Below are 55482 nucleotides of genomic sequence, written 5' to 3'. Positions count from 1 at the left end.
GCGGAGACATCGGACCTGTGGTGGAAGACCGCCGTCGTCTACTGCCTGGACGTGGAGACGTTCTTCGACCACGACGGCGACGGCACCGGAGACTTCAGCGGCCTGACCCAGCGCGTGGACTACCTGGCGGCGCTGGGCGTGAACTGTATCTGGCTCATGCCCTTCTATCCGTCGCCGGACCGGGACGACGGCTACGACGTGACCGACTTCTTCGACGTCGACCGCCGGCTGGGCACGCTGGGTGACTTTGTTGAGTTCATCCGCACCGCGAAGGACCGAGGCATACGGGTGATCGCGGATTTCGTGGTCAACCACACCTCGAACCAGCACCCCTGGTTTGTCGAGGCCCGCAAGTCCGTGGACAACCCGTACCGGGACTACTACGTCTGGCGGAGCGACCCGCCGCCGGACACGTCCTCCGAAGTGGTGTTCCCGGGCGAGCAGACCTCCATCTGGACCCAGGATGACGCCACCGGCGAGTGGTACCTGCACATGTTCATGGAGCACCAGCCGGACCTCAACGTCACCAACCCCAACGTCCGCAACGAGATCGCCAAGGCCATGGGTCTCTGGCTGGAGCTCGGGCTGGACGGCTTCCGGCTCGATGCGGTGCCGTTTTTCCTGGAGACCCGCGGCGCGCCCAAGGACGAGGCGGCCAACATCGATCCGCACGACTACCTCAGCGCCCTGCGCAGCTTCGTCAACCGGCGCAACGGCGGCGCGGTGCTGCTGGGCGAGGTGAACCTGCCGTACAAGGACCAGCTGGAGTATTTCGGCGGCGCCGAGGGCAACGAGCTGAACATGCAGTTCGACTTCATGTCCATGCAGCACATCTACCTGTCGCTTGCCAGGCAGGATGCCCGGCCGCTGGCCGAGACGCTGAAGACGCGTCCGCGGCTGCATCCGGACAACCACTGGGCGATGTTCGTGCGCAACCATGACGAGCTCACGCTGGACAAGCTCAGCGAGGGCGAGCGGGAGGAGGTGTTCGCCGCGTTCGGACCGGACAAGAACATGCAGCTCTACGGCAGGGGGCTGCGGCGCCGGCTGCCGCCGATGCTGGACGGCGATGCCGGCCGAATCCGGATGGTCTATTCGCTGATGTTCTCGCTGCCGGGCACGCCGGTTCTTTTCTACGGCGAGGAGATCGGCATGGGCGAGGACCTGCGGCAGAAGGGCCGCGCCGCCGTCCGCACGCCCATGCAGTGGAACGATGAAAAGAACGGCGGCTTCTCCAGTGCCAAGGCGTCCGAACTGGTGGTCCCGCTGCCCCGCGGGGAGTACGGTCCGGAGAAGGTCAACGCGGCCAGCGCCAAACGGGATCCGGAGTCACTCTGGAACTTCATGGCCACTTTGATCCAGCGGTACCGCGAATCGCCGGAGCTGGGCTGGGGCGAGTTCGCCGTCCTCGAACAGCCCGAGCCGGCCGTGTTTGCGCACCGCTGCAGCTCGGCGGAGGCCACCGTGGTGCTGCTGCACAACTTCGGCGACGCGCCGGTCAAGGTTGCCGCGAACGTGGGGTCCGGGGACAGCCCGCCACGGGCATTCCGGGACGCCATCCTGCTGGACCTGTTCGACGGCGGGAACGTTCCGTTGGAGGCCGACGGCGGGTTCACCGTTGAGCTGGGACGCTACGGCTACCGCTGGTTCCGTGTCCACCGGCCCGGCGACCGCCTGGCGCCGTAGTCCCATGGAGATTCCAGCTCCGGCCGCCGCGCCCTACCGGACTTTCCGGCGGAACACCTTCACCTCCCACGGGCGCAGGGCGAACGGCTGCCGTTCGCCGGCAGCGGCGCCCGCTTCCGGCGGATAGTTGCCCAGCACCAGCTCCGCCGATCCCTCTTCAAGCCAGCCGCCGTCGTCGACCCCGGCCGTCCGGCCGGTCTCCGAAAAGTTGGCCAGCACCAGCAGTTCCGCCTCCGGAAGCGAGCGTGTGAACGCGTAGACGTGTTCGTCGTCGGGCAGCAGCATGCTGAAATCCCCGTAGGCGACCACGGGATCCGAGTGCCGGAGGGCTATGACCTTGCGGTAGAAGCTGAACACGGACCCGGGGTCGTCAACCTGGGCGGCGGCGTTGATGGTGTTGGCGTTCGGGTTCACGGCAATCCAGGGCGCCCCGGTGGTGAAGCCGCCATGCCGGCTGGCGTCCCACTGCACGGGAGTCCGGGCGTTGTCCCGGTTCAGCGGCGCCAGGGCGGCTAGGACCTCGGCGTCGGTGTGGCCCAGGTGCGTGGTGGCTTCGCGGTGGTGGTTGAGGACCTCAATATCGCGGTACTCGCTGATGGCGCCGAACGCCATGTTGGTCATGCCCAGCTCTTCGCCCTGGTAAACGTACGGCGTGCCGCGGTGCAGGTGCAGGACGGCGGCCAGCATCTTCGCCGACAGCTCCCGGTACTGGCCATCGTCGCCGAACCGGGAAACGGCCCGGGCCTGGTCATGGTTTCCCCAGTAGAGGCTGTTCCAGCCGCGCTCCGCGAGCCCCTCCTGCCACCGGCCCAGGGACTTCTTGAGGTCGGTCAGGAGCAGTTTCTTGGGACGCCACTTGTTGCCGCCCTCCTGGTCCAGCGCCACATGCTCAAACTGGAACACCATGTCCACCTCCCGGCGGGCGGGATCCGTGAACAGCGCGGCGTCCCCGACGGTGACTCCGGGCATCTCGCCCACGGTCAGCAGGTCCTTGTCCCGGCCCGCGAAGACTTCCTCGTGCATCTCCTGCAGGAACTCGTGGATGCGCGGGCCGCAGATGAAGTGCGGGCCGCCGTCGCCGTAGAGCATGCCCTCGGCCTGGGGACCGTCCGGCAGCGACTGCTGTTTGGAAATGAAGTTGATGACGTCCATCCGGAAGCCGTCCACGCCGCGGTCCAGCCACCAGTTCATCATGTCGTACACGGCGGCCCGCACCTCCGGATTTTCCCAGTTGAGGTCCGGCTGCTTGCGGGAGAACAGGTGCAGGTAGTACTCCCCTGTCTCCGCGTCGTATTCCCAGGCCGGGCCCGAGAAAGCCGAGCCCCAGTTGTTGGGCTCTGCACCAGGTGTTCCGGGCTCTGGTGTTCCCGGCCCGGCGCCTTCGCGCGGCGGCCGCCACCAGTACCAGTCCCGCTTCGGGTTGTCCTTGCTGGAACGGGACTCCACGAACCACGGGTGCTCGTCCGAGGTGTGGTTCACCACGAGGTCCATCACCAGCTTCATGTCCCGGGAGTGCAGGCCGTCCAGCAGTTCGTCGAGGGTCTCCAGATCGCCGAACACGGGGTCGATGTCGCGGTAGTCGCTGATGTCATAGCCGTTGTCATCCTGCGGTGAGCGGTACACCGGGGACAGCCAGACGACGTCGACCCCCAGCTTCTGCAGGTAGTCCAGCTTGCCGATGATCCCGCGCAGGTCACCGATGCCGTCACCGTCCGAGTCAGCGAAGCTGCGCGGATAGATCTGGTACACCACTGCGCTCTTGAACCACTCCCTGCCGGCCCGGTAGGCCGCCTCTGCCTCGGTTTCCTGCGTGGTCATCGCTGGCTCCTCCTGGTCGACGGTGGCGGGCTGCTGGCCCACTGAAAGTCTTGTTCCAGAAGAATCCGCGGTCAATGGCCTGGCTTGATGGACCGGCTCGCTTGGAAGTGCCCCGGCCTGGCCGATCCTCAGTCCGTTTCAGGGCCGGCGCAGCGGCCTGTGCCGCTACGCTCGGGCCAGGCGCTTCTGTAACCGGCAGGTCTGTAACGGGCAGCGACTCGGCGGCCCGGCGGGCGGGGCCGCAATAGGCACGGCCGCCGGCCCCTTGCGAAATGCCGTGACAGGAGCCACGATGGACCTACGTTCAATGAATGAACGTCACGTTCAAAGTTCAACATCATCATGACCTACCGGATGGCCAAAGGCGGCTTTCCGGTATCAGAAATCCCGGGAACCCACGGTTCCCGCAGCCCGCGAGGAGCCAACCATGAGCACCGTTCACCGCATCCTTCTCATTGCATAAGGAGCAAGACCCCCAAGATGGTCGCGGAAATCCTCCGTGAACGCGATGACAGGCGCACCGGAGCCCTGATCGCCTGCATCACCGAGGTGAGCAGCAGCGAGGGCAAGGACGCCATCACTCACGGCGTGGTGGCTGAAGGCGCGGGAGTCCCGGTCCGGTACGTGGAATGGAAGTACCCGTCGCGCGAGCACCTGATCGCCATGGCGAACGCCTGACGGCCGCCGCCGGGACAGGGTTTGCTAGGACAGGGCCTTCGCGACCTCGTCTGCGGCCTTGCGGAGCTGGTCGACAACTCCGGGCAGCTTGTCCGATTTGAACCGCTGTACGGGTCCCTGGGCAGCGAGCACGCCGATCAGTCCATTCGAAGTGTCACGGACCGGGTAGGCGACGGCGAAAAGGCCCTCTTCAAGCTCCTCGTCGATGACCGCATAGCCCTGTTCGCGGACCTGGCGGATCTCCTGCAGGAGTGCCTTCCGGCTCGTGATGGTGCGGGCGGTGTAGGACTCCAGCTTGTCCGGCAATGAAGCGGAAATTCCTTCGTCGCTGAGTTCAGACAGCAGCAGCTTTCCCGTGGCGCTGGCATGAGCGGGGTAGTTTCCGCCGACGTACAGGTGGGTAGCGTTCAGGTAGCGCGAGCCCGAGGCTTCGGCGATCACGTCGTAGGACGTTTCACCCCGGACCATGGCAAAGCTCATCGTCTCCTTGAGCTTCGCGGCGTATTCGTCCAGGATCGGCTGGATCCTGGCTACGGCACCGGTGTAGGGGTCGGCTAGCCTGCCCAGCTTGGCCATCTGCCAGCCCAGCAGATAGCGGTTGTCCACGCGGTCCACGAAGCCCGTCTGCTCAAGGCTCAGGAGCAGGCGGAAGGCCGTCGGGCGGGTCATCCCTACGGCTTGGGCCAGCTCCGTGACAGTGATTCCCTGCCGGTGGCGGCCCAGTTCACTCAGAAGGACGGTCGCCTTGATGACGGACTTGTTGGTCAGGTCTGCCGATTCATCGGCAGCTGCCGTCTCGGTTCCTTGCGCCTGGTCGGCTTCTGCTGCGCTTCGTCCCGCCGCCATATCTGCTCCCGGTTCGCGTTCGCCCACGGCCCGAAGCCCGTGCTGTCCCCATCCATCCTATGCGCTTTTCAAGTAGCGAACGGGGCGTTCACCCCTCGGCTCAACGGCTCTGCCCGAGGTTCAGGGGACCAGGACGACCTCCCCGGTGGTTGCTTTGCTAATGACCTTTGGGGGGTCAGTCCTCGGGTGGCGGAGGCCGCGTTGCGGGCCGCGGCGGCCCCTTTCCTCCTTGTTAGGCGTTCGGGTTGGGCGCGAAGTGTCCTGTTTGGTTGGGACTACCGCACCAGTGCCTTGCCCTGCGGCGCTGAGGTGTCGCTCAGGCTCAGGCCCTTGGTTTCCGGGGCGAGGTACTGGGAGATCACTGCACCCGCCACGCAGATGCCGGCGGCGATCAGCATCGTGGTTCCCACGCCCAGGCCATCGACTGACATCGGCAGGATGAACGTTCCGGCCGCGGCACCGATCCGTGAGAAGGCCGTGGCAAAGCCGACGCCTGCGCCGCGGATTTCCGTGGGGAAGACCTCGCCGGGGTACACGCCGGTCAGGGCCGTGGAGACGGCATTGAAGAAGGAGAAGGCGATGAAGCAGACCAGGATGACCAGCGGCGAGACGTGGGAGAACAGGCCGATGATCACCAGGGCGACGGCGGCGATCCACATCGGCGGGATGGACAGTTTGCGGCGGCCGACCCGTTCAATGAGGAACATCGCAGCCAGGGATCCGGCCACCATCACGCCGTTGAGCAGCAGCGCTCCGGCAAGGCCGTCCTCAACACCCAGGCTTTCGAGCACGATGGGTGCGAAGGTGGCGATCGCGAAGTAGGGGGTCACATTGCAGACCCAGTACATGCAGACGAAGATGACATCGACGACCTGATCCGGGCCACCGGGCTGCTCGAGGGCCAGCTCACCGCATCCCTGCACATCACCGAGGAGGACTACGCGATTGCCTCCGGCCTGATCCCGGCCTTGGAACGCAAGGTCGGCAGGATCATCATCAACGGCTGGCCCACCGGCGTCGAAGTCGGCCACGCAGTGGTTCACGGCGGTCCCTACCCCGCCACCTCTGACTCGAAGACCACCTCGGTGGGCACGCTGGCGATCAACCGGTTCCTGCGCCCGGTTGCCTACCAGAACTTCCCGGAGCAGCTGCGCCCGGCACCGCTGCAGGACGCCAACCCCTGGCAGGTCAATCGCCTGATCGACGGCAAGCCCGTCCAGGCCCAGTAACAGCGACACACTTCCGGCCCCGGGCAGGCTCCCGCAACAGACACCGTCCGGGGCCGGAGAACCACCCTCGTGCCCGGAACCGTGGACTCGGAGGTCGAGCTCCTCCCAGGCTTCCCGGTGGCGTTCGGAAACCGCCTCGGTGCCGGAAACTAACCGGGCGCTAACGGGCAGGAAACGCCTGCGCAACATTGCCGCGCCACACTGGTTGTGCCGGCAATTGCAGGCACCAACTCCAGCTCAGGAGGCCACGCCATGTTGAAGGAAGCCAAACCCCACATCACCCGGGTCCGTGCCCTGGACCAGCTGCACCGCGGCGACGAGATCGAGGCCCGCCTGTCGGTTGGCCCCAGCTATGACGACGTCATCATCCGCCGCGGCAGCGTCCAGGAGACAGCCCCGGGCATTGGCGTCGTGTGGATCATGGATCATCACACGGGCATGCGCAAGGCCATCAATACGGACGAATGCAGCGTTTGGCGCGTCGCCTGAGCCGCCTAACCGCCGGCCACGGACTGGATAATCAGCACTTCCTGGCCGGCAGAAACTTCCGTTTCCAGGCCGCGGAGACGCCGGACCTCCTCACCGTTCACGTAAATATTCACGTAGCGGCGGAGCGCACCCGTCTCGTCCCGCAGCCGCCTGGCAAGCACCGGGTAAGTCCCGGTCACGGAATCCAGCAACCAGCCCACAGTCACCGCCCCGTCGGCGGGTGTAGTCAGTATGGACTGCCCGCCGGCGAGCGGCTGGAGGACGCTGGGAAGGACCACACTGATCTCAGCCATTGCACTTGCTCATGCGCCGGTCCCGGCAGCAACCGGGGCCCTGGCCACAACGGCGGCGCGGACGCACAGCACATCCGGCAGGTGGGACGCCACCTCCGCAAAGGTATCGCCTTCGTCTGCGCTGGCATACACCGCGCCCCCGCGCGTCCCGAAGTAGACCCCGGCGGGCTCGGCGGAATCCACGCTGGCCGCGTCGCGGAGGACCGCATTGAATTCTGATTGCGGCAGGCCGGCGTCCAGGCGCTTCCACGTGGAACCGGCATCGTCCGTACGGTGCACCGCAAGCTTTCCCTCCGGCGGGATGCGTTCGCCGTCGGCCTTCAAGGGAACAACCCAGGCCGTGCCTGCACGCCTGGGGTGGGTCAGCATGACGAACCCAAAATCGGCCGGCAGGCCGTCCGCTATCGATTCCCAGTTCTCGGCATTGTCGTCGGTGCGGTACACGCCGTGGTGGTTCTGCGCGTAAAGGCGGCCTTCGACGGCGGCATCCGCCGCTATCTTGTGGACGCACTGGCCGAATTCCGGGTTGGGATCGGGCATGAAGTAGGCGGAGATGCCCTTGTTGCGCGGCTCCCAGGACAGCCCGCCGTCGAGCGAGCGGTACACGCCTCCGGTGCTCATGGCCACATGGACGTTCTCCCCGGAGGGGTTGACCACGATCGAATGGGCTGCCGCGCCGCCATACCCGGCTCCCCACTCACTGCGGTGCGGGTGGTCCCAGAGTCCGCGGTTCAGCTCAAAATGCTCGCCGCCGTCGGTCGATTTCCACACTGAAATCGGCTCCGCGCCGGCCCAGACGACGCCCGGGCGGGATTCGGCGTCGGGATGGATCTGCCAGATCCGTTCCACGGCGGCGTCGGTGCCTTCGGGGAACTTGATGGCGCCCTGCTCGGGCTCGGTCCAGCTGGCGCCAAGATCATCCGAGTGGGCTACGTACGGGCCCCAGTGCTCGGACCGCACCCCCACCATGATGCGCGTGCGGCCGTCCCGCGTGTCGATTCCGATGCTTGGTATCTCGCTCATCAGGAAATGCGGGCCGGAAAAGGACCACTGCTTCCGGTCCCGGCTGGTGGCGAGCCAGAGGCCTTTTTTGGTCCCGATTGCTAGAACGAAACTCTCTGAGGCATTCATGCACCCCATGCAACCACTCGGGCGGAGGGGCTGCAATGGTTTTGACCCCCACGTGTCTGGCTGGATTCGTTGCTCGGGCCGGGCCTAGGACCCGATCCTCGCGCCGTCTTTGGCGGTGCCGGCCTGTGCGGCACGGCGGTTCCGCCACCACCGGCGAAGCAGGTCCGCCGCGGCCAGGATTCCGGCCAGGGGCGTGAGGACGGCAGCGGCGTAGACGAAAAGCAGCCAGGTGAGCGTGGCGATCGGGGGCTGGCTCCGGCTGAGCAGCGACAGGCCGCCGAACAGGCCCGCAACCCAGAAGAGCACCACCAGCGTCAGCACGGCCGCTGCCGGAAAGTACTCGTTCCGCACCACCCTCTTCAAGGTTTCCACCACTGATCCTCCTGTGCCTTGCATCCCCATGAGACCAGTATGCGACGGAGACCCGCTGCCACGGAGGCGGCACGACGAACGTGTGATGAACACAACCGCTGGCTCGCACTGCTGCATTCTGTCAGCCTCGGGGACTACACTGAACTATCGAACATATATTCGAAAAAGGTGTGTTGTGGGCGTGATCATTGACCCCCGCGTGATAGAGGCGGGACTTTCCCTGCGGCTGGTGCTGGTCTCCCCCGTGGCTGTCCCAGCGGGCTTCCCGTCGCCCGCCCAGGATTACTTCGACGGCCGGATCGACCTGAACGAACACCTGATCAAGGACATCACCAGCACCTACATAGTGCGGGTGTCCGGCGACTCGATGGAACAGGCCGGTATCAGCGACGGCGACGAACTGATCGTCAACCGGGCACTGGAACCGCGCGATGGATCCGTGGTGGTGGCAGTGCTGGACGGCGAGCTCACCATCAAGCGCCTGAAGATCACCGCGGCTGGCGTGGTGCTCCAGGCGGCCAACCCCCTATATCCGGACATCATGGTCCCAGCCCTGGCCGACCTCACCATCTGGGGCGTGGCCACCAGGTGCCTGCACCATGTCTGAGACCCGGCAGCAGATAGCCCTGGTGGACGTGAACTGTTTCTACGCCAGCGCCGAGCGGGCCTTCGACCCCTCCCTTGAGGGCAGACCGCTGGTGGTGCTCTCCAACAACGACGGCTGCGCCGTAACCCGCAGCCCGGAGGCGAGGGCCCGGGGGATCAGCACCGGCGAACCGTGGTTCAAGATCGCGCCGCGGGCCAAGGAGTGGGGCCTCGTTGCCCGGTCAAGCAACTATGAACTGTACGGCGACATCAGCGCCCGAGTGATGGAGCTGCTGGGACGCTACTCGGCCTGGCTCGAGGTGTACAGCATCGACGAGGCGTTCCTTGGCATCAAGGGCAGCCCCGAACAGGTGGTGGGTCTTGGCCGGACCATCAGGGCCGCGGTCCAGCGCAACGTCGGGGTGCCTGTGTGCGTCGGCATCGCCGGCACCAAGACGCTGGCCAAACTGGCGAACCGGTGGGCGAAGAACAATCCATCCCTTGAAGGGGTGTGCCGCTGGGAATCAATGGCCCCGGAGGCGCGTGAACTGCTCATGGCCCGGCTGCCGGTCTCGGAGGTCTGGGGCGTGGCGGGACGGCTGGAAAAGCGGCTGAACGCCATGGGGATCTGCTCCATCCTGGAGCTGAGCCGGGCGGATCCGGTGATGGTGCGTGACCGCTTTTCGGTGGTGCTGATGCGCACGGTGCTGGAGCTGCGCGGAACACCGTGCATACCGCTGGAGGAGGAACGCGTGGGACGGGACCAGCTGATCTTCTCGCGCTCGTTTTCCACTCCCCTGACATCGGTCCCCGAGTTTCGCCAGGTCCTGAGCGTCTATGCGCAGCAGGCGAGTGCGCGGCTGGCCCGGCACCGCCTTCAGGCCAAGGTCCTCACAGCGTTCGCCGGCACATCCCATTACAACCCGAAGGACAAGTCGTTTCCCTCGGTGTGCGTTCCGCTGCCCATGCCCACCTCGGACCCGGTACTGCTCACCAGGGCGGCCCACGCCCTGCTTCCAGTGATCCAGGAGGGCGTGAAATACGCGCGGGCCGGCATCATGGTCACCGACCTTCGGCCGTCCGGCAATCAGCAGCCGCTGGAGCCCTTCACCAACCCGCACGAGGAAAGCGGGATCGGGCCGCTGGTTGAGCAGATCAGCCGCAAGTACGGCAGGGGCTCCATCGGGCTCGGGCTCGCGGGCCTGAGGAGCGGTCTGGACTGGAGCATGAAGCGCGGCATGCGTTCGCCGCGCTACACGACCCACTGGGATGAGCTGCCGGTGGTACGCGCGGCATGACCGGCGCGCGGGCCCGCGACGGTCAGCCAGCGGAACCGGTCAGACCAGCGGAACCAGTCAGTCCACAAACTCCGACTGGGTCTCGATGAAATCCCACTCGGCTTCGGTCAGGACCGCCTGCGGGGTGTCCGGGTGCGGGCCGCCAGCCTCGGCAATCCCCTCCATCACGAACGCCGGAACCTCGCCGGCGCGCAGGTTCTCGCGAAGCCACTCCTTGCTTTTCAGGTCCAGCTCCAGCCACCACATGTGAATCTGCATGGGACGCCGCCTTTCTACGTCTCCAAACTAGGCTCACCCGGCGCGGGATTCAAGGGAAAATATCGCCGCCCGTCCATCTGCGCCGACAGCGCCCCGGGGGGCTGGAAACCGGCGCTGAGCTGGGCGAAGGCCCTGTGGAGCTATGGTCTTTCCCGACGCCGCGGGCACACAATTGATTATGGATGCAGAGCACTTCAGCGGTCCGCCTCCGCTCCTTGTGGGCACGGTTCCCGGCCAGCATCCGGAGGTCCTCAAGACCGCCGTCACTCTGGCACACAAGCTGTCCGCCCCGTTGCTCTTCGCCTACGTGGATGAGGCAAGCTACCTGGTTGAGTGGGATCCCGCGCGATCCGCACACCGCCTCTCCCTGCACCCCGACAGGGACGACGACGACGTCCGCTCCCTCACCGCCGAACTGAAGTCGGCCATCACTTCGGCCGTCCAGGACGGCGGGCCGGCATGGACCCTGCGCACATTAGCCGGGGACCCAGCCCGCGCGCTCGGCAGACTGGCCTCGGAGGTTAACGCTCCCATGATCATTGTGGGAACGCCGGAGCGCGGCTTCGGACACCGCATTACGGAACTCCTGAACGGCTCGGTGGCCGCCTGGCTTACCCACCACCAGAGCCGGCCCGTGCTGGTGGTCCCGTTCCGGATGGCGGCGCATGAGGACCGGCCTGAATAGGCGGGTCACACGCCTGCCAGAAGCGCGCGGAAAAGTAAAGTCAAAGTACTTATTCAAGGTGGTGGCCAACGTGGCTACCGGCAAGTAAGCTGAACCAGGCAGGCTGAATCAAGAGCCCGCCCCAAAGACTGCTCCGGAGTGCGTATCCCCCAATAACGCGCTCCGGAGCTTTTTGTTGCCCGAAAACTCCGGGGTGCTAGGAACCCCTCATTGAGATCATTAGTCTCTTCGCCATCCAGCCAGTTAGCTTTCCACTTCCGTGACCTCACGCACCTTCCTTGACGGATACCCCCTAGGGGTATAACTTGAGGGCATGGAGACTTCCGGAGAACGGACGCCGGCGGCGTCCAACGAAGAAGCGATTGCAGACTCCGCGCAGCACGGCTACACGGGGGACAAAGACGCGTACCTGCGCCGGCTCCGGCGGATTGAGGGGCAGGTCCGGGGAATCGCGCGGATGGTCGAGGAGGACAAGTACTGCATCGACATCCTGACGCAGGTCGCTGCGGTGACCAAGGCGCTGCACGCCGTCAGCCTGGGCCTCGTGGAAGAACACATCGGCCACTGCGTTGTCGGGGCGGCCTCCGAACCTGATCCTGATCTCCGGGCCGAAGCCATCGACGTTAAGGTCAAGGAGGCGGCGGGCGCCATCGGGCGCCTGCTGCGCTAGCGGCACAACCACCACCCACCAAGCTGGCCAACCCAGTCAGCGCAGCAACGAGGAGCCAGCAATGAGCACGATCTCCACCAAAGTCCACGTTTCCGGCATGACCTGCGGGCACTGCGTGTCCGCAGTCAGCGAGGAGCTCGAGGCGCTGGACGGCGTCGAGGACATCGATATCGACCTCAATGCCGGCGGCATTACCACCGTCACCATCACCTCCACGCAGAAGCTCTCGCCGTCCGAAATCGGCGAGGCAGTGGCCGAGGCGGGCTACCTGGTGGTGGCCAACGAGGCCTAACCCCGGCCTCCCATCCGCACCAGGCACCACCAGAGCACGAAGCACCAGAGGGCACGAAGCACCACCACAGAAGGACCAGCCATGGGCACCGAACACCTTTCCGCAGGCAACCCCCGCAGGGTGATCGAACTGGACGTTGCGGGCATGACCTGCGCCTCCTGCGTGAACCGCGTGGAAAAGAAACTCGCCAAGCTCGAAGGCGTCGAGGCCACGGTCAACCTCCCCCTCGAAACCGCCCACGTAACAGCCCCGGCCACCATCACGGACCAACAGATCACAGACCAAGTAGCCTCGGCCGGCTACAAGGCAACGGTCAGACCGGTCACCAAGAAGGACCCGGCGGAGCAGGCCGGGATGGAGGCCGACGCAGCGCACCACGAAGACCACATGGCCCACGGCAGCAAGGCCTCCGAACTGAAGCCGCGCCTGCTCGTCGCGGCGGTCCTGACGGTGCCGGTGTTCCTGATCTCGATGTTCCCGGCGTTCCAGTTCCCCGACTGGGGCTGGGTGGCCGGCGCCCTTGCGCTGCCCGTGGTCAGCTGGGCGGCGTGGCCGTTCCACAGGGCGGCCGCCATCAACGCCCGCCACTTCGCCTCCACCATGGACACCCTGGTATCGCTCGGCGTGATCGCGGCCTATCTGTTCTCCGCCTGGCAGCTCCTCGCCTTCCCCCGCCTGACCGAACACCCCGGCATGGAAGAGATGGGCGGCGCTGGTTCGGGGGGCCTGTACTTCGAGGTGGCCAGCGTGGTCACCACATTCCTTCTGCTGGGCCGGTTCCTGGAGGCGAACGCCAAGTCGAAGGCCGGCGACGCGCTCAGGGCCCTCCTTGATCTCGCCGCCAAGGACGCCTCCATCCTGCAGGACGGCACCGAAGTGAAGATCCCGGCGAGCCGGCTGGCGGTCGGGGACGTGATCGTGGTCCGTCCCGGCGAGAAGATCGCCACCGACGGCGTGGTGATGGACGGCGTCTCGGCAGTGGACGCCTCACTGGTCACGGGCGAATCGGTTCCCGTGGATGTCGGGCCGGGCAGCCTTGTCACCGGTGCCACCATCAATACGTCCGGCCGGATGCTGGTCCGGGCCACGCGTGTCGGCGCCGAAACCACCCTGGCCCAGATGGGCCGCCTCGTTTCGCAGGCACAGACCGGCAAGGCGCCAATTGCCCGGCTAGCCGACCGCATCAGCGCGGTCTTCGTGCCCGTGGTCCTGGCCATCGCCGTCCTCACCTTCGCGGGCTGGCTGCTTGCCGCCGGGCCGGACATCACAGGCCCCGAACTCCGCGCGGCCTTCACCGCCGCAGTTGCCGTGCTGGTCATCGCCTGCCCCTGCGCCCTTGGCCTGGCCACACCCGTGGGCCTCCTGACCGGAACGGGCCGCGGCGCACAACTCGGCATCCTCATCAAGGGCCCGCAGGTCCTCGAGGACACCCGCACGGTGGACACCATCCTGCTGGACAAGACCGGAACCGTCACCAGCGGGCAGCTGTCCGTGGACGCCGTGGCGGCATTTGCGCCGTTCAGCGGGCCGGACGTCCTGCGCTTGGCCGGAGCGGTGGAGTCGGCGTCGGAGCATCCGATCGCCTTAGCGATCGCTGCCGCCGCAAAATCCGCCGTACCCGCCACGGGCCAGCGGTCGTACGCCAGCCACAACGTCACTGACACGAACGACGGCGCCGGCCTCCCCGCCGTCGTCGCCTTCCGTTCCGCCCCTGGCGGCGGAGTGGTGGGAACCGTTGAAGGCCAGCTCGTCGCTGCCGGCCGCAGCGGCTGGCTGCTGGAGAACGGAGTCGAGACCAGGCCGGAGCAGGACCAGGTGCTCCGGAACGCCGAGGAGTCCGGCGCCACCGCCATCTGGGTGGCCGTGGACGGCGAGGCGGCCGGCATCATCGAACTGCGGGACACGGTCAAGGAGGGATCGAAGGCGGCTGTCGCCCGCCTCAAGGCCCTGGGACTGCGGCCCATGCTGCTCACGGGTGACAACGCCGCGGTCGCTGCCCAGGTGGCTGCCGCCGTCGGAATCGCCGCGGACGATGTTTTCGCCGGAGTCCTCCCCGAGGGCAAGGTCGAAGCCGTCCGCCGGCTGCAGGCTGCCGGCGCGACGGTGGCCATGGCGGGCGACGGCGTGAACGACGCCGCAGCCCTGGCGCAGGCCGACCTCGGCATCGCGATGGGTTCCGGCACGGACGTGGCGATCGAGGCTGCCGACCTGACCGTGATGGGCAACGACCTCGGACAGGTGGCCACCGCGATCGAGCTGTCCAGGCGCACGCTGGCCACCATCAAGACCAACCTGTTCTGGGCCTTCTTCTACAACGCGGTGGGCATTCCGGTGGCTGCCCTCGGACTGCTCAATCCCATGGTGGCCGGCGTGGCCATGGCGGCGAGTTCGGTGCTGGTGGTGGCCAACTCACTCAGGCTGCGGCGCTTCGGGAGGTAAGCACCCCGGGCGGGGGCCAGACCCTAGGCCGTCCCGAAGCGGACAGCCGCCCGGGCCTTCGCCTTGGCAGCTTCCTCGTCGCGGTCCTTTGCGGGAGCGTGCGTCACCAGGGATTCGAGCAGGTGCTGGGTCACGTGCGCTATCTCGTGCACGGCGCGCTCGAACACCTCCTCATTGGCTTTGGAGGGCTTGGTGCTGCCGCTGATTTTTCGCACGTACTGCAGCGCCGCGGCGTGGATCTCCTCGGACGTGGCGTGCGGTTCGTAGTTGTGGAGGGTACGGATATTCCGGCACATACCCCCATGCTAGGCTCTGGAGCGCCGAGGATCGACCCTTCCGGGCCCGCTTCAGGCGGAGCGTGTGACCATGGGCAGGACTCCATGGGGAGCGCTGCCCATCGACACTCTTTCGGACCGGAGGATAGGTTTTAGGCAATGGATCTTCCGGACGAGCCGGAGGCCGCTGGGGATGCCGACTGGATCGGATCCGTTGATTAAAGGAGAAATGTAATGGCTATTTGGGGTGCAGACATTGCGCAGCTGAAGAACTTGGGCACCAAGCTTCAGGCTGGTTCGAATGAAATCGAGAAGCAGAAGTCCCTGCTGACCAAGGTGCTCGAGGGCACCGACTGGAAGGGCCCGGACGCCGACAAGTTCCGCAGCGAGTGGCACGGCCAGCACGCCGCAGCCCTTGCCAAGGTGGCGCAGGCACTGGACGAGGCCGGCAAGCAGGCCAGCCGCAACGCTTCCCAGCAGGAGGAAGCCTCCCGCTAACCCGGGAACGCACCGGAGGGCCGGACGCACCATGCGTCCGGCCCTCCGGCATTTCAAGCGGTCAGTCCCGAAAGAACCTGGCCCGTCTTTGGAGACTTAGGGGACGGGTTCGACGTCGTTCGCATGGTCAAGCGGTCCGGTCACCGCTGCCCCGGCCCCCGGTTTGGCCCCCCTGAGCTCATCCAGCCGGACGCAGACCACCCCGCCCACGATCAGCAGTCCGCCTGCGAGCTGGATGGCGCCGGGCAGTTCGCCCAGCAGCAGCCACGCCCAGACCACGGCAAACAGGACCTCGGTGAGGGAGACGAACGAGGCCACCTTGGTGCCGAGCGCCCGTGCAGCCATGATCCCGGAAACGTAGGCCAGGACGGTGGCCAGCACCACAAGACCGCCCAGCGGAACCCACCACGGAGTGGTCCAGGGCCCGAGTTTGGTATCGGCCGTGCTCATGGCCATTGGCAGGAGGCCGGTGGCTGCCATTAGCCACATGACCGCCGCACCGGTCAGCAGCCCGCCCGATGCGAGGACGATGGGCGGCAGCGTGTCGTTCTGCTTGGCCGTGAGGAAGAAATAGATGGCAAGGCAGACGGCCGCGGCCAGACCCCAGAGCACGCCGACGGCGTCCACCTTCACTGCCCCCGTGAGGTCCAGGACAAGGACCAGCCCGCCCAGCGACAGCAGCGTCCCGGCGATGGTCAGGGCTCGCGGCCGCTTCCGGCTGGCCACCCAGAGCCACAGCACGATCAGTACCGGGCCGAGGTATTCGAGCAGCAGTGCCACGCCAACTGACAGCCGGGCCACGGCATTGAAGTAGAACAGCTGGCACCCTGCGACGCCGATCAGGCCAAACAGGAGAATCGTCAGCCAGTTCGACCGCAGCTGGTGCCACCGGCCCCGGAGCGCCAGCACAGCGGGGATCGCGAGGATGAGCGCGGCACCTGTCAGCCGGGCGGTGACGGCCGCCCCGGGCGTCCAGCCGGTCTCCAGCAGCGCCTTGGCGAAGGAGCCGGAGAGCCCGAAGATCGCCGACGAAAAGAGGGCGACACCCAATCCTGACGCAAGGAAGCCGGTGGCCTTTGCCTCAGCGGAAGGGGCAGCCGGAGCGGAAGCGGGAGCGGGAGCCGCAACCGGGGCCGGAAGGCGGGCCGGAACCGGCGCCACAGAAGTGACCGCCGTTTCGGCGCGGTTGTTCGGTACGGGCACGGATGCCTCCCGTCAGGAGTAAAGTGGGGTATTGGTCCTGACATTACGCCCCGGCACTGTAAGGAGTCAAGGTGGTCTTTGCCCCTGACACGGAACTCTCGCTGCGCTTTGTGGTGAACCTCATCAACTCGGCCGCCAACGGCGAGGAAAACCTGCCCACAGTGGCCGCCCTGGACGAGTTCCTGCGGCAGGAGGGCTTTACCGGTTCACGCACGCACGACGCCGCCGAACTAGCCAGCATCCACGCACTGCGGACGGTATTGGCAACGCTGTGGACGGCTGATGAGGATACGGCCGTGGCCGGCGTGAACCGCCTGCTGCGCGATGCCCAGGCACTCCCCCAGTTGCTCAAGCATGATCAGTGGGACTGGCACCTGCACGCCACCACGCACGATGCCCCACTGGCAGACAGGATGGGCACCGAGGCAGCCATGGCCCTCGTTGACGTGATCCGCAGCAAGGAGATGGACCGGATGCTCGTGTGCGCGGCCGATGACTGCGACGCGGCAGTACTCGATCTCAGCCGCAACCGGTCCAAGAGATACTGCGACACCGGAAACTGCGCCAACCGCGCCCATGTGGCGGCGTACCGGGCACGCCGCGCGAGCGGAGAATAACCGGCGCCGGCGGCTGCTGGCCGTCGGGCGTTAGGAGGCTCCGCCGTCGGGCCCGGATTCACCGGGTCCGCCCGAACCGGCGGCGCCCCGGGCATCCGGGCCGCCCTGGGCGCCTCGCCCGCCGTGCCCCTGTGGGGGCTTCCGGGCCGAGCTCAGGTTCACGCCCGAGCCCTTACCCAGGTGGGCGGCGTTGTCCTTGTAGCTCATGGACAGCATCGCGGCGATGACGAGCGTGACAATGAAGGCGATGCCGGCGCCGGTGAAGGCCAGGTCGAACCGCGGCGACCGGGCGCTGCCGCCGGAGGCGAAGATCAGTACCGCGAAGAAAGCGACCACAGCCCAGAAGGCGGAGAACATCAGGGGTCCCTTGACCGAGGTCCGCAGGTTGCGCGGTTCTCCTGGTTTCTGGTGTGCCAAGGTGATTCCTCCCGCGCGGGCGGCGCGATGCGGCCTGCCCGCTGTGCTGTGTGGTGTTCTGAAGGGCTGCTGGCAGCCAACGGCTGTTCTACAACGAGTAGAACCCTTGGTACTAGTTTACGGCCTTTGACGCGTCCGCCCGCGCATCGTGCCGGAGTGAGAGGCCTGCCAGGATCCAGAGCACACCCGAGATGATGGCCCCGCCGCCGGCAACCCCCAGCAGCGCGTGCGGACCAAGTTCCACGAAGAACGGCAGGGTCGCGGCCGTGCCCAGCCCGATGACGCCGGAGGCCAGCCAGTCGCGGGCAAGGACATGCCGTCCGCGGAACCTGATGCCCAGCCACAGCTCGGCTGCTGACGCCACGGCCAGGCCCAAAGCGCCGATCACGGCGAACACCAGGCTGCCCTGCAAGAACAGCAGGGCCACGCCGGCGCCGGTGAGGGCCGCTCCGCCGGCGGACAGAAGCCGGCCGGCCGGTGCGTCACGGCGGAAACCGGTCAGCGGAATGCCCCACAGCAGGATCAGGCCAGTGGCCAGCAGATACACCCCGCCGGTCAGCGACATGCCGGTCACGGAGGGAGCCGCCCAAAACACAGTCACGGCTCCGAACACCAGTGCGGCGGCGGCCCGCAGCAGGGCGGGTTTCCACAGTTCCCCCGAGGGGGCAGGCACGTCGGACTGGGCAGGGGTCGCTGGGGAAGTCACCGCTCCAGTTTAGTGCGCCAGCCTGCGCCGGCGAATCCGGCCGCAGCTATGAGCCAAGCACCATCCAGCGGTCTGTCCTGGCCCGCAGCCCCAGCGTTACGGCACGGGCGCACATGTAGCCCAGCGAAAAGGCCGCCCACACCCAAACCAGCGCCGCCGCGCCGTCGGCCCCGGCCAGCGGCACGGCCAGCAGCAGCGGAAGGTAGACCGCAAGATTCACGACGCCGGCAATCGCCAGATACTTCGCGTCGCCGGCGCCGATCAGCACCCCGTCGAGCACGAACACGTACCCGGCGAGGGGCTGGCCCGCGGCCAGTACCCAGAGGGCCGCGGTCAGAACCGACTGGACGCCGGCGTCGGACGTGAAGAGGGCGCCGGCGAACGGGGCCACCGCGGCGAGCAGCACGCCGGTGACCACACCGAAGCCGGTACCCCAGCGGATCATGGTCCGGGTCAGGATCCTGGCTTTGCCGGGATTTGAGGCCCCCAGCTCCTTCCCGATCAGCGCCTGCGCGGCGATGGCCAGGGCGTCCAGGGCGAAGGCGAGGAAGGTGAACACCGTCATGGCCAGCTGGTGGGCGGCGAGGTTCACGGCACCCTGGGCCGTGACCACCAGGACGGTGGCGAGGATGGCGGTGCGCAGGCTCAGGGTCCGCAGCATGAGCCAGGAACCCACCTTGGTCATGGCCCGGATGCCGTGCCAGTCGGGCAGCAGGCTGACGCCGTGATGGCGGGCGCTACGCTGCACCATCACCAGATACACCGCGGCCATGGCCCACTGCGCGATGCTCGTTCCCGCCGCGGACCCGACCACAGACAGGCCAAGGCCGTATACCAGCACCAGGTTCAGCACGATGTTCAGCGTGAATCCCGCAGTCGCCACCACCAGGGGCGTCCGGGTGTCCTGCAGCCCCCTCAGCACGCCCGTGCCGGCGAAGATCAGCAGCATGGCGACCAGCCCGGGCATGGACCAGCGCAGGTAATCGACCGCGAAGGTGCGGATCTCAGGGCCTGGCCCCATGAGCCCGATCAGCGGCTCCGCGGCAAGGAACCCGGCCAGCGCGAGCACGGTCCCCAGCAGCAGGGCGAGCCAGACACCGTCGCGCCCGGCTGCCAGCGCCCTGCCAAGCTGGCCGTCCCCGACTGCCCGTGCCACTGCCGGGGTGGTGGAGTAGGCCAGGAAGACCATCAGCCCAACCGCCGTATGCAGCACCGCCGAGGCCAGCCCGACGCCGGCCAGCTGGGCAACGCCAAGGTGCCCAACGATCGCCGAGTCGGCAAGCAGAAAGAGCGGTTCGGCGATCAGGGCGCCAAAAGCCGGAACGGCAAGCCGGAGGATTTCACGGCCGTGGCTCTCGGGTTTTGGGGTGGAAACGGCAGCGGAAGGCGATTGTGGCACGGTTTCAGCCTAGCTGGCGCAATAAAGATAACCACGACACATTAGTTGACACTTCAACAAAACTTCGGGACAGTGGAAGGGAAGCTTCATCCGACGGGCTCCGGACCGCGTGCCCAAAAGAGACAACCCCCCAATCGATCCGAACGGTGAGAATCTCCATGAACCAGTCCACCCAGACCACCACAGCCCTGACGATCCTGCGAGTGATTACCGGGTTCCTCTTCGCCGCGCACGGCTGGCAGAAGTTCAGCGAATTCACCATCGCCGGCACGCAGGCTTCCTTCGCCAAGATGGGGGTTCCGGCGGCTGAGATCGCCGCCCCGGTCGTCGCCACCCTCGAACTGGCGGGCGGCATCGCCCTGATCCTCGGCGTACTGACCCGCGTCTTCGCCGCGCTGCTCGCCCTGGACATGCTCGGCGCCCTCTTCCTGGTCCACGCCTCGGCCGGAGTGTTCGTCGCCACCGGCGGCTACGAGCTGGTCCTCCTGCTGGCGGCCGGTGCAGCGGCCATCGCCCTTGCCGGAGCGGGTCGCATCTCGGCGGATGCAGCCCTGTTCGGCCGCAGCGATTCAAAGCTCAAAGTTCTCGCGTAACCTTCAGGGGCGCCCCTCCCAGGCGGTGCGTGTCCAGGAAACAACGACGGCGGCTGCTCGCCTGGCGCTTCGGCGCCGGGTGGGCGGCCGCCGTCGTTATTTCTTTGGTTTAGCCGGTGACGCCCGTCAGCTCATCGGGTGTGTGGGGCAGCGAAGCCGTGCGGACCACCTTCCCCGCCTTCAGGTCGACGGCGTGCAGTTTCCGGGTTGCCGGCTCGGTGACGTATGCGGTGGAACCCTGGACGTACAGGGTGGGCCGCGGATCCTGCCACGCCTCGGGCTCCTGCCAGGCCGGCACGACAGGCACCGTGGACACGGTGGCGCCGGTCAGTGGATTGAGAACATGCAGCGCGCCATCGGCGCCGAGGACCAGCACCTCCCCCGCCGGTCCACGCCCCAGCGACCGGAAGGAATAGCTGGTGCCAAGATCCACCAGCTTGAGGGCTTTGGTGGCGGTGTTCACCAGCGAAATCCGTGTGGGCCGCTCCAGGACCGTATCCTTGTCCACCTTGTAGTCCGCGAGCACCACGGGCGACGCCGGTGAACCGGCATGGTTTCCCATCCGGCCATAGGCGTCAGGACTGGAGATCTTGGAGAACCTGCCGTCCGTGAATACCAGCATCCCGTCCTCACACCCGAAGGTCACGGTGTTTTCACCCGCCACCGCCTCACCGTGGACGCCTGGGCAGTCCTGGCTCCGGACGATTTCCTTGCGGTCCTGGCCCAGGAGTGCCACAGCGTCGCGGGCGTTCTCATTGCCCACGGTCACCAGCAGCTTGCCGTCCTCCAGCTCCACCGCCACACCGTGGTGGGCCTCGGGTGCGGTGTAGGTGGATGTCTCCGGAAGGCCGTCTTCGGCAAGCGTTCCGAGGGCTGCTGATGTGAACGACTCCACCCTGCCGGACCCGTCACTGAACAGGACAGTCCTGCCGGCGTGCCGCACCACATGGCCCGGCTTGCTGGCTCCGAACGCGTGGTCCGTCAGCGTGGGCTGGGCGGCGTAGGAATGGCCATGGTCGCCGTGCCGCTCGGTCCAGGTGCCGGCATCGAGGACGCGGAACGAGTCGCCCGACGCCACCAGGACGTGGCGGCCGTCCCCGGCCGGACTGATGCGGCTGTACCCCTCCAGCCCAACATCCCCCGCAGGTTCAAGGGTGGCTGCATCCAGCACGCCGACGCCGCCAGCGTACGTATAGGCAAGGCGCGGCTTTGGGGCGCGAAGCTCGGTGCGTTCTGCGTCGTCTGCCTGCGGCGAAGGATTGGCGGAACTTCCGGCGGACGTTTGCGCGGTGGTTTGCCCCGGACCGGCGGCGCAGCCTGACAACAGCAGGGCGGCGCCGCAGGCCGCGGCCAGCGGAGCCGCGAACGGTGTCCTGGCCGGGTGAGCAACTGGATTGGTGCGCGGCCCCGAGAACGGCCGCGCGAAGGGCACCATGGATGGCCCCCTGGGGCGGCCGCGGCGGCGGCTGGTTGTTGGGTCAGGAAACAAAGGTCGTCTTTTCCTCATGGCACTAATGATAATCATTATCGTTAGTGCCATGACCAATCCGCCTTATTCGTGACGCTTTATGCCCGGCGCTGGGGCGTATGGCGCCCGTACGCGCCTTTGTGAAGGCCCGGATCTGCCGTTCGGACAGCGGTCAGTAAACTGCGAGCATGAGCGAGACTGCCGCCAACTCAGTAACCCTCCGCTTCCTTGCCGCCCCCATGGACGTGGGCCACAGCGGATCGGTTGACGCCGGAACGGTACTCGAGTGGGTGGACAAGGCGGCCTATGCGGCTGCCGTGGGCTGGGCCAAGTCCTACTGCGTGACCGCCTATGTGGGGAACATCCACTTTGCAGATCCGGTAAACATTGGCGACATGGTAGAGGTCACGGCCACCATCGTCTACACGGGCCGCTCCTCCATGCACATCCGAACGGTGGTTTCCTCCGGGGATCCCAAGGGCGGGCCGGCCACCATGCGCAGCCAGTGCATGGTGATCTTTGTGGCGGTTGGCGAGGACGGGAAACCCGTCCCGGTGAAGCAGTTCGAGCCGGCAACGCCCGAGGAACTGGAAGAGCGGGACCATGCCCTGGCCCGGATCGGGATCCGCGAGCAGATCGTGGAAGCGATGAACGCCCAGGAATATACCGATGCCGGCACTGCCGAGCGCGTCGTCCTGCGGTTCATGGCGGCGCCCACCGATGTGAACTGGGGCGGGAAGGTCCATGGCGGCATCGTCATGAAATGGATCGACGAGGCTGCATATGTCTGCGCCTCACGCTACTGCGGCCGGGACACGGTGGCTGTCTTCTCCGGCGGGGTTCGGTTCTACCGGCCGCTGCTGATCGGGCACGTGGTGGAGGTTGAGGCCCGGCTGGTCTACACGGGCACCAAGGGCATGCACATTGCGGTACACGTCCGTTCGGGGGACCCCAAGGGCCGCGAACTGAACCTGACCACCTACTGCCTCACCGTAATGGTGGCCCGTGACGCCGAGGGCACCTCGGTTCCGATCCCCGCATGGACCCCGGTGTCCGAGGAGGACAAGCGGCTCCACGCCCACGCACGGGAGCTGCTGGAAATCAGGGCAGCAGCCCCCGGAAACAGGCTGCCCAACCACCTGCTGCAGTCACAACCGCACTAGCCAACACCAGCGCGGCCTAGAAGCCGCCGCCTCCGCCGGCATCCCCGGCCATGTTCGCAAACCGCGAGTAGTGGCCCTGGAAGGCAACCACGATGTCCTTGGTGGGGCCGTTACGGTGTTTAGCCACGAGGATGTCTGCCTCACCGGCGCGCGGGGACTCCTTGTCGTACACGTCCTCGCGGTGCAGCAGGATCACCATGTCAGCGTCCTGCTCGATGGATCCCGATTCACGCAGGTCCGAGACCATGGGGCGCTTGTCCTGGCGCTGCTCAGAACCACGGTTCAGCTGCGACAGCGCGATGACGGGGACCTGGAGTTCCTTGGCGAGCAGCTTGAGCGCGCGGGAGAATTCCGAGACTTCCTGCTGGCGGGACTCCACCTTCTTGCCTGAACTCATGAGCTGCAGGTAGTCAAGGATCACCAGCTTGAGGTCGTGCTGCTGCTTGAGGCGGCGGCACTTGGCCCGGATCTCCATCAGGGACATGTTGGGGCTGTCGTCAATGAACAGCGGGGCATCATTCATCCGCCCCATGGTGGTGGCGATCTTGGACCACTGCTCATCCTTGATGGTGCCCTTACGGAGGTCCTGCAGGCCGATCGTGGCTTCGGCCGAGAGGAGACGCATGGCGATCTCGTTGCGCCCCATTTCCAGGGAGAACATCACCGTGCTCAGGTTGTTCTTGATGGCGGCCGAGCGGGCAAAGTCCAGCGCGAAGGTGGACTTACCCACTGCGGGACGGGCGGCGATGACGATCATCTGGCCCGGATGCAGCCCGTGCGTCAGCTCATCCAGCTCGTAGAAGCCCGTGGGGACGCCCACCATGCCTTCGCCGCGGTGGCCGGAGGCCTCGATCTCGTCCACCGTGGACTCCATGACGTCCTTCAGGACGACGTAGTCTTCCGCCGTGCGGCGTTCGGCGACCGCGTAGACCTCGGCCTGGGCCTGGTTAACCAGGTCTTCCACCTCGCCGTCCTGCCCGTAGCCGAGCTGCACGATCTTCGTGCCGGCATTGACCAGTCGCCGGAGCACGGCGCGCTCGGCCACGATCTCGGCGTAGTAGCCTGCGTTCGCGGCCGTGGGCACCGTCTGAATGAGCTCATGGAGGTAGGCGGGGCCGCCGATCCGGTTGATCTCGCCGCGCTTGGTCAGTTCATCGGACACCGTGACGGCATCCGCAGGTTCGCCGCGGCCGTAGAGGTCGATGACAGCCTCATAAATGGTTTCATGGGCGGGGCGGTAGAAGTCCTGGCCGCGCAGGATCTCAACCACGTCCGCAATGGCGTCCTTGGAGAGCATCATGCCGCCCAGGACGGACTGTTCGGCGGGGATGTCCTGGGGAGGTTTGCGGCTGCCTTCGGATTCGCGGGTACCTTCGATTGAGTCCAGGTGCGTAACTGACAAAGCTGCCGTCCTCCATTGTGTCCGCAGCCCCTGCAGGGGACTGCGGCGCGTGTGCCGTGTGCCGTGGGTGGTCCGCGCAGCAAGAATCTGCTGCCCGGGCTAATGCAACTACACCAGCAGGCCCTGACATTTTCGGTCCCGGCCGCTGAACCCCGGCGACGCCTCATCCACAGGTTTTCCACAGGGCAGCACGAATCTCACGGAGTCCGGCTGTCGGCCGGCTCCGGTCTTCAGGCCGGAAGGGAAAACCCACGCGAATGGGGTGTCTCCGCAACGTTAGCGCCCAGCCGGCCACTCACAAAGCCCGGAGTTCCGCACCTCTGTGGATAACGTGTGCACAAGATACTGCTGCTTGTGCACAGCCTGTGGGGGAAGCTGTGGATAGAAATTTTCTTTGCGGCATATATACCCTCTGACCTGCGGAAACGTTCGAATTTTCCTGTGGACAAAATTTATTTTTAGCCCAACCTTCATCCACAGCCTTAACCGTCCGCTGGGGATACCCGCCGGTAACTCCGCTTCCGGAGGGAGTTTTCGCCGCCTTCATTCCCGGTTTGTGATACGAATCACCGGCACATGCCGGAACCCATCCTGGCATGCATGCCGACTGAACGAACCTTCCCTCACAGGGGGACAACCGTCGCCGCCGCGGGGCCACACTATGCGCAGCCCGGCATATGCTGTGGATAACGCGGATGTGGCGTTAAGCTCTAGGTATGGGCGACGTTCTGACAGTCTTGGTTCCTGCCCTTGTCCTCGCCGCAGCCCTCTGGGCTTTTGCCACGGCACTGAAGCCGCGCGACGGAGGAATGTCCGACGCTGACCGCTACCAGCTGGAGCTGGCACGGCGCTCCCAAGCCCACTACGCGGCACAGGTTCAGGCGGCCCTGGCAGCCCGGGCCCGCATGGAGGCGGCAGCCCTGCCAAGCCAGAACCGGCAGCAGCAGATCCAGCAGCACGAGCATCGTCCGGCACCGCCCCCGGGCCATCCCGGTCACGATCCCGGCCGCCAACCTGACTACCCCCACGGCTCTTATCCTGCGGCAGCTATGCCCGGGACCATGCTGAACCCGCAGCTGGCATCACAGCTGCAGACCCTGGTGCGCAACGGACAGAAGCTTCAGGCCATCAGGCTTCTGCGCCAGGCCACCCATTCCAACCTTTTGACCGCCAAGCAATATGTAGATCGGCTGTAACCATGGAATCGCTCCTGATCCCCTTCCTGATCCTCGTGGCGGTGGCTGTCGCCGTGGCCCTGACGGCGCGGGCGTTGAGCCGACGCCGCCGTACGGTCAGGGAGCCCGCCAAACCGCCCACGGAGTCCGCAGAACTGGCCAGGGAAGCCGCAGCCAAGCTGTCCGAGGACGAACACCGGCGGCTGTATGCGCTCATCGCGCAGGGCCAGGCCATGGCTGCGATCAAGCTGTACTACGAGGTGTCGGGACAGGGCTTGCGCGCATCACGGGACGCGGTGGCCGCGCTGGCAGCCCACCCGCAGCCCTTCCGCTCCCCGGCCCAGGAGCCCAGCGAACCCGAGGACGACGACGAGCCGCCGCAGCGGTTCCCGTACCGGTACCGGGCGATCGCCAGCAAAGGCGATGTCACCCGGGAGGTCAGCAGCAACATGCTCAATGACGAGATCTACGGCCGCATCCGCACGCTCGCCAAGAGCGGCAACATCGAAGCAGCAGCCACCGCGCTGACCCGGCACTCCGACATCACCCTGAAGCAGGCGCGCGAATTCATCGCCCTGCTGGACGACTGACCGGCTGGACGACTGACCGGCGCGGCCAATGACCGCGGTGGCCGCAGCCGGCTAGAAGTCGAACAGGTCCCCCAGCCAGCCTTCCTTCTTCTTGTTGCGGCGGCGGTCGTAGTCGCGGTCGTGTCCCTTGCCATAGCTGCGGTCGTCGTAGCGCGGCTGCTCACGCCGCGGTTCGAAGTTGCGGTACAGCGGCGGAGGAGCCATGCCGGGTGCGGGTGACGCCGGAGCAGGGGGAACCGGCGCCGGAGGTGCCGCCGGCGCCCCCGCGTTGACCCGGTCAATGATCTTGTCCAGTTCGCCGCGGTCCAGCCACACGCCCCGGCACTGTGGGCAGTAGTCGATTTCCACGCCGCTGCGTTCGCTCATGACCAGGTCTGAAGAATCAATGGGACATTTCATGCCCGGCACAACGAGCGGGTGCCGCGATTAGTTCGCTTTACCGCCCGCCCGAGATCCCGGCCAGCAGCTGCTCAAAGGGCAGCGACTCGAGCGGGGCAGGCTTGCGTCCCGGCTGGTCGCCTTCCAGGAGGCGGCTGAACTCTGCCGCCGCCCGTTCGATCCGCATCGAAAGGGGTGTGCCGCCGTCGTCCGTGTTTCCCCAGTCCTGGGGGCCGGCGAAGACGGCCGTGGCGGCGGTCCGCGTGCGCAGGTAGCTGAACAGCGGCCGCATGGCGTGGTCCAGCACCATCTGGTGGCGGTCCGTTCCGCCGGTGGCCCCCAGGAGCGCCGCCTTGCCGTCCAGCGATTTGGGGTCAAGCACGTCGATGAAAGACTTGAACAGCCCGCTGTAAGACGCGCTGAACACCGGTGAGACCGCAATGATGCCGTCGGAGGCCTCGACGCCGGCAATCACTTCAGCCAGCCGGGGCGGGGCAAAGCCCGTCACGAAGTTGTTGGCGATGTCCACGGCGAGGTCGCGGAGCTCTACGACGCCGGTGGCCACCTCGTAGCCGGCGGCCGTCAGCTCCCGGGTGGCGGCGGCGGCCAGCTGGTCGGCCAGCAGGCGGGTCGACGACGGCACTCCCAGGCCGGCGGACAGGACGGTTATGCGGCGGGTCTCCATGGCGGTCTCCTCTGATTGGCGCTTACATGCATTTGCATCTACTCGCTCAACCCGGCAGGTCCGGCCTTTATTCCGCCGCCCGGCACACGGTTCAGTACACTGCGTCCATGGTGGAGAACAAGACACAGGTGACAGGCGTTTCGGCGGACGACTTCATCGCGGCGGTGGAGAACCCGGTGCGCCGGCAGGACGGCATGCGTCTCCGTGCCCTCATGGCAGATCTGACGGGCCTGGAACCGGAGATGTGGGGTCCCACCATCGTCGGGTTCGGCAGGGTGCACTACAAGTACGCGACCGGGCGGGAAGGGGAGACAGCAGCGGTGGGGTTTTCACCGCGCAAAGCCAGCCTCTCGCTGTATGGCCTGACCAATGCGCCGGAGGCGGCTGCACTGCTCGAGCGTCTCGGCAAGCACAAGACCGGTGCCGGGTGCCTCTACATCAACAGGCTCGCCGACGTCGACGACGCCGTGCTGGCAGAACTGATCAGCCTCGGATACCGCTACGGCACCACCGTCCTGCACAGCCGGTAGAGCGCCGGCCGGAAACAACGAAGCCCCCGCCGTCGGTTTCCCGGAGGAATCCGACGGCGGGGGCCGTCAGCAGTTCAGGACTGCGGAGCAGATCCGGCGAAAGCCGGAACTGCTACTTGCCTGCGACTACGTCGAGTTCGATCACAGCGGCAACGTCGTCGTGCAGACGGACGTTGGCCTGGTAGGAACCGACCGACTTGATGTGAGCCGGCAGTTCGACCTTGCGCTTGTCGATGCTGCCCAGGCCTGCGGCCTCAACAGCGTCGGCGACGTCGGCCTGCTTGACCGTGCCGAACAGGCGGCCGCTTTCGCCGGCCTTGACAACCAGCTTGACCGGCTTCGCGGACAGAGCGGCGGCCTGCTTCTGAGCATCTTCCAGGGAAGCGTGCTCGCGGGCAGCGCGGGCAGCCTTGATGGACTCAACCTGCTTCTCGCCACCCTTGGACCAGGTCAGGGCGAAACCGCGGGGCAGCAGGTAGTTACGTGCGTAACCGTCCTTGACCTCGACAACGTCGCCAGCAGCACCGAGACCGGTTACTTCGTGGGTCAGAATGAGCTTTGCCATGTTAGTTAATCCCTTTCCTTAGCCCCGGCCAGCGCCGGAGTAGGGCAGCAGAGCAACTTCGCGGGCGTTCTTGATTGCCTGGGCGATCTTGCGCTGCTCCTGCACCGTGACGCCAGTGACGCGACGGGCGCGGATCTTTCCGCGGTCGGAGATGAACTTGCGCAGCAATGCTACGTCCTTGTAGTCGATGACAGTGATGTCAGCGGCCTTCAAGGGGTTGGACTTTGGTTTGGGCTTACGGAGTTCAGCCTTAGCCATCGTGGAGCTCCTATTCTAGGGAGCCCGTGAATCGTGATCCACGGGATGGTGGTGGTCCGACCGCGGCGTGCGCAGAGCGTTCCCTATGGAATACTTTGGCGCCTGCTGCGCCGGACCTTTGTTTATGTTTTAGAAGGGAGGTTCGGAATCCGGGCCGTTGCCCCAGCCGCCGCCCGCATTGCTGACTCCGGGCGTGGCCCAGGGGTCATCCTGCGCTGCAGGCTGCTGGTTGCCGCCCCAGTTTCCTCCGGTGTTGCCGCCTTGGTTTCCACCCTGGCCGCCACCGAATCCACCGCCACCGAATCCGCCGCTGTTGCCGCCGCCGAAACCGCCCTGGCCGCCGGAGCGCTGAGTGCGGTTGACCTTGGCATTCGCGTAACGCAGGCTCGGGCCGATTTCGTCGACCTCGAGCTCGATAACGGTGCGCTTCTCGCCTTCTTTTGTTTCGTAGGAACGGCTCTTCAGGCGGCCCGAAACAATCACGCGGGTGCCCTTGGTGAGGGACTCGGCGACGTTTTCTGCTGCCTCGCGCCAAACCGAAGCGCGGAGGAACAGGGTTTCCCCGTCCTTCCACTCATTGGACTGGCGGTCGAAGGTGCGAGGCGTGGACGCGATGGTGAAGTTCGCTACTGCCGAACCTGACGGTGTGAACCTCAGTTCGGGGTCATTGGTGAGATTACCGATGACCGTAATAGTGGTTTCGCCTGCCATCTACTGCCTCCTTGTTCGTTCCTGCGGGGTAAAGAATGAAAGTTGGGAGCTGAAATTACTCAGCAACAACCTTCTGCTCTTCGGGGCGGATGATCTTGGTGCGCATGATGGTCTCGTTGAGACCCAGCTGGCGGTCAAGTTCCTTGGCGGTAGCCGGCGTCGCGGTGAAGTTCACCACGGCGTAGATACCTTCGGACTTCTTCTTGATGTCGTAAGCCAGACGGCGACGGCCCCAGATGTCAACCTTTTCGATGGTTCCACCATCGTTGGTGATGACGTTCAGGAACTTCTGAAGCGACGGCTCTACGGTACGCTCTTCGACCTCGGGGTCGATGATTACCATCAATTCGTAAGGACGCATATGTGAACCCACCTCCTTTGGGCTAAGCGGTTACGGTATTTCCGTAACAGGAGGTTCATTTGCGATGCCGTGCACGCCCGCGTCCAAAAATGGGCCAGGGCGCAGCACAGACTTCACTATCTTAGTGCATCGGGGAGGAATTCCGCGATTCGGACAGGTCCTAGGCTACTGGGCCCGATGGCGGGCTGGAAGCGCCGCCCCAGCTATGTGGAAAACCGGGCGGAATACTGGACCCATGACCATTCTGAAATCCGTGCTCCTTTTCACCCTGGCCGCCGTGGCCGAGATCGGGGGAGCCTGGCTGATCTGGCAGGCCGTGCGGGAGGACAAGGCGTGGTGGTGGGCCGGACTCGGGATTGTGGCGCTCGGGCTCTACGGTTTCGTGGCCGCGTTCCAGCCTGACGCCCACTTCGGCCGTGTCCTCGCGGCATACGGCGGGGTCTTCATCGCCGGCTCCCTGGTGTGGGGCATGCTTCTGGACGGCTTCCGGCCCGACCGCTGGGACCTCATCGGTGCCGCCGTCTGCCTGGTAGGCGTCGCCGTCATCATGTTCGCCCCCAGGCAAGGCTGAGACGGGGCTGACACCCAAGCAAAACCATCCGCCCGGTCAGGCCGTAACGGCCAACCGGGCGGATGGTTCCAAAGGGAAGGACGGGGGCGGGATTACGACGCCGGGCCGGACCCCACGCCTGCGTCTGCGGTTTCGGCGGGCGTTGCGGAAGCGGCAGGCGCCTCGGCCCGCACCGGACCGCCCTTGCGGTAACGCCACACGCCGATGCCGACCACCACGACCGCCAGGGCCACGGAGAGCAGGAGCGAATCGCGGGTGGAGTCCAGGATCACCATGCCGATGATGAGCGCCACAATGCTTCCGATCGCCAGCCAGGTGAGGTACGGGAAGAACCACATCTTCAGCGTCAGGTCCTTGGCTGAGGCCCCCATCCGGCGGCGCAGCACCAGCTGGGACGCGGCGATGACCAGCCAGACAAACAGGGCGATCGCGCCGGAGGTGTTCACCAGGAACAGGAAGACGGTGTCCGGGGCGATGTAGTTCAGCCCCACGGTGATGAAGCCGACCACGGTGGAGGCCAGCACCGCAGCGGCGGGCACACCGCGCTTGGAGATGCGGGTCCAGGACTTCGGGGCATCGCCGCGCTGCGAGAGCGAGAACAGCATGCGGCTGGCCGTGTAGAGGCCCGAGTTCAGGCAGGACAGCACCGAGGTCAGCACCACGACGTCCATGATGGTAACGGCGCCCGGGATGCCGAACAGTTCGATGACCGCGACGTACGGGCTCTTGGCCACATTGGCGGAGTTCCAGGGGAGCAGCGTGACAACGATCGCGATGGAGCCGATGTAGAAGACGAGGATGCGCCAGACGGTGGACCGGACAGCCTTCTTGACCGCCTCGACCGGGTTTTCGGATTCACCGGCCGCGATGGTGGCGATCTCAGCGCCGAAGAACGCGAACACCACTACGAGGATTCCGGCAAGGACGGCCCCCGGGCCGTTGGGCAGGAAGCCTCCGTTGCCCGTCAGGTTGCTCAGGCCCGGCGCCGGAACGCCCGGAACGAGGCCGAGGATCGCTGCCACGCCGAAAAGCAGGAACAGGATGATGGCGGTGACCTTGATGGAGGCGAACCAGAACTCGAACTCCCCGTAGGACTTCACCGAGCCCAGGTTGGTCAGCGTGAGCAGGACCATGAGCACCAGGGCCCAGACCCACTGGTCGATGCCGGGCACCCAGCGGTGCATGATCGCGGCGCCGGCCGTGGCTTCGATGCCCAGCACGATGATCCAGAACCACGCATAGAGCCAGCCGATGCTGAAGCCCGCCCAGCGGCCCAGTGCCTTGTCCGCGTAGGTGGAGAAGGATCCGGTTTCAGGGTTCGCGGCCGCCATCTCGCCCAGCATCCGCATGACCAGGATGACCACGATGCCTGCGGCCATGTAGGCCAGGAGGATGCCGGGACCGGCCTGCTGGATGGCCGCGCCGGAGCCGACGAACAGGCCTGCGCCGATGACGCCGGCGATGGCGATCATGGACAGGTGCCGGGGTTTTAGGGATTTCGACAGTTGTTGGTCAGCGTGCATGGCTGCGCCATCCTTGTTTTGATTGCAGGTTTTGGGTGGTGGCCGGGCGGCAGAGTCTGTGCCGGGGACCACACTGTGCGTTTCACACTAAGCGAGCCGGGGGCAGGTCCGGGCTGTGCAAAGACACAGTTAACGGCAATCAAAACAGGCATATTTCCAGCCATAGACCGCAGGAGGCAACAAACGTTGTCCAGCAGGCACTTTTGTAACCGGACGGAAATCGGTCATCCGCGCACTAGGCGGGCGCCGCGGCTCCAAAGAACAGCTCAGTCACCCGGGCCAGGCGGTGCGGGTCCTCGACGCCGCAAAGCTCCCTGGCCGAGTGCATCGACAGCAGGGGAACGCCCACGTCCACGGTCCTGATGCCCAGCCGGGTGGCCGTCAGCGGTCCGATCGTGGAACCGCACGGCATCACGTTGTTGGAGACAAACTCCTGGAAGGGAACCCCGGCCTCACCGCACAGCCTCGCCCAGAGGGCGGCCCCGGCGGCGTCAGTGGCGTACCGCTGGTTGGCGTTGATCTTGAGCAGCGGACCGCCGTTGAGGACGGGACGGTTGACGGGGTCGTGCCGTTCGGCGTAGTTGGGGTGGACGGCGTGGCCGGCGTCCGCGGACACACAGAACGACGCCGCAAACGCCTGCCGCCGCTGGCTCGCCGAGGCGCCCAGCCCGTCCGAGATCCGGACCAGGATGTCCTCCAATACCGGCCCGCATGCGCCGGACCGGGACGCGGAACCGATTTCCTCGTGGTCGAAGGCGGCGAGCACCGCTATCGGTGACGCTTCGCCGGAAACCGCGGAACCGCCGTCGGAAGCGTCAGCGTGCGCAATGAGTGCCGTGATTCCGGCGTGCGTGGCGGACAGGTTGTCCAGCCGCCCCGAGGCGAAGAACTCACTCCTGACCCCGAAAACCGCTGGCGGCTGCGTGTCCGCGATGACGACGTCGTACCCGCCGATTTGGGCCGGGTCAACAGATGCGCCCTCGCCGGAAACCCGTTCGGCCAGCACCGCCAGCAGGTCCTCCGTGCCCGGATCGCCGAGCCCGAACACCGGATTCATGTGCTGCTGCTTGTCCAGCGTGAGGCCCTCGTTGACCGCCCGGTCCAGGTGGATGGCCAGCTGCGGAAAACGCAGCATCGGCCCGGTGGCGGTCAGGTGCTGCGTGCCGTCGAGCATCACGAGGCGCCCGGCCAGCTGCAGTTCGCGGTCCAGCCACGAGTTCAGCAGCGGTCCGCCGTAGATCTCCACGCCGGCCTGGAGCCAGCCGAACCGTCCGGTGGTCGGCTTGGGCTTGAGCTTGAACGACGGCGAATCCGTGTGGGCGCCCAGGATGTTGAAGCCGGTGGTGGGCCCGGCATCCTCAGGAGTGACCCAGGCAATGAGGGCACCGTCCCGCACGATGTAGAACTTGCCGGCCGTGGCCTCCCAGGGCTGCAGCTCGTCCAGGCAGGAGAAGCCCGCTTCCGTGAGGCGCCGGGCGCCCTCGTGGGCGGCGTGAAAGCTCGACGGCGACGCGCTGACGTAGTCGCCCAGGTCCCGGATGTGCTCTGCGGCGGAGGAATGGAGAGGCATGGCTCCGAGTCTAACGGTGCACTAGATGGTGACGTTGAGCCCTGCCGTGTAGCCGCCGGAGACGGACCCGGACATCGTGGCCAACTGGTAGATGCCGCCGTCCTCGCCGAACACGTTGTCCGATGTCAGTGTGGTGTTGGGGAAGTTCCGCGCGCTGGTTTCGTAGCCCGCGGAGGCGTAGACCTCGCGGCAGGCGGCATCGGTCAAGGCGATCTGCGAGACGGCAAGTACTTGCCCGGCCGCCGTGACATTGTTCATCGACTCGAACACCTCGAAATGGATATGCGGCCAGCGGCCGTTGTAGGCGCCGGGGTAGATGGTCTTGAAGGTGACCTGGCCGTTGGCGTCCGCCTCCTGCACCCCGCGCAGGAAGTTTTCGGTCTCCAGCCCCGAATCATAGAGCGAGTACCTCCCCTCCTTGTCGCAATGCCAGGCGTAGACGGCGGCACCGGCCAGGGGGACGCAGCCGGTGGCGTTATTCAGCAGGGTCAGCGTAACGGTCAGCGGCACACCGTCCGCTTTCGTGGCGGAGGTTCCGAAGCTCGAGGTGATGTCCTGCCGGACCACGCCGGAGGCTTCCAGCACGTTCGGTCCGTTGGAGCCGTCGCCCGGATACGGTCCGGCCGTTTCCTGCGGAATCTCCACGCCGCACTCGGCGATCGCCCGGGTCAGGGTGGGGGAGGCGGACGCCGTGGTGGCAGCGGAAGCTGCCGGCGCCGTCGTCGTTGTGGTGGCGGACGCGGTGGCGCTGGCCGTTCCGCTTGCCGTTGAGACGGCGGAAGGCGACGACGGCGATCCCGACGGTGCGGACGACGACCCGCCTGGCGTGCACGCCGCCAGCGCGGCCGCCGTTCCGGCGCCGAGGAACATGCCCAGCGAGCGGCGCGACATGAGCGTGGAGAGATCGAACTCGAGGCCGCGGTCATGGTTGGGATGCGGCTCGTGCCGCGGCTGCTGTCCCTCGGGGGTGGTTGTCATGGCACCATCCAACTCCAGCGGGCTATGGCCTGCATAGGGCCTCCCTGTGCAGGAGCTGTGGAACCGGGTTGAGTCAGCCGTCTCAGTAGTCCGGGTTGCTCGGGATAACGAGGCCGGTCTCGTAGGCGTAGACCACGGCCTGGACACGGTCCCGCAGGTGCAGCTTGGTCAGGATCCGCCGCACGTGTGTCTTCACCGTGGCCTCCGACAGGAAATAGCGGTGCGCGATCTCGGCGTTGGACAGCCCCTCGGACATGGCCTCCAGCATCTCGGTTTCCCGCGGCGTCAGGTCCTCCAGCAGCGGGTCGCGGGGAGCAGGTACCGCGGCCGGCGGGGCCGCCTCCAAGTCCAACGCATCCTGCGCGGGGGCGGGTCCGGCGCCACGGACGTACGTCTCCAGAAGCCGCTGGGTGACGCGGGGCGCCACCACGGCGTCCCCGCTGGCCACCACCCGCACGGCCTGGACCAGTTCGGCGGGTGCCACATCCTTCAGCAAAAACGCCGAGGCGCCGGCCTGGAGCCCGGCGAAGGCGTACTCGTCCAGGTCGAAGGTGGTCAGGATGATGATCCTGGCACGCGCACCGGAACTGGTGATGGCCCGGGTGGCCTCGATCCCGTCGAGCGTGGGCATCCGGACATCCATGAGCACGACGTCGGGATCGAGCCGGCCCACCTGGCGGACGGCGTCAGCGCCGTCGGAAGCCTCGCCCACCACTTCAAGGCCGTCCTCACCCTCGAGGATGAGCCGGAAACCCATCCGCAGCAGCGGCTGGTCATCCGCCAGCAGGACCCGGAGTCGCCCGGACTCGTTCATTCGTTCCCCCATTTGCCGTTCTCCGTGTTGCCGTCCTGCATCCGGCCGTCCTGCATCCTGCCATTCAGTGCCAGGACCGCCCGAACGCGCCAGCCACCGCCTGCTGCCGGCCCCGCCTCCACCGTACCGCCGAAGATTCCGGCCCGTTCCCTCATCCCGGTCAGGCCTTGGCCCGTCCCACCCGGGGTGACCGTGTCAACGGTGCCCCGGCCGTCGTCGAGCACTTCAATGGTGACCGTGGAATCCTGGCGCGCCACCAGCACGTCCACCCGGCTCAGCGCCCGGCCGTAGCGCAGCACATTGGTCAGCGATTCCTGCACGATCCGGTACACGGTCAGCTGGAGGGCCACGTCCTCGGGCAGCGCCGGTCCGGTGTGCGAGTAGTGGACCGGAAGGCCTGCGGTGCGGAAGCCGTCCAGCAGCTTTCCGAGGCTGGCGCCGTCCGCGAGCGGCTCACGGGGCGCCTGGCCGGCGGGCGCATCATCCCGCAGGACGCCGAGCACCCGGCGCATGTCTGCCAGGGCGGCGCGGCCGGTCCTTGTCAGTTCCGCGAGCACCTCCGCGGCGCGTTCAGGATCCCTGCGGACCACGACGGCGGCCCCGCCGGACAGGGCGACCATGACGGTCAGCGAATGGGCCACGACGTCGTGCATCTCCCGGGCGATCCGGTTGCGTTCGTTGACCGAGCCCAGGCGGGCAGCCTGGGCCGCCCAGGCCGCGATTTCCTGCTCGTGCTCGCGCCGCTGGCGGACAGAAATGCCGATTCCGGTGGCGATGATGTTGGAAAACGCGATGCTGGTGCCGGCCGCAATGCTGGTCACGAGGTGGAATTCCTCCGGCGATGCGGGTGGGTTGGGCAACTCCCGCTCGAGCGGCCCCACCGCGGACAGGAAATACAGCAGGGCCAGCGGCGCGGTTGCCACGGCCATTGTGACCAGGGCAAAGCGGCGGGTGTGGACCACGGCAACGGCGTAAAGTGAGAACCACAGTCCAGCCGAAACATTGGATCCCCACGGGTGCAGCAGGCTCACGCCAACCTCGGCCACCGCGACGAACGCCACAACGGCCACAGGATGCCGGCGCCGCAGGAACAGGGACAGCGCCACGGCGGCGAGCAGCCCCACGGCGGCCCACCTGCCCGCATTCACGGCGTCGATCACGGTGGGCACCACCAGCACGGCATAACAGGCGACCACCACGGCATCCGTCACCCGGGGACGCCGGTACAGGTAGCGCCGGAGCAGGCCACGGCGGCGGGCGGCGAGCTCGGCAAAGGACGCGTCAGTCTGGATGGCTGGCGCGTCCCTTCCGGAAACAGTGTCGATCATGGGCAGAGCCTGGGTGCGGCTAGACGTCCCGTTTCTTCAGCAGGACCATGGCCAGGACCACCGGCACCGCCACCCAGGCGCCCAGCACCAGGGCCGCCTGCCAGACCTCGAGCGTGTCCGGGACATGCTCCACGGCGGTCAAAGGGTTGATCGTGTTTCCGGGGAGGTACTTGCGTGCCTCCTCGAAAAAGTCGCCGGGGATGAGCTGGAACGCGATGGGTGCCACGAAGAACAGACCGACGAGTGCCATGATGCCGCCGGCTGAATTCCGCAGCAGCGTGCCGAGTGCCATGCCGATGGCGGCCACCGCGGCCACATAGGCGCTGGTGACGAGCAGCAGCTTGACGGGCTGCGAGCTGGCGAGGTCGAGTTTGAGGCCGAAGTTGTCCAGGATCGGCACCGCCACCAGGCCGGCGATGTACGTGGACACCGCCGTCAGCACAAAGGCACTGACAATGACCACCACGAGCTTGGCGACGAACGCCGGGAGCCTCTTGGGCACCGCTGCGAAGGTGGAGCGTGCCATGCCGGTGGTGAACTCCGAGCTCATGAGCAGGACACCCAGTGAGCCCAGGATCAGCTGCGCAAAGGACACGCCGGAGGTGGGGACCGTGACGGCGAGGTCGCCGCCCTGTGCCGCGATGGCCGCGGCGGCCTCGGGATCGGAGGCGGCCTGGTCCGCGAACTGGCCCGTTCCCCAGGCGGACAGGGCGCCGAAGCCAACCATGACGACGGCCGTCGAGGCCAGCAGGATCATGGTGGACAGGAGCGTCCGGAATTTGATGAATTCCGAGTTCAGGACCCGGAGGAAGCTTGGACCGGGTCCCGGGCCACCTGCGTGGCGGACGGCGGCGCGGCCGGGGCATGCTGCGGGCTGAATGGAAGACGATGTGCTCATGGCGTCAGTTGCCTCCGGACTGGGCGGGAACCGGGGCTCCCGTGGTGATCAGCGAGTGGTATTCGACCTCGTCCTTGGTCAGCTCCATGTAGGCCTCTTCGAGGCTCGCCTGGAGCGGGGTGAGTTCGTAGACAAGAACCCGGTTATCCAGTGCCGCACGGGCGATCTGGCGGGGATCCAGGCCCGTGACCTCAAGGAGTTCGTGGTCCTGCAGCTCCACCGAGACGCCGGTTCCGGCGAGGACGTTCATGAGCCGGTCGGGCTGGTCGGAGCGCACGCGGGTCCGGCTCTGGCCCTTGCCCGTGATGATGTCCTTGATGGGAGCGTCGGCGATGATTTTTCCGCGGCCGATCACGATCAGGTGGTCTGCGGTCAGGGCCATCTCGCTCATCAGGTGGCTGGAGAGGAAAACCGTGCGTCCCTCGGAGGCCAGGTACTTCACGAGGTTCCGCACCCAGACCACGCCTTCCGGATCGAGGCCGTTGACGGGTTCGTCCAGGATGATGGTCTGCGGATCGCCGAGGAGCGCGGCGGCGATGCCCAGCCGCTGGCCCATGCCCAGGGAGAACCCCTTGACCTTCTTCCGGGCCACGTCTGCGAGGCCTGTCATGTCGATGACCTCGTGTACACGTGTCCGCGGGATGCTGTGCGTGGCGGCCATGGCCAGCAGGTGGTTGTACGCGGAGCGGCTCGTGTGGACGGCCTTGGCGTCCAGCAGCGCGCCGATTTCGCGCAGCGGTGCCGTGTGCCGGGCGAATGGAACGCCGTTGACGGTGACCGTTCCCGCCGTCGGGGTGTCCAGGCCCATGATCATGCGCATGGTGGTTGACTTGCCGGCCCCGTTGGGTCCCAGGAAGCCGGTGACCTGGCCGGCTCGGACGGTGAAACTGACGCCGCCGACGGCGGTTTTGTCGCCGTAGACCTTCGTCAGGCCTTCTGCCTCAATCATGGAAGCTTTCCTTTGCATAGCTGCGGGCGTGCTGTCTGGTGTGCACGTTCCACGCTACCGACGCCGACTGCCGAATTCGCCGGTCTCAGGGATGATTCAGGGGCGAATCAGGGTTCTGCGTGTCATCCGGTGGGATGAGCGATGCGTTCCATTCCCGGCGTCAGCTGCCTTCCGCCGGTGAGTAGTAGCGCAGGGCGGCACGCTTCAGGGTGAACTCGGCGGCACGGACGCCGGGCATGGTTTCGCCGTCCACGGCGAGCACCATGGGGGCCGTGCCGCATTCCACGCGGATGCTGGTGGCTTCCGTCAGGTGCGTGATCCTGGACGTCGCCACCGTGCCGGTCAGCACGGACCAGAGCATCCGCAGCCGGGCGAAGGACTCGTCGGCGGTTATCATCCTGACATCCAGCACGCCGTCGTCCAGTACCGGCCGGAAGAGCGGGGCGTGGTCCCGCGGGTAGTAGCGGCCGCGGCCCAGGTACATGATCCACAACCTGTGCCGGACGCCGTCGACGATGAGCGTGATTGGCTTCTCCACGGCGAAGGTCCGGAACATCGCCACGACGCCGGCGAGCGGCTTCCCCAAAGCGGGCTGGAGATGTTCGCGGCGCCGCACCAGGTTGGGGTAGAGGCCGATGCTCGCGGTGTTGAGCATGACGAGCTCCACCTTTTCCGGATCGTCCGCAAGGCCGCGTTCCACCGCCACGGCGCCCACGTCGGCCAGCGCCGCTTCGCCGCGTTCCGCCGCGGCCACCGCCTCCACCAGGGAGGGCGTTCCGGCGTCCCGGGCGAAGTGGTTGAGGGTTCCGCCGGCCAGGACCAGCAAGGGAAGATCACGTTCGACGGCGGCAGCAGCGGCGGTGCCCACCGTACCGTCCCCTCCCCACACTCCAAGAGCGCGGATGCCCGGCACGGCGGCTGCCTCCGCCATCCGCTCGGCAACATCGTCATCAGGTGCCATCAGCGTTATATGCGCGAGAGGGAATACTTGCTTCAGGGCTGCCGCCGTTTCTTCCGTGAAGGAACCGCCCAGCGTGTTCACCGCGATACTCAGGCCATCGCCTTGCGGGACCTTGGCCGCTTCGACCCGCCGCCTGGCGGTGGCGGGCATGGGTGGCCGGACGGGCCACCACTTTCTCGTCACGAGGGCTGCCCCGGCCCCGATCGCCGAGCCGAACAGCACATCGGAGGGCCAGTGGGCTCCTGTATGCACCCTGGAGTATGCAACGCCGGCGGCCACCGGCGCGACGGCTGCTCCGAGCACCGGCTGCACCAGTCCGGCGCCGAGGGCGAACGCCACCGCGGATGCGGAGTGGCCCGACGGCATGGACGAGCTGGTGGGCTGCGGATGGACGAAGCGGAACACCGGCAGATGCTCGGGCAGCGGCCGGGCCCGGGGGAGCAAGGTCTTGAATACGAGGTTGGTCACGGCCGACGCCACGCCCTGGGCCAGCAGCCCGTGGACCGCGGCGCGCCTGGTGCGACCCGGGATGGCGGCTGCCACGGCCGCGACGCCGAACCAGAGCTTCCCCTTGTTGGCGGAGGCCGAGAGCCGGCGGAAGAAGGTGTCATGGTGCCCGCCCGGGAAAGCGGAGACAGCCCGCATCAGCGTGCGGTCCAAGGCGGCAACCCAGCCCGGGCCGCGGCGCAGCATTCGTCGCATTTCCCCACCCTACCGCCCGGTACAGGCGTGTGTTCCCGCTACGGCAGCTTTCCGCCCTGGCGGGTCATCCCCGCCGGGTCATTCCCTGCCGGGAAGCGGTTTGGCGACGCCGGCGAGCAGCAGGGCGACCAGGATAGGCACACCGATGGCCAGCAGTGCCAGGCGGATTCCCGTCAGGTCCCCCAGGTATCCAAGCAGCGGGGGACCGGCCAGGAAGGCGATGTAGCCGATGGTGGAAACCACCGCGACCCTGGCCGCCGCATGCCGCGGATCGTCCGCCGCGGCCGACATTCCCATCGGAAACGCCAGGGCCGCGCCCACTCCCCACAGCGCAGCCCCGACGGCAGCCAGCCAAAGGTTTTCGGCGAACACGAAGAGTGCCAGGCCCACGGCGGCCGCCGCCATGCTTCCCCGGAGCACTGCCACCCGGCCGTACTTGTCGATGACACCGCCGCCGACGAACCGCATGGCGGTCATGGCCAGCACAAAGAGGGCAAAGAGCAGCGCGCCCGTCGACTCGGAGCTCCCCAGCCCGTCCACCGACGCCTTGGCGATCCAGTCGTTGCCGGCACCCTCCGTCAGCGTGGCGCCGAGGACCACCACGCCGATCAGCAGGGTGCGGCCGTCCCGCCAGGCTGATGGGCCGCGGGGCGCCCTGGCTTCGCCGTCCGCCGGCCTTTCCGGTGCGGTGTGGGGCAGGAAATAGCGGGGGACCACCAGCGTCAGCACTACCACGGCCGCGGCGATAGCCAGCAGATGCTGGGGCAGGCCGACACCCAGCCCGGACAGGCCTGCACCGATCAGCGCACCCACGAAAGCACCGCCGCTGAAGGCCGCGTGGAACCTGGGCATAACCGTCTTGCGGAGCCGGTGCTCGACGTCGGCCCCTTCAACGTTCTGGGAAACGTCCCACAGCCCGACACCCATGCCGAAGAAGAGGAGCGAGACGGCTGTGCCGGGCACTGACTCAGCGAGCAACGATAGGGAGACTCCCACACTCGCCAGCGCGGCCAGGAGCCCGCTGGCGCGGACGCTGTTGGCAGTGCCGATCCGGGTGATGACATGGCTGGCAGTGGGCAACGCAATCAGCGACCCTACGGCCGTGCACAGCAGCAGGGTTCCCATCTGGCCCGACGAGATCCCCAGGATCTCCGTGACAGCCGGGATGCGGGCAGCCCAGTTCGCAAAGACCAGGCCGTTCGCACCGAAAATGATGAACGTGGCCAGGGCGGCGGCAGACACCTGCCGGCCGGCAAGCTGCTGGGTTGTGGTCATCCGACAACTCTAGCCAACCACCAACGCTCTCTCACTTCCTGCAGCAAACCGACTGACGCTCGGTCAGCGGGCGCGTTCCACCCGCTTCTCGTCCCAGACCGGCTCGGCGGATTCGTACACCTTGCCATCGGAGCCGAAGACCAGGAAGCGGTCGAACGTGCGGGCGAACCAGCGGTCGTGGGTGACGGCCAGGACGGTGCCTTCGAAGTGGTCGATGGCACGCTCCAGCGCTTCGGCCGAATGCAGGTCCAGGTTGTCGGTGGGCTCGTCCAGCAGCAGCAGCGTGGCGCCGGAGAGCTGCAGCAACAGGATCTGGAACCGTGCCTGCTGGCCTCCGGACAGCGACTCGTACTTCTGTTCCGACTGTCCGGCCAGCCCGTAGCCGTCAAGTGCGCCCGCCGCGGCCTCACGGCCAAGGCCGGAACGGTGCTCGTCGCCGCGGTGCAGGATCTCCAGCAGTGTCTTGCCGAGCAGGTCGGGCCGGACGTGGGTCTGGGCAAAGAACCCGGGCCGGATACGGGCGCCGAGTTTCACGGTCCCCTCGTGGGGCACTTCGGCGATTTCGACGTCGGAAACGGGTAGGTGTTCCCGCTCCGGATCGGTGCCCCCGGTGGCGAGCAGCCGCAGGAAGTGCGACTTGCCGGAGCCGTTCGAGCCCAGCACGCCCACGCGGTCCCCGAACCAGATCTCCGTGGAGAAAGCCCTCATCAGGCCGGTCAGCTCCAGCTGTTCGGCCACGATGGCCCGCTTGGCCGTCCGGCCGCCCTTGAGCCGCATCTGGACGTTCTGCTCGATCGGCAGTGCCTCCGGCGGGCCGGCCTCAAGGAACTTCGCCAGCCGGGTCTGGGCAGCGTGGTAGCGGTTGGCCATGTCCGAGCGGAAGGCTGCCTTGTTCTTGTACATGTTGACGAGTTCCTTGAGTTTGACGTGCTCCTCGTCCCAGCGCTTGCGCAGTTCCTCGAAACGGGCGTTCCGGTCCGCCCGGGCCTCCACGTAGGAGCCGAAGCCGCCGCCGTGGATCCAGGCACCGGCGCCGTTGATTCCCGGCTCGAGCGTGACGATGCGGCCCGCGGCGTTGTTGAGCAGCTCGCGGTCGTGGCTGATGAAGAACACCGTCTTTTTCGAATCGTTCAGCTTGGCCTCGAGCCAGCGCTTGCCGGGAACGTCGAGGTAGTTGTCCGGTTCGTCGAGGAGCAGCAGTTCGTCGGGGCCGGCGAATAGCGCCTCGAGCACCAGCCGCTTCTGCTCGCCGCCGGACAGCGTGGACGCCCGGCGGTGCTGGGCGCGGTCAAAGGGCAGGCCCAGGGCGGCCATGCAGACCTCGTCCCAGACGGTTTCGACGTCGTACCCGCCGGCGTCGCCCCAGTCGACGATTGCCTGGGCGTAGCGCATCTGGGTGGGCTCGTCGTCGTGCTCCATCATGGCCAGCTCGGCCTCATCTACGGCGCGGGCGGCGTCTGCCAGTGCGGGCGGTGCGGCGGACACCAAAAGGTCGCGGACCGTGGAATCGTCGCGGACCTGCCCCACGAACTGCCGCATGATGCCCATGTTTCCGGAGCGGCCGATGACGCCCTCGTCCGGGGTGAGGTCCCCGGCGATGATGCGGAACAGGGTGGTTTTGCCCGTTCCGTTGGGTCCGATGAGCGCTGTCTTGGTGCCATCCGGGACCTTGAAGGTCACCCCGTTCAGCAGCTGGGTGCCGTCGGAGAGGAAGTAGTCGATGCCGGAAACGTCAATATGGGCCACCGGGCAATTCTCCCATGCCCCGCCCGCCGGAGTTTTTGTCCAGATATCGTGCCCAAAAGGGCCCTAAAGTCGCGACAAGTGGACAAAAACTCCAGCGCGGGAGGGTGGATGCGCGGGGGGTGTCAGCCGGCGGCGGTCAGGAACTTCTTCAGGAGCGGGCCGGAGGTGGTGGCGCCGAGCCCGCCGTCCTCGACGAAAACAGCAACGGCCAGGTCCCCGTGCACGGCGATGATCCAGGCATGGGTCTTGGGCGGGTTGTCGTTTCCGAACTCGGCGGTGCCCGTCTTGGCACCAACGGGTTCGCCGGGGACGTCGGCCAGGAATCCGGCGTGCCCGGAGGTCACCACCGCACGCATCATGTCCGTGAGGGACGCCGCTTCCGCCTTGGTGACGGGGGTTTGGGCGGTCTTGGCGGGAGCTTCCGCTGTAACGGTCGACGACGGGGCGGAACCTTCCGCGGTCGGTGCCGGGGTTGCCGACGCCGATGCCGAGGGAGCGCTCTCCTCCACCAGGACTGGGGAGACCGGTGCTCCCTTGGCCACCGAGCCTGCCATGACGGCCGCTGCCAGCGGGGACATCAGCACCCTGCCCTGGCCGATCATGGCCGCCGCGTGCTCGGTGCCCTCGGCCTCGCCGGGCACGGAGCCCAGGAAGGCCTCAGCGCCCAGCTTCGGCGCCTCCACGGCGACCCCGAGGGAGGTGGCGGCCGACTCCAACTGCGCCTGGGTGACCTTGTCCCGGGCAGCGATGAAGGCGGTGTTGCAGGAATGGGCGAAGGCGTCACGCAGGGTCACAGAGCCGAGGGAGTCCTTGGGGTAGCCCTCGGCGTTCTTGAATTTCCGGCCGTCGACGGTGAGTGTGGGCGTGCATTCCACGGTGGAATCGGGGGTGAATCCGTTGCGGATCATGGCAAGGGAGTCCACCACCTTGAAGGTGGATCCCGGCGCGTACTGGCCGAGCATGGCCGTGTTGTAGCCGTTGCTTCCGGGCCCGGACGCGGCGGCCAGCACCGCCCCCGTGGAAGGCCGGAGCGCCACGATGGCGGACGCCGGCTTGATGCCTGCCAGGGTTTCCTCGGCAAGCTGCTGCAGTTTCGTGTCGAGGGTGGTCTGCAGCGGCGTGCCGGGTACTGCCTTCACTTCGAAGACGGTGCGCCGCGGGTCAGTGGGCGCGGCCTGGATCTCTTCGCGCGTCAGATCGGCGCGCTGCACACGGACAACGGTGCCGTCCGTGCCTCGGAGCTGGGCGTCGTACTGCTGCTGCAGTCCGCCCGTGCCGATGACGTCCCCGGCGGCCAGGGCGCCGTTGGACTTTTCGATCTGCTCCGCGCTGGCTTCGCCTACAGTGCCAAGGACTGCCCGGGCGAAGTTCCGCGTCGGCGCCAGCGGCAGTTCGTCCGGGATGGCCCGGCCACCGGGGATGGCCTCGATCTCGGCGTCTGTAACCGCACGGTCGCTGGTGTTGCGCAGCGTGATGGCAGGAACGAACGCCTCCGCGCCGGACGCCTCGACCTGCTGAACGTAGGCTGCGGGGTCCACGCCCACGAGCTTGGCTAGCTTGGTGGCGGAGTCCGCCGCGTCGGCGCCGCCCAGCTGCGGCTTGTCGATGCCCACGTTGACCACCGGGCGCAGCGTCACCAGCTTCTGGTTGCCGGCACCGAGGATGTCGGCGCGCGGGGACGGCTGGGTGGCCTTGCTGAGGATCTCGCCTTCCGCCAGGTTCGGGACCAGCAGCCCCGGCGACCAGACGGTAAGCCACTTGTCGCCGGATTTACGCAAGTCGGCCGAGACGGTGTACTTCCACTCACCGGTGGAGATCTTCCAGTTGTAGTTGAGCGGTATCCGCGCGGTGTCGCCGTCGAGCGTCAGCTCGCCCGCTTCGACGGACGGTTTGGCCGGCGCCAGTGCCTTGAAGACCTGGTTGAGCTGGTCGTTGGCCACCGACGAGTCTCGGCCGTCGAAGGCCACCGGGCGCAAGTCCAGGCCCGCGACGGCTGAGGCCAGCTGCTTGGCCGCGGCTTCCGCGCCGCCGCGGCCGTCATCGCACGCTGCCAGTGATCCGCTAAGTATGAGACCGACAAGGACAAGTGAAAGTTTTTGAGTGTTCCCCACCGCGCTATTATCCCCCGGCGGCAGTGGGCCGCCAGCCACGAAACAGCCACGCCACACCGTCGCGCTGCAGCCACGGCCCGTACCGGCTACAAGCCCAGTGCCGGGACGTCCAGTCCGAATATGTCCTTGAGTGCATATGTAGCGGCGCGGAACCCGGGCATGCCCGTGACGCCGGGTCCGGGCGGGGTGGACGAGGAGCACAGGTATATGCCGCGAGCGGGCGTGCGCCAGGGAACGGGCGAGACGACCGGCCGCTGGATCAGGCCGCGGGGGTCCAGCAGGCCGGCGCTGAAGTCGCCGCCGACGTAGTTCTCGTTGTAGGCGGCCAGTTCTGCCGCCGTCGTGACCTTGTGTCGCAGCACGAGGTCACGGAACCCGGGCGCGAAGCGCTCCAGCTGGTCCATGACGGCCTGGCCCATGTCCACAGTGGACCCCGCCGGAACATGGCAGTAGGTCCAGAGGATGTGCCTGCCCTGCGGCGCGCGGCCGGGATCGACCACGGACGGCTGCGAAACCAGGACGTAGGGCCGCTCCGGGTGCCGGCCATGGGACACGGCGTTTTCCGCCGCCGCCATCTCTGCCCGGGTGCCGCCCACGTGCACTGTTCCGGCGCCCGCCAGTTCCGCAGCGGTCCACGGCACGGGGCCGGACAGGATGAAGTCCACCTTGCACGCGCCGTTGCCGAACCGGAAGGACTCCAGTGCGCGGCGGTAGGCCGCGGGCAGGCGGCTGCCTGCAATGCGGGACAGGGCTGGGGGCGCCACGTCCAGAAGTACTGCCTTCGCCGGCTCGAGCTCCGCCAGCGACGTGACCCGGAATCCTGTCTGCAGCTCGCCGCCGTGGGCTTTGACGTCGTTTGCCATGGCCTCGGCGATGGCTGACGATCCGCCCACCGGAATCGGCCAGCCCCCGCTGTGCGCCAGCGCGTTGAGCAGCAGGCCCGCACCCGCCCCGGACAGGGACGGGAGGCGGCCCACCACGTGGGCTGCCACGCCGCTGACGAGAGCGGGTGCCCGGTCCTGCCGGAAGCGCAGGTTCCACAGAGGCGATCCCTGCTCAAAGGTCCGCAGTCCCAGAACGGCGGCGGCCAGCGGGTCACCGGGAACGCGCAGCAGCTGGTCGGACGTGGTTTGCACGACGCCGTCGATGTGCCGCACCAGCGGAGCGAGGAGCCTTCGGTACGCGTGGCCGTCCTTGCCCAGCTCGTCGGCGGTCCGGTCGAGCGAACGGTACGCCAAGGCGGACCGGCCACGATCCAGCGGTGAGGCGAACTGTACTGGCGGAAGCCGCAGGTCCACACGGCGCGCCAGCTCGAACGCCCGGAAAAAGGGCGAGGCCAGCGCCATCGGGTGCACGGCCGAGCAGACGTCGTGCCAGTGCCCTTCCTCTATGACCTGGGATGTCCGGGATCCTCCGCCGAGCTGGTCCGCGGCCTCGTACACACGCACCTTCAGTCCGGCCCGCGCCATGACGACGGCGGCGGCGAGTCCGTTGGGTCCCGAACCAACGACGGCGACATCAGGCATCGCGGGCAGCCGTTCGCCATGGCACCAGGGAAGCAGAGGGACGGAACAGATCGATCCGCAACCAGTCCGGTGCACCGTCGAAGGGACCCCCGTGGGGGTCGTCCATGTCGTGCCGCCGGATGGGATCGTACCTGGGGTCCCAGACGTCCCAGGCGACCCGCAGCATGAGATATGCCGTTGCAAGCATATGGGCGGCGACGGCCAGGACGTAATACGGCATGTCGATGTTGTGCTGTGAGACGCCACCGCTGGTCACTTGGCCAAGATACATCCAGATGGCCGCCCAGTGCAGCCCCTCAATGCCTTGCCAGACCAGGAAATCGCGCCACATCGGCCGGGCGAGGGCCAGCAGCGGCACGAGCCACAGGACAAACTGGGGCGAGTAGACCTTGTTGGTGAGAATGAAGGCCGCCACGATCAGGAATGTCAGCTGCGCAATCCGCGGCCGCCGGGGGGCGGTCAGGGCCAGGACCGCAATGAGGACGCAGGCCAGCAGGAACACATTCAGGGCCAGCGTGTTAATGGCCTCCGGGGTGAGGAGCGTCCAGCGCACCCGCCCGGCCACCAGGTTGTACGCAAACCAAGGCGAGCTGTAGCCCGCGGGGCGGTCCTGGGTGAACTCGAAGAAGTACTTCCAGCCGGCCGGGTCCCGCGCGGCAATGGGCAGATTGACGGCCAGCCAGGCTGACGCGGCTGACGCTGCCGGGACCACGAAGGCCCGGATCTTCCCTGTGCGCAGGGCCAGCAGGAAGATGGCGCCCAAGACCAGGACGGGGTACAGCTTGGTGGCGGTTCCCAGACCTATCAGGATGCCGGCAAGTACCAGCCGCTCCCGGGACAGGAAGTACATGCCGAGGGTCAGCATGGCCACGGCCCACATGTCCCAGTTGATCACGCCTGCGAGGACAATGCCGGGCGCCACGGCCACCATCGCCGCGTCCCAGGGCCGCCGCCGGGTCATGCGGGCCGTGGCCAGCACGGTGACGATCCAGACGGCGGCGACAAGGGTGGCGTTGACGTCGAAGTAGCCGAGGATCCGGGCGTCCGTGACTCCCTCGCCGGGAACCAGGAGCGCCGTGATGCCGGCAATCAGGCCCATCAGGACCGGATACTCGAAGAGGGCACCCGGGGTGAAAAAAGGAAATGCCCCGCTGCCCAGCCCCCGGTTGCGGAACAGTTCAGGGAAGTCTGAGTAGCAGGTCGCGTAAAACTGCGACGGCGTCTCCCAGCCGTTCACCCGGCAGTAGTCCTTGACGGCGATGGCAGCCAGGGCTGCGAGCACGGTCAGGATGATCAGCACGCGTTCCACCGTGAAAAAGCCGGGCGCGACCACCCCCGGGGCAGACCGCTGGCCCAGGGGCCCGCCGATGAGCTCTGTGAAGTTGCGCAGGAAACGGTCGCTGCGGCTCGGCACCACCAGGCGCGCGAGCTTTCGTTCTGGCGGCGGCTGTGTCTCCTGCATGTTCTCGAGCTTACCGGTGGGTCCCGGGCCGTCGGGTCGCCGGCAGACGGTTCAGCGCAGGCTGATCATCTGCTCGTGCATGAGCGCGTAGACGTCTTCCCGTTTCCGGTCCAGCATCTGGCCGTCGAACTGTGGCTGCTGGAGCGAGGCCGAACCGAGGCCGAAAAGGATCTCTTTTAGTTTGCGGAGCATAATTTCACCTCCTTTCTGGAAATGAGGCAAGAATCCGGGCATGGCAATTAGAGCCATTCAGGCATGCGAGGAAATGGCCTAAAAAAGGCAAAGAAATGCCCGGCAGAAAAATAGGAGCCGCAAAAGCGACAATTGGCCCACGGAACGGCAGCGCGGCAATCCCAACAAGAAGCAGGGTTCCGAATTATGGGCGAGCTGCGCAACCGCGTGGTTCCGCTACATCAGACCGCCGGGGTCAGAATTTCTGAGAAAGGCAAAATCCGCCGATGCCCCGCCAGCTCTTCCGCAAAAGCGCGGGAGAACGGCCGGGGGCCAGGATAGAGCCTGGAGTCAGAACTACGCTCGGGCGAGTCCGTGAAGAGGGCGCGGGTCAGCAACGAAGGCCGGAAACGCGGTGATGGTCATCTTCCATCCGCTAGTCAAAGTAATCATTTTCCCAACCTCCTTTTCTGCTCTGCCGCTGTTCCGGCTGACTGGCCGAACAGCGTGCGCCGAGACCCCGGCGCATCGCTCTGGGGTCAGGAATAAAAGTACACCAGGAATGCCGGCGTTGACTACTTATTTTCCAAAAATTCGAAAAACAAATCCAAAAAGGCGCTTTTACAGGCCCCACCGGAGAATCACGGGTGTCCTTTTGTCCCAGCCGAGGGTGCAGACTTTGGCTGTTCCGAGAAGGAAATGCCGGCCCTCAGTCGGATCCAGTTCGAGCCAGCGGGCGGTGAGGATCCGGGAAAAGTGGCCATGGGCCACCACCAGGACATTGTCCAGCCCCGACTCCAGGACCCGGGCGATGATCTTGTCTGCCCGCGCCGCGACATCCTCCAGCTTTTCGCCGTTGGGAACCCCGTGCGTCCAGATGAGGTAGTCGGGGTTGTCCTTGCGGATCAGGTCAGAGCTGATGCCTTCGTAGTCGCCGTAGTCCCATTCGACGGCCAGCGGTTCGTGGACGGCGTCGGGGAAACCGGCGAGTTCCGCGGTGCGCCGGGCCCGGCGCAGCGGGGAGGTCAGGACCAGGTCGAAGTCGACGGTGTCCAGGATCCGGCGCGCCTCGACTGCCTGCTGTTCGCCCTCCACCGTCAGGGGCAGGTCCGTCAGCCCGGTGTACTGGCCGCTCTTGGACCATTCGGTTTCGCCGTGCCGCAGGATCCAGAGCTGGGGGCGGGCGATGTTGGCGGCGTTCACTTGGACTCCTCGGTTAGGGAAGATTCGACGTCGGCGGGAGAAGCAGAAGACACAGAAGCAGCAGCTGACTCAGGCTGCTCAGCCCACCAGGCCCGCAGCCGGGACTCGGCCTCGGCAGGCTCAAGCGGACCGTTTTCCATCCGTTCCTCCAGCAGGAACTTGTAGGCCCTGCCCACGACTGGTCCGGGTTTGAGGTCCAGCAGCGCCATGATCTCGGCGCCGTTGAGGTCCGGCCGGACGGCGTCCAGGGATTCCTGCTCACGGAGTGCGGCAATCCTGGATTCGAGGTCGTCGTACGCGAAGGAGAGCCGATCGGCCTTGCGCTGGTTGCGTGTGGTGACATCGGAGCGGGTCAGCCGGTGCAGGCGCTCCAGCAGGGGCCCGGCGTCGGTGACATAACGGCGCACCGCAGAATCGGTCCACCCGGCCTCCCCGTAGCCGTAGAAGCGCATGTGCAGCTCTACGAGGCGGGCCACCGCCTTGATGGTGTCGTTGTCGAAGCGCAGCTTCTTCATCCGCTTCGTCGTCAGCTTCGCCCCCACCATGTCGTGGTGGCGGAAGCTGACCGCGCCGCCCGGTTCGAACCGGCGCGTAGCCGGCTTCCCGACGTCGTGCATCAGTGCCGCAAACCGGAGGACAAAGTCCGGGCCGGGAACGGCGCCGTCGGAATCCGTCTCCAAAGCTGCCGCCTGCTCCAGGACCTGGAGGGAGTGCTGGTAGACGTCCTTGTGGCGGTGGTGCTCGTCCGATTCCAGCCGCAGCGCGGACACCTCGGGCAGCACGAACTCAGCGAGGCCGGTGTCCACGAGCAGGTCGATGCCCGCGCGGGGGTGCCGCCCGCAAACGAGCTTGACCAGCTCATCGCGGACGCGTTCGGCCGAGATGATGCTGATGCGTTCGGCCATCCGGGTCATGGCAGTGCGGACGTCGTCCCGCACAGTGACGCCCAGCTGGGACGCAAACCGCGCGGCGCGCATCATCCGCAGCGGATCATCGGAGAAGGATGCCTCGGGCGCGCCCGGGGTGGCCAGCACCGAAGCGTGGAGGTCGCGGACGCCGCCGAAGGGATCCACCAGCTCCATCGACGGCAGACGCAGGGCCATGGCGTTAATGGTGAAGTCGCGGCGCAGCAGGTCGTCCGTGAGGGAGGAACCGAAGGCCACCACGGGTTTCCGGGACTCGGGGTCGTAGGCTTCGGCGCGGTAGGTGGTGATTTCAATCTGGAAGCCGGCCTTGCGCATGCCGATCGTTCCGAAGGCGCGGCCGATCTCCCAGAAGTTGTCCGCCCATTTCTTGATCAGCGCCACTGTCTGGTCCGGCGTCGCATCTGTCGTGAAATCGAGGTCGGGGGAGGTGCGGCCCAGGAAGAGGTCCCGGACCGGGCCGCCGACCAGCGACAGCTCATGACCGGCATCCACGAACCGCTGACCGAGCTCCAGGACCACCGGGTCCACCTGGAAGTCAACGGTGTGAAGATCAGTCTTTTGATGTGCGTGCGCCATAGTTACTTAAGCTTGTCAGAAAACCAAGCCCCACCGCACCAAATCCCGTCATTGTGCGACGGCGCCGGCGAACCCTGTCACATGCAGTCCACCTGCAAGCCATGTCCCGGTCATCACGGCGGGGCAAGAGTCGTTAGAGTGGACTGCATGGCCCATCCAGTACCGAGCGCTCCCGGCAGGAGGACGAACCCACCGTTGCCGTCGGCAATCGGTGCCCACGTCGCGCCTGCACCGCACTCGGCCCCGGCCTCGCTCCCCACTGTGGAGGAGATCTCCGCCGGCGGCGTCGTGGTTGACACGTCCGACGACGAACTGAGGGTTGCGATTATTGCCCGCCTTAACAGGGGCGGACGGCTGGAGTGGTGCCTGCCCAAGGGCCACCCGGAGGGCCGGGAGAACAACGAGGAAGCCGCGGTCCGGGAGATTGCCGAGGAAACCGGCATCGACGGTGACATTCTGGCCCCGCTGGGCAGCATCGATTACTGGTTTACCGTCAGCGGGCACCGCGTGCACAAGACAGTGCACCACTACCTGCTGCGCGCCACCGGCGGCGAACTCACCATCGAAAACGATCCTGACAAGGAAGCGGTTGATGTTGCCTGGGTTCCCATCCACGAGCTTGCCCGCAAGCTTTCATTCCCCAATGAGCGCCGCATCGCCGACCTGGCACGCGAAGTCCTTCCCGAGCACCTCTGACCGTCCGGCAATGCCCGCCGGATACCCCCTTGCGTGCCGCAATATGAGCACCCGGGTGAGACGATGAAGACGATGTCAGCAGACGATCCGTCCTCCGACCAGCCCGCCCAGCCGGGCGAAACACCGCCCGGTGTGACGCCCGCCAGCGAGGCAGCCTCCAGTGCCGCGCAGCCCGGCGAGGCACGTTCCAGCGCCATCATGGCCGCCGGGACGCTGGTGTCCCGTGTGCTGGGGTTCGGCAAGACCTGGATGCTCGGCGCTGCCCTCGGCTTGGGCTCGACCGTTAATGACACGTTCATCAACGCCAACAACCTGCCCAACCTGATCTTCCTGCTGGTGGCCGGCGGCGTCTTCAACGCCGTGCTGGTGCCGCAGATCATCAAGGCGAGCAAGGCCCCGGACAGGGGAGCCGACTACATCAGCAGGCTGCTTACGCTGGCAGTTCTCGTCCTCCTGTCCCTGACCCTGCTGGTCACCCTGTTTGCGCCCGCCGTCATTGAACTCACCACGCAGGGCTACTCGCCCCAGCAAAAGGCGCTGGCGGTTACCTTCGCCTTCTGGTGCCTGCCGCAGATTTTCTTTTATGGCCTGTACGCGCTGCTGACCCAGGTCCTCAACGCCAACGGTGCTTTCGGCCCGGCCATGTGGGCGCCCATCCTGAACAACGTCGTGGCAATTGCCGGCCTCGGCATGTTCATCTGGATCTTCGGTGCCAACAACGTCAACCGGCATTCGCTGGATAACTGGGGCGCGTCCCAGACGTTCTTCGTCGCCGGGTTCTCCACCATCGGCGTCCTCTCCCAGACGGCCATCCTCCTGATCCCGGTGTTCCGGCTGAAGCTCGGGCTGCGCCCGCGCTTTGGCTGGCGCGGGGTGGGGCTGGGTCACGCCGCGCGACTGAGCGTATGGACGCTCATGACGGCCGCCGTCGGGCAGCTCGCGTTCCTGTACGTCATGCGCATCGCCACCATCCCGGGCGCCGAACGGCTCCGGCTGCAGGAGGCCGGCGACCCCGCCGGAGACATGCTTCCGGGCAACGCGGTGCTGGAAGTGGCGAGCCAGCTGTACCTGCTGCCGCACTCGATCATCGCACTCTCGCTGGCTACGGTGCTGTTCAACCGCATGACCCGTGCCTCGCAGGATGGCAACCGCATGGCACTTCGGGATGCCTTGTCCCACGGCCTGCGGACCATGGCCGTGGCCACGGTGTTCGGCGCGCTGGCGCTGTTCGCACTGGCCGGTCCGCTGGGCATGTTCTTCTCCGGCGGTACCCGCACGGATGGCGTCATGCTGGCGCAGACACTTACCATCCTGGCGCTCAGCACCCCGTTCATGAGCGCCAACTTCATGATGTCCCGGGTCTTTTACGCCAATGAGGACGCGCGCACGCCGTTCTATATCCAGCTGGTGCTGGCCCTGGTGAATGTGGTGGCCGCGTTCTTCATCCAGTTCCTGCCGTTCGACCAGATCATTTTCGCCATCGCCGTCCTGTACACCGCGGGGAACATCCTCTCGGTGGTTGTTTCGGCATTCTTCCTGCGCCGGCTGCTGGGGCACCTGGACGGCCCGCGGATCATCAACTCGTACATCCGCATGGGCTACGCCGCCCTCGGCTCGGCTGTTGCGGGCGCGGGGGCACTGTGGCTCATGGGCAGCTACAGCCCGGTTGGCTTTGCCTGGAGCAGCCGGCCCGCCGCCCTGGTGACCATCGTCGTCGTCGGCCCCGTCATGCTGGCCGCGTACCTGGTGCTGCTGAAGCTGTTCCGGGTCACCGAGCTGCGCGACCTGCTGCGCCCGCTGCTGGGACGGCTGGGCCGTGGGTCCGCCGCACCGGCGGCTGCTCCGTCTGCCCCCGCAAGCGCCGCGGCTTCGGCTGCCGGTGCGGCCGCTGGCGGTGCGTCGCGGCGGCGTCCGACGCCGGAACGCGCCACGGTCTCCTCGGACACCGGCCTGATTCCACGGATTTCCGGCGAGTTCGATTCCGCCTCCTTCCGCGCCGGGCCTGCGCCCCAGCCGGAACCGGAAGATTACGACGGTGCCACCTACCTTCCCGAGGAGGACGTCCCCGGGACGGCCCGCGGGAACGCCCTGCGCGGGGAGATCCCGCTTCCCGGCCGCCACACCTACCAGGGGACCCCAGGCCAGAACCCGCATTTCCCGTCGCGGCGACGGAGGAAAAAGTAGCCCTGGCGGGAGTCTGCCAGCCCCGTCCTCCGCGGCCGTTGCGCAGCATCGGCTAGGATCGAGGGGAACAAGGGTAGTTGCAGACCAAGGGGTCCGCCGGCGTGCCGGAGGCCTTCCGTGGCGATGCATCGCCAGGGCCAGAAGCAATTCCCGGACAGGCTAGGAGGAACACGTGTCCCACCCGATCGATGTCGGATCAGTACTTGGCGGCCGCTACAAGGTCACGGCCACAGTGCTGAGTTCGCATGACCAGGATCTGGTGCTGGACGGTGTGGACCAGGTGCTGAACCGTCCGGTCAGCATCCTGGTGGCCGGCCCGTACAACGCCGACCAGGTGGCCCAGAGCGCCCGCGAAGTGGCCACGGGCGAACGCCCCGGGAACGTGCAGATCCTGGACCTTGGAGTCAGCGACGCCACGACGTACCTGATCACCAACCACACCTCCGCCGCTGACCTGCTGGACCTTGTGGTCGCCTCCAACCCGCCCTACGTGGAGCCGTTCTTCACGGACACCCTGGGCAGCGAGATCTTCGGCCAGGCGCGCTCCCACGAACCCGAAACCTACGACGAAGACGACGAGGTCGAAGCCGGGTACATCAACTACAACGGCGACCAGAACTACAGCGAGGGCCAGTCCCGACCGGGCGGATACCCTGCCACCGCGCCAAGCCCCGCCGCCAGCCGGTCCGGCCACGGTGCCTCCAGCCACGCCGCTGCCGCTCCCGGACAGGCCCCCACAGCGCCCGTGCGGAAGGCTCCCGTCGTGCCGCCGCTCCCGGCTGCCCGCCCCGCGGCGGGTCCGGCAGCTGCCGCCGGTGCCGCTGCGGGTGCCGCCGCCGGTGCTGCTGGTTCGCGGGCAAACAGGCAGGGCGTCCCGGAGACCACTGCGCCCCAGCCGGTTCAGCCGGGTAACCGCTACGAGCAGGACGCAGTACAGGAAACCGTCCAGCACGACAACGTCGAGCAGGCACTGCTGCAGCGCGACACCAGCCGTTCCGGAAACGCTGCACGCGGCGCCGCCGGCGCAGGTGCAGCTGCTGCCGGTGCTGCCGCAGCTTCCGGTGACGGCCACAACTCGTCGAAGGTGTCGCTGTGGTCCGAGAACGACTATGACCCCGAAGACGAGTACGGCGACGAGGGCAGCAACGCGCACGAGCAGGACCGCCGAGCAGGCAACTTCCCTGCCGTCGCCCGCACTGGTGCCGCTCCGGCTGCCGAGTATTACGACGATGAAGACGACGAGCCGCGGAAAGAACCGCGTTCCATGCGCTGGCTTGTTGGTGGCCTGCTCGCAGCCGTCCTGATCGTCGGACTCATCTTCGCCGTGACCAACCTGGGCAGCCTCTTCAAGAGCGCACCGCAGACGGAAGCGACCCCCGGAGCCAGCGCACCGCCGTCGGCCGCCGCCCAGCCGAGTACCGGAACGCCGACCAAGAGCACCGCTCCGGCCGCAGGGCCGCCGGCCATCGAGGGGATCACCCGCCAGGGCAACTTTGATTTCGCCGCGACGTACGACGACGACCTCGGCAAGGCGTTCGACGGCAATGCT

Annotated in this window: 56 protein-coding genes and 1 pseudogene (2 of these 57 running past the window's edge); 21 read left to right on the top strand and 36 right to left on the bottom strand. The window is 66.8% G+C overall.

The genetic code is table 11. The annotated features are described in order from the left end of the window. Positions 1-1686 carry the 3' portion of an alpha-amylase family protein gene (locus ACFVTE_RS17620; protein ID WP_387102546.1) on the top strand. 9 nt of this gene lie to the left of the window's left edge, so only the last 1686 of its 1695 coding nucleotides appear in the window; its start codon lies beyond the left edge, outside the window; the stop codon is at positions 1684-1686. Positions 1687-1719: 33 nt separating this feature from the next. Here ACFVTE_RS17620 and ACFVTE_RS17615 read toward each other — a convergent pair whose 3' ends face one another. Then, the gene (locus tag ACFVTE_RS17615; RefSeq protein ID WP_387102544.1) at positions 1720-3504 is read right to left on the bottom strand and encodes an alpha-glucosidase; all 1785 of its coding nucleotides are present in this window, start codon (positions 3502-3504) and stop codon (positions 1720-1722) included. 480 nt (positions 3505-3984) lie between these two features. On the opposite strand from ACFVTE_RS17615, the gene ACFVTE_RS17610 reads away from it, so the two are divergent. Beyond that, complete coding sequence (locus ACFVTE_RS17610; RefSeq protein WP_387102542.1) at positions 3985-4182, top strand: hypothetical protein; 198 nt, start codon at positions 3985-3987, stop codon at positions 4180-4182. A 24-nt stretch (positions 4183-4206) separates the two neighbouring features. Here the strand turns inward: ACFVTE_RS17610 and ACFVTE_RS17605 are convergent, their stop codons facing one another. Beyond that, positions 4207-5028: an IclR family transcriptional regulator gene (locus ACFVTE_RS17605; protein WP_387102540.1), complete on the bottom strand. Its 822-nt coding sequence runs from the start codon at positions 5026-5028 to the stop codon at positions 4207-4209. A gap of 275 nt (positions 5029-5303) precedes the next feature. Beyond that, the gene (locus ACFVTE_RS17600) at positions 5304-5876 is read right to left on the bottom strand and encodes an MFS transporter (RefSeq protein ID WP_387102538.1); all 573 of its coding nucleotides are present in this window, start codon (positions 5874-5876) and stop codon (positions 5304-5306) included. A gap of 21 nt (positions 5877-5897) precedes the next feature. On the opposite strand from ACFVTE_RS17600, the pseudogene ACFVTE_RS17595 reads away from it, so the two are divergent. Together ACFVTE_RS17595 and ACFVTE_RS17590 are read left to right on the top strand one after the other, a co-directional pair. Further along, a pseudogene (locus ACFVTE_RS17595) lies at positions 5898-6257 on the top strand (aldehyde dehydrogenase (NADP(+))); the annotation flags it as partial. Between the two features lie 252 nt (positions 6258-6509). After that, entirely contained in the window at positions 6510-6746 is a 237-nt protein-coding gene (locus ACFVTE_RS17590; RefSeq protein ID WP_306920070.1) for a hypothetical protein, read from the top strand. 5 nt (positions 6747-6751) lie between these two features. Here ACFVTE_RS17590 and ACFVTE_RS17585 read toward each other — a convergent pair whose 3' ends face one another. From ACFVTE_RS17585 to ACFVTE_RS17575, 3 genes are all read right to left on the bottom strand, one after another. Beyond that, the gene (locus ACFVTE_RS17585) at positions 6752-7039 is read right to left on the bottom strand and encodes a MoaD/ThiS family protein (protein WP_387102536.1); all 288 of its coding nucleotides are present in this window, start codon (positions 7037-7039) and stop codon (positions 6752-6754) included. A 9-nt stretch (positions 7040-7048) separates the two neighbouring features. After that, the gene (locus ACFVTE_RS17580) at positions 7049-8179 is read right to left on the bottom strand and encodes a WD40/YVTN/BNR-like repeat-containing protein (protein ID WP_387102534.1); all 1131 of its coding nucleotides are present in this window, start codon (positions 8177-8179) and stop codon (positions 7049-7051) included. A 75-nt stretch (positions 8180-8254) separates the two neighbouring features. Continuing rightward, positions 8255-8542 carry a hypothetical protein gene (locus tag ACFVTE_RS17575; RefSeq protein ID WP_387102532.1) on the bottom strand — a complete coding sequence of 96 codons (288 nt, stop codon included), beginning with the start codon at positions 8540-8542 and terminating at the stop codon, positions 8255-8257. A 175-nt stretch (positions 8543-8717) separates the two neighbouring features. Between ACFVTE_RS17575 and ACFVTE_RS17570 the strand changes: the two genes are divergently transcribed. After that, complete coding sequence (locus ACFVTE_RS17570; RefSeq protein WP_387102531.1) at positions 8718-9149, top strand: LexA family protein; 432 nt, start codon at positions 8718-8720, stop codon at positions 9147-9149. Further along, positions 9142-10425 carry a Y-family DNA polymerase gene (locus tag ACFVTE_RS17565; RefSeq protein WP_387102529.1) on the top strand — a complete coding sequence of 428 codons (1284 nt, stop codon included), beginning with the start codon at positions 9142-9144 and terminating at the stop codon, positions 10423-10425. Before ACFVTE_RS17570 ends, ACFVTE_RS17565 begins: the two co-directional genes overlap by 8 nt. A 57-nt stretch (positions 10426-10482) precedes the next feature. On the opposite strand, the gene ACFVTE_RS17560 is transcribed toward ACFVTE_RS17565, so the two are convergent. Then, on the bottom strand, positions 10483-10683 hold the full coding sequence (locus ACFVTE_RS17560; RefSeq protein WP_387102527.1) for a hypothetical protein: 201 nt from the start codon (positions 10681-10683) through the stop codon (positions 10483-10485). A gap of 178 nt (positions 10684-10861) precedes the next feature. Between ACFVTE_RS17560 and ACFVTE_RS17555 the strand changes: the two genes are divergently transcribed. The 4 genes from ACFVTE_RS17555 (at position 10862) to ACFVTE_RS17540 (ending at position 14769) form a co-directional block, all read left to right on the top strand. Next, positions 10862-11368, top strand: a complete 507-nt coding sequence (locus tag ACFVTE_RS17555) for a universal stress protein (RefSeq protein ID WP_387102525.1) — start codon at positions 10862-10864, stop codon at positions 11366-11368. A 313-nt stretch (positions 11369-11681) separates the two neighbouring features. Beyond that, a complete protein-coding gene (locus ACFVTE_RS17550; RefSeq protein ID WP_387102523.1) occupies positions 11682-12038 on the top strand; it encodes a metal-sensitive transcriptional regulator in 357 nt (118 codons plus the stop codon). 61 nt (positions 12039-12099) lie between these two features. Then, positions 12100-12330 (top strand): heavy-metal-associated domain-containing protein, encoded by a 231-nt coding sequence (locus ACFVTE_RS17545; RefSeq protein ID WP_387102521.1) that lies wholly within the window; start codon positions 12100-12102, stop codon positions 12328-12330. A gap of 81 nt (positions 12331-12411) precedes the next feature. Next, a complete protein-coding gene (locus ACFVTE_RS17540; RefSeq protein ID WP_387102519.1) occupies positions 12412-14769 on the top strand; it encodes a heavy metal translocating P-type ATPase in 2358 nt (785 codons plus the stop codon). Between the two features lie 23 nt (positions 14770-14792). Here the strand turns inward: ACFVTE_RS17540 and ACFVTE_RS17535 are convergent, their stop codons facing one another. Beyond that, positions 14793-15065 (bottom strand): DUF2277 domain-containing protein, encoded by a 273-nt coding sequence (locus ACFVTE_RS17535; RefSeq protein ID WP_387102517.1) that lies wholly within the window; start codon positions 15063-15065, stop codon positions 14793-14795. Positions 15066-15278: 213 nt separating this feature from the next. On the opposite strand from ACFVTE_RS17535, the gene ACFVTE_RS17530 reads away from it, so the two are divergent. After that, positions 15279-15542 (top strand): hypothetical protein, encoded by a 264-nt coding sequence (locus ACFVTE_RS17530; protein ID WP_307098374.1) that lies wholly within the window; start codon positions 15279-15281, stop codon positions 15540-15542. A 96-nt stretch (positions 15543-15638) separates the two neighbouring features. On the opposite strand, the gene ACFVTE_RS17525 is transcribed toward ACFVTE_RS17530, so the two are convergent. After that, positions 15639-16592, bottom strand: a complete 954-nt coding sequence (locus tag ACFVTE_RS17525) for a DMT family transporter (protein WP_387102730.1) — start codon at positions 16590-16592, stop codon at positions 15639-15641. A 224-nt stretch (positions 16593-16816) separates the two neighbouring features. On the opposite strand from ACFVTE_RS17525, the gene ACFVTE_RS17520 reads away from it, so the two are divergent. Continuing rightward, on the top strand, positions 16817-17362 hold the full coding sequence (locus ACFVTE_RS17520) for a CGNR zinc finger domain-containing protein (protein WP_387102515.1): 546 nt from the start codon (positions 16817-16819) through the stop codon (positions 17360-17362). Positions 17363-17392: 30 nt separating this feature from the next. Here the strand turns inward: ACFVTE_RS17520 and ACFVTE_RS17515 are convergent, their stop codons facing one another. The 3 genes from ACFVTE_RS17515 to ACFVTE_RS17505 all read right to left on the bottom strand — a co-directional run bounded on the left by ACFVTE_RS17515 (position 17393) and on the right by ACFVTE_RS17505 (position 19884). Beyond that, the gene (locus ACFVTE_RS17515; RefSeq protein WP_387102513.1) at positions 17393-17779 is read right to left on the bottom strand and encodes a hypothetical protein; all 387 of its coding nucleotides are present in this window, start codon (positions 17777-17779) and stop codon (positions 17393-17395) included. A gap of 112 nt (positions 17780-17891) precedes the next feature. Continuing rightward, the gene (locus ACFVTE_RS17510; protein ID WP_387102511.1) at positions 17892-18485 is read right to left on the bottom strand and encodes a hypothetical protein; all 594 of its coding nucleotides are present in this window, start codon (positions 18483-18485) and stop codon (positions 17892-17894) included. Positions 18486-18531: 46 nt separating this feature from the next. After that, positions 18532-19884 carry an MATE family efflux transporter gene (locus ACFVTE_RS17505; protein ID WP_387102509.1) on the bottom strand — a complete coding sequence of 451 codons (1353 nt, stop codon included), beginning with the start codon at positions 19882-19884 and terminating at the stop codon, positions 18532-18534. 158 nt (positions 19885-20042) lie between these two features. Here ACFVTE_RS17505 and ACFVTE_RS17500 point away from each other — a divergent pair, with 158 nt between their 5' ends. Next, on the top strand, positions 20043-20477 hold the full coding sequence (locus ACFVTE_RS17500; protein ID WP_387102507.1) for a DoxX family protein: 435 nt from the start codon (positions 20043-20045) through the stop codon (positions 20475-20477). 109 nt (positions 20478-20586) lie between these two features. Here ACFVTE_RS17500 and aztD read toward each other — a convergent pair whose 3' ends face one another. Further along, on the bottom strand, positions 20587-21912 hold the full coding sequence (aztD, locus tag ACFVTE_RS17495; RefSeq protein ID WP_387102505.1) for a zinc metallochaperone AztD: 1326 nt from the start codon (positions 21910-21912) through the stop codon (positions 20587-20589). Between the two features lie 221 nt (positions 21913-22133). Here aztD and ACFVTE_RS17490 point away from each other — a divergent pair, with 221 nt between their 5' ends. Next, on the top strand, positions 22134-23108 hold the full coding sequence (locus tag ACFVTE_RS17490; RefSeq protein WP_387102503.1) for an acyl-CoA thioesterase: 975 nt from the start codon (positions 22134-22136) through the stop codon (positions 23106-23108). Between the two features lie 16 nt (positions 23109-23124). Here the strand turns inward: ACFVTE_RS17490 and dnaB are convergent, their stop codons facing one another. Then, positions 23125-24510, bottom strand: a complete 1386-nt coding sequence (gene dnaB / locus ACFVTE_RS17485) for a replicative DNA helicase (RefSeq protein ID WP_003800110.1) — start codon at positions 24508-24510, stop codon at positions 23125-23127. Between the two features lie 716 nt (positions 24511-25226). On the opposite strand from dnaB, the gene ACFVTE_RS17480 reads away from it, so the two are divergent. Beyond that, positions 25227-25706: a hypothetical protein gene (locus ACFVTE_RS17480; RefSeq protein WP_387102501.1), complete on the top strand. Its 480-nt coding sequence runs from the start codon at positions 25227-25229 to the stop codon at positions 25704-25706. Positions 25707-25708: 2 nt separating this feature from the next. Beyond that, positions 25709-26275 carry a hypothetical protein gene (locus tag ACFVTE_RS17475; protein ID WP_387102500.1) on the top strand — a complete coding sequence of 189 codons (567 nt, stop codon included), beginning with the start codon at positions 25709-25711 and terminating at the stop codon, positions 26273-26275. 51 nt (positions 26276-26326) lie between these two features. Here ACFVTE_RS17475 and ACFVTE_RS17470 read toward each other — a convergent pair whose 3' ends face one another. Beyond that, a complete protein-coding gene (locus ACFVTE_RS17470) occupies positions 26327-26674 on the bottom strand; it encodes a zf-TFIIB domain-containing protein (RefSeq protein WP_387102498.1) in 348 nt (115 codons plus the stop codon). A gap of 37 nt (positions 26675-26711) precedes the next feature. Next, the gene (locus ACFVTE_RS17465) at positions 26712-27338 is read right to left on the bottom strand and encodes an FMN reductase (protein ID WP_387102497.1); all 627 of its coding nucleotides are present in this window, start codon (positions 27336-27338) and stop codon (positions 26712-26714) included. A gap of 107 nt (positions 27339-27445) precedes the next feature. Between ACFVTE_RS17465 and ACFVTE_RS17460 the strand changes: the two genes are divergently transcribed. After that, entirely contained in the window at positions 27446-27868 is a 423-nt protein-coding gene (locus ACFVTE_RS17460) for a DUF1801 domain-containing protein (RefSeq protein WP_387102495.1), read from the top strand. 112 nt (positions 27869-27980) lie between these two features. On the opposite strand, the gene rplI is transcribed toward ACFVTE_RS17460, so the two are convergent. From rplI to rpsF, 4 genes are all read right to left on the bottom strand, one after another. Further along, positions 27981-28433, bottom strand: coding sequence for a 50S ribosomal protein L9 (gene rplI, locus ACFVTE_RS17455; protein WP_076799464.1), 453 nt, complete (start codon positions 28431-28433; stop codon positions 27981-27983). Between the two features lie 18 nt (positions 28434-28451). Beyond that, positions 28452-28691 (bottom strand): 30S ribosomal protein S18, encoded by a 240-nt coding sequence (rpsR, locus tag ACFVTE_RS17450; RefSeq protein ID WP_003800144.1) that lies wholly within the window; start codon positions 28689-28691, stop codon positions 28452-28454. 129 nt (positions 28692-28820) lie between these two features. Continuing rightward, positions 28821-29402 (bottom strand): single-stranded DNA-binding protein, encoded by a 582-nt coding sequence (locus ACFVTE_RS17445; protein WP_387102492.1) that lies wholly within the window; start codon positions 29400-29402, stop codon positions 28821-28823. Positions 29403-29457: 55 nt separating this feature from the next. After that, positions 29458-29763, bottom strand: a complete 306-nt coding sequence (rpsF, locus tag ACFVTE_RS17440; protein ID WP_003800148.1) for a 30S ribosomal protein S6 — start codon at positions 29761-29763, stop codon at positions 29458-29460. A gap of 235 nt (positions 29764-29998) precedes the next feature. Here rpsF and ACFVTE_RS17435 point away from each other — a divergent pair, with 235 nt between their 5' ends. Next, a complete protein-coding gene (locus ACFVTE_RS17435) occupies positions 29999-30334 on the top strand; it encodes a YnfA family protein (protein ID WP_387102490.1) in 336 nt (111 codons plus the stop codon). A 92-nt stretch (positions 30335-30426) separates the two neighbouring features. Here the strand turns inward: ACFVTE_RS17435 and ACFVTE_RS17430 are convergent, their stop codons facing one another. From ACFVTE_RS17430 to ACFVTE_RS17355, 16 genes are all read right to left on the bottom strand, one after another. Beyond that, complete coding sequence (locus tag ACFVTE_RS17430) at positions 30427-31857, bottom strand: amino acid permease (RefSeq protein WP_387102489.1); 1431 nt, start codon at positions 31855-31857, stop codon at positions 30427-30429. Positions 31858-32092: 235 nt separating this feature from the next. Further along, a complete protein-coding gene (locus ACFVTE_RS17425) occupies positions 32093-33427 on the bottom strand; it encodes a M18 family aminopeptidase (RefSeq protein ID WP_387102487.1) in 1335 nt (444 codons plus the stop codon). Between the two features lie 21 nt (positions 33428-33448). Next, positions 33449-34405: an intradiol ring-cleavage dioxygenase gene (locus ACFVTE_RS17420; protein WP_387102485.1), complete on the bottom strand. Its 957-nt coding sequence runs from the start codon at positions 34403-34405 to the stop codon at positions 33449-33451. A gap of 82 nt (positions 34406-34487) precedes the next feature. Beyond that, positions 34488-35219: a response regulator gene (locus ACFVTE_RS17415; protein ID WP_387102484.1), complete on the bottom strand. Its 732-nt coding sequence runs from the start codon at positions 35217-35219 to the stop codon at positions 34488-34490. After that, entirely contained in the window at positions 35216-36547 is a 1332-nt protein-coding gene (locus ACFVTE_RS17410; protein WP_387102482.1) for a sensor histidine kinase, read from the bottom strand. Before ACFVTE_RS17410 ends, ACFVTE_RS17415 begins: the two co-directional genes overlap by 4 nt. Before the next feature lie 19 nt (positions 36548-36566). Further along, the gene (locus tag ACFVTE_RS17405; protein ID WP_387102479.1) at positions 36567-37445 is read right to left on the bottom strand and encodes an ABC transporter permease; all 879 of its coding nucleotides are present in this window, start codon (positions 37443-37445) and stop codon (positions 36567-36569) included. Positions 37446-37449: 4 nt separating this feature from the next. Continuing rightward, positions 37450-38394 (bottom strand): ABC transporter ATP-binding protein, encoded by a 945-nt coding sequence (locus ACFVTE_RS17400; RefSeq protein WP_387102478.1) that lies wholly within the window; start codon positions 38392-38394, stop codon positions 37450-37452. A gap of 160 nt (positions 38395-38554) precedes the next feature. Beyond that, the gene (locus tag ACFVTE_RS17395) at positions 38555-40057 is read right to left on the bottom strand and encodes a bifunctional phosphatase PAP2/diacylglycerol kinase family protein (protein ID WP_387102476.1); all 1503 of its coding nucleotides are present in this window, start codon (positions 40055-40057) and stop codon (positions 38555-38557) included. Positions 40058-40135: 78 nt separating this feature from the next. After that, a complete protein-coding gene (locus ACFVTE_RS17390) occupies positions 40136-41332 on the bottom strand; it encodes an MFS transporter (RefSeq protein WP_387102474.1) in 1197 nt (398 codons plus the stop codon). A 63-nt stretch (positions 41333-41395) separates the two neighbouring features. Next, a complete protein-coding gene (locus ACFVTE_RS17385) occupies positions 41396-43078 on the bottom strand; it encodes an ABC-F family ATP-binding cassette domain-containing protein (protein ID WP_387102471.1) in 1683 nt (560 codons plus the stop codon). 122 nt (positions 43079-43200) lie between these two features. After that, positions 43201-45189, bottom strand: coding sequence for a penicillin-binding transpeptidase domain-containing protein (locus ACFVTE_RS17380; protein WP_387102469.1), 1989 nt, complete (start codon positions 45187-45189; stop codon positions 43201-43203). 86 nt (positions 45190-45275) lie between these two features. After that, positions 45276-46715: a phytoene desaturase family protein gene (locus ACFVTE_RS17375; protein WP_387102467.1), complete on the bottom strand. Its 1440-nt coding sequence runs from the start codon at positions 46713-46715 to the stop codon at positions 45276-45278. Beyond that, positions 46708-48177 carry a glycosyltransferase family 87 protein gene (locus ACFVTE_RS17370; RefSeq protein ID WP_387102466.1) on the bottom strand — a complete coding sequence of 490 codons (1470 nt, stop codon included), beginning with the start codon at positions 48175-48177 and terminating at the stop codon, positions 46708-46710. The genes ACFVTE_RS17375 and ACFVTE_RS17370 overlap by 8 nt, the downstream gene beginning before the upstream one ends. A gap of 51 nt (positions 48178-48228) precedes the next feature. Beyond that, the gene (locus tag ACFVTE_RS17365; RefSeq protein WP_387102463.1) at positions 48229-48369 is read right to left on the bottom strand and encodes a hypothetical protein; all 141 of its coding nucleotides are present in this window, start codon (positions 48367-48369) and stop codon (positions 48229-48231) included. A 600-nt stretch (positions 48370-48969) separates the two neighbouring features. Beyond that, the gene (locus ACFVTE_RS17360) at positions 48970-49551 is read right to left on the bottom strand and encodes a histidine phosphatase family protein (RefSeq protein WP_387102460.1); all 582 of its coding nucleotides are present in this window, start codon (positions 49549-49551) and stop codon (positions 48970-48972) included. Next, the gene (locus ACFVTE_RS17355; RefSeq protein ID WP_387102458.1) at positions 49548-51053 is read right to left on the bottom strand and encodes a CCA tRNA nucleotidyltransferase; all 1506 of its coding nucleotides are present in this window, start codon (positions 51051-51053) and stop codon (positions 49548-49550) included. Before ACFVTE_RS17355 ends, ACFVTE_RS17360 begins: the two co-directional genes overlap by 4 nt. 195 nt (positions 51054-51248) lie before the next feature. Between ACFVTE_RS17355 and ACFVTE_RS17350 the strand changes: the two genes are divergently transcribed. The 3 genes from ACFVTE_RS17350 to ACFVTE_RS17340 form a co-directional block, all read left to right on the top strand. Continuing rightward, the gene (locus ACFVTE_RS17350; RefSeq protein WP_076799448.1) at positions 51249-51749 is read left to right on the top strand and encodes an NUDIX hydrolase; all 501 of its coding nucleotides are present in this window, start codon (positions 51249-51251) and stop codon (positions 51747-51749) included. Positions 51750-51821: 72 nt separating this feature from the next. Further along, a complete protein-coding gene (murJ, locus tag ACFVTE_RS17345; protein ID WP_387102728.1) occupies positions 51822-53933 on the top strand; it encodes a murein biosynthesis integral membrane protein MurJ in 2112 nt (703 codons plus the stop codon). A 172-nt stretch (positions 53934-54105) separates the two neighbouring features. Next, positions 54106-55482, top strand: partial view of an ABC transporter substrate-binding protein gene (locus ACFVTE_RS17340; RefSeq protein WP_387102455.1) — the 5' portion only. The gene runs 354 nt beyond the window's last position; 1377 of the gene's 1731 nt are visible here — the first part of the coding sequence; its start codon is at positions 54106-54108; its stop codon lies off the right edge, out of view.

The organism is Arthrobacter sp. NPDC058097 (genome assembly GCF_042884885.1).
Classification (GTDB): domain Bacteria; phylum Actinomycetota; class Actinomycetes; order Actinomycetales; family Micrococcaceae; genus Arthrobacter.
This window is presented reverse-complemented; position numbering and strand designations above follow the sequence as displayed.

Coding starts and splice junctions, on each gene's coding strand:
- ACFVTE_RS17585 (WP_387102536.1), bottom strand. CDS start 7,039: ATGGCTGAGATCAGTGTGGTCCTTCCCAGCGTCCTCCAGCCGCTCGCC.
- ACFVTE_RS17390 (WP_387102474.1), bottom strand. CDS start 41,332: ATGACCACAACCCAGCAGCTTGCCGGCCGGCAGGTGTCTGCCGCCGCC.
- ACFVTE_RS17600 (WP_387102538.1), bottom strand. CDS start 5,876: ATGTACTGGGTCTGCAATGTGACCCCCTACTTCGCGATCGCCACCTTC.
- ACFVTE_RS17395 (WP_387102476.1), bottom strand. CDS start 40,057: ATGCGACGAATGCTGCGCCGCGGCCCGGGCTGGGTTGCCGCCTTGGAC.
- ACFVTE_RS17540 (WP_387102519.1), top strand. CDS start 12,412: ATGGGCACCGAACACCTTTCCGCAGGCAACCCCCGCAGGGTGATCGAA.
- ACFVTE_RS17365 (WP_387102463.1), bottom strand. CDS start 48,369: ATGCTCCGCAAACTAAAAGAGATCCTTTTCGGCCTCGGTTCGGCCTCG.
- murJ (WP_387102728.1), top strand. CDS start 51,822: ATGTCAGCAGACGATCCGTCCTCCGACCAGCCCGCCCAGCCGGGCGAA.
- rplI (WP_076799464.1), bottom strand. CDS start 28,433: ATGGCAAAGCTCATTCTGACCCACGAAGTAACCGGTCTCGGTGCTGCT.
- ACFVTE_RS17565 (WP_387102529.1), top strand. CDS start 9,142: ATGTCTGAGACCCGGCAGCAGATAGCCCTGGTGGACGTGAACTGTTTC.
- ACFVTE_RS17550 (WP_387102523.1), top strand. CDS start 11,682: ATGGAGACTTCCGGAGAACGGACGCCGGCGGCGTCCAACGAAGAAGCG.
- ACFVTE_RS17605 (WP_387102540.1), bottom strand. CDS start 5,028: ATGGCGGCGGGACGAAGCGCAGCAGAAGCCGACCAGGCGCAAGGAACC.
- ACFVTE_RS17425 (WP_387102487.1), bottom strand. CDS start 33,427: ATGCCTCTCCATTCCTCCGCCGCAGAGCACATCCGGGACCTGGGCGAC.
- ACFVTE_RS17480 (WP_387102501.1), top strand. CDS start 25,227: ATGGGCGACGTTCTGACAGTCTTGGTTCCTGCCCTTGTCCTCGCCGCA.
- ACFVTE_RS17560 (WP_387102527.1), bottom strand. CDS start 10,683: ATGCAGATTCACATGTGGTGGCTGGAGCTGGACCTGAAAAGCAAGGAG.
- ACFVTE_RS17500 (WP_387102507.1), top strand. CDS start 20,043: ATGAACCAGTCCACCCAGACCACCACAGCCCTGACGATCCTGCGAGTG.
- ACFVTE_RS17545 (WP_387102521.1), top strand. CDS start 12,100: ATGAGCACGATCTCCACCAAAGTCCACGTTTCCGGCATGACCTGCGGG.
- ACFVTE_RS17460 (WP_387102495.1), top strand. CDS start 27,446: ATGGTGGAGAACAAGACACAGGTGACAGGCGTTTCGGCGGACGACTTC.
- ACFVTE_RS17610 (WP_387102542.1), top strand. CDS start 3,985: ATGGTCGCGGAAATCCTCCGTGAACGCGATGACAGGCGCACCGGAGCC.
- ACFVTE_RS17445 (WP_387102492.1), bottom strand. CDS start 29,402: ATGGCAGGCGAAACCACTATTACGGTCATCGGTAATCTCACCAATGAC.
- ACFVTE_RS17530 (WP_307098374.1), top strand. CDS start 15,279: ATGGCTATTTGGGGTGCAGACATTGCGCAGCTGAAGAACTTGGGCACC.
- ACFVTE_RS17430 (WP_387102489.1), bottom strand. CDS start 31,857: ATGCACGCTGACCAACAACTGTCGAAATCCCTAAAACCCCGGCACCTG.
- rpsF (WP_003800148.1), bottom strand. CDS start 29,763: ATGCGTCCTTACGAATTGATGGTAATCATCGACCCCGAGGTCGAAGAG.
- ACFVTE_RS17535 (WP_387102517.1), bottom strand. CDS start 15,065: ATGTGCCGGAATATCCGTACCCTCCACAACTACGAACCGCACGCCACG.
- ACFVTE_RS17410 (WP_387102482.1), bottom strand. CDS start 36,547: ATGATCGACACTGTTTCCGGAAGGGACGCGCCAGCCATCCAGACTGAC.
- aztD (WP_387102505.1), bottom strand. CDS start 21,912: ATGGTGCCCTTCGCGCGGCCGTTCTCGGGGCCGCGCACCAATCCAGTT.
- ACFVTE_RS17590 (WP_306920070.1), top strand. CDS start 6,510: ATGTTGAAGGAAGCCAAACCCCACATCACCCGGGTCCGTGCCCTGGAC.
- ACFVTE_RS17555 (WP_387102525.1), top strand. CDS start 10,862: ATGGATGCAGAGCACTTCAGCGGTCCGCCTCCGCTCCTTGTGGGCACG.
- ACFVTE_RS17420 (WP_387102485.1), bottom strand. CDS start 34,405: ATGACAACCACCCCCGAGGGACAGCAGCCGCGGCACGAGCCGCATCCC.
- ACFVTE_RS17415 (WP_387102484.1), bottom strand. CDS start 35,219: ATGAACGAGTCCGGGCGACTCCGGGTCCTGCTGGCGGATGACCAGCCG.
- ACFVTE_RS17405 (WP_387102479.1), bottom strand. CDS start 37,445: ATGAGCACATCGTCTTCCATTCAGCCCGCAGCATGCCCCGGCCGCGCC.
- ACFVTE_RS17580 (WP_387102534.1), bottom strand. CDS start 8,179: ATGGGGTGCATGAATGCCTCAGAGAGTTTCGTTCTAGCAATCGGGACC.
- ACFVTE_RS17465 (WP_387102497.1), bottom strand. CDS start 27,338: ATGGAGACCCGCCGCATAACCGTCCTGTCCGCCGGCCTGGGAGTGCCG.
- ACFVTE_RS17435 (WP_387102490.1), top strand. CDS start 29,999: ATGACCATTCTGAAATCCGTGCTCCTTTTCACCCTGGCCGCCGTGGCC.
- ACFVTE_RS17490 (WP_387102503.1), top strand. CDS start 22,134: ATGAGCGAGACTGCCGCCAACTCAGTAACCCTCCGCTTCCTTGCCGCC.
- ACFVTE_RS17470 (WP_387102498.1), bottom strand. CDS start 26,674: ATGAAATGTCCCATTGATTCTTCAGACCTGGTCATGAGCGAACGCAGC.
- ACFVTE_RS17475 (WP_387102500.1), top strand. CDS start 25,709: ATGGAATCGCTCCTGATCCCCTTCCTGATCCTCGTGGCGGTGGCTGTC.
- ACFVTE_RS17615 (WP_387102544.1), bottom strand. CDS start 3,504: ATGACCACGCAGGAAACCGAGGCAGAGGCGGCCTACCGGGCCGGCAGG.
- ACFVTE_RS17355 (WP_387102458.1), bottom strand. CDS start 51,053: ATGGCGCACGCACATCAAAAGACTGATCTTCACACCGTTGACTTCCAG.
- ACFVTE_RS17375 (WP_387102467.1), bottom strand. CDS start 46,715: ATGCCTGATGTCGCCGTCGTTGGTTCGGGACCCAACGGACTCGCCGCC.
- ACFVTE_RS17400 (WP_387102478.1), bottom strand. CDS start 38,394: ATGATTGAGGCAGAAGGCCTGACGAAGGTCTACGGCGACAAAACCGCC.
- ACFVTE_RS17370 (WP_387102466.1), bottom strand. CDS start 48,177: ATGCAGGAGACACAGCCGCCGCCAGAACGAAAGCTCGCGCGCCTGGTG.
- rpsR (WP_003800144.1), bottom strand. CDS start 28,691: ATGGCTAAGGCTGAACTCCGTAAGCCCAAACCAAAGTCCAACCCCTTG.